The sequence below is a fragment of the Paraburkholderia sabiae genome (assembly GCF_030412785.1).
Lineage (GTDB): Bacteria > Pseudomonadota > Gammaproteobacteria > Burkholderiales > Burkholderiaceae > Paraburkholderia > Paraburkholderia sabiae.
In genome coordinates this window covers 6145377-6200704 of sequence record NZ_CP125295.1, presented here as the reverse complement: position 1 = coordinate 6200704, position 55328 = coordinate 6145377, and the positions used below count along the sequence as shown (strand labels likewise).

Below are 55328 nucleotides of genomic sequence, written 5' to 3'. Positions count from 1 at the left end.
CAAGATTCGCAAACTCGATTCCAGCACTGAAGATTTCCAGAAGTCGCTGCATGCGGTGCTCGCGTTCGAAGCGAGCGAAGATGAAGCGATCGAGCGCTCGGTCGCGCAGATTCTGGCCGACGTGAAGGCGCGCGGCGATGCCGCTGTGCTCGACTACACGAACCGTTTCGACCGTCTGAACGCGACGAATGTAGCCGCGCTCGAACTGCCGCTGTCGGAACTGGAAGCCGCGCTCGAAAGTCTCGAGCCGAAGCGCCGCGCGGCGCTCGAAGCAGCGGCGGCGCGTGTGCGCGCGTATCACGAGAAGCAGAAGATCGAATGCGGCAGCCATAGCTGGCAGTACACGGAATCCGACGGCACCGTGCTCGGCCAGAAGGTCACGCCGCTCGATCGCGCGGGCATCTACGTGCCGGGCGGCAAGGCGGCGTATCCGTCGTCGGTGCTGATGAACGCGATTCCCGCGCGTGTAGCGGGCGTGCGCGAAATCGTCATGGTCGTGCCGACCCCCGACGGCGTGAAGAACCCGCTCGTGCTCGCTGCGGCGCTGCTGGGCGGCGTCGATCGCGTGTTCACGATCGGCGGCGCGCAGGCAGTCGGCGCGCTCGCGTACGGCACGCAAACCATTCCTGCCGTCGACAAGATCTGCGGGCCGGGCAATGCGTATGTCGCGTCGGCGAAGCGCCGCGTGTTCGGCACGGTCGGTATCGACATGATCGCGGGTCCGTCGGAAATTCTCGTGCTGTGCGACGGCACGACGGATCCGCGCTGGGTCGCGATGGATCTGTTCTCGCAAGCCGAACATGACGAACTCGCGCAATCCATCCTGCTGTGCCCGGACGACGGCTTCATCGCGCGCGTCGAAGATGCCATCAACGAACTGCTGCCGACGATGCCGCGTCGCGACGTGATTCAGGCGTCGCTCGAAGGCCGCGGTGCGCTTGTCAAGGTGCGCGACATGGAACAGGCGTGCGCGATCGCCAACGACATCGCGCCGGAACACCTCGAAATTTCCGCACTGGAGCCGCAGCAGTGGTCGCAACAGATTCGTCACGCGGGCGCGATTTTCCTCGGCCGCTACACGAGCGAAAGCCTCGGCGACTACTGCGCGGGACCGAATCATGTGCTGCCTACGTCGCGTACCGCACGTTTCTCTTCGCCGCTTGGCGTCTATGATTTCTTCAAGCGCTCAAGCCTGATCGAAGTGAGCGCGGACGGCGCGCAGACGCTCGGTGAAATCGCGGCCGAACTGGCCTACGGCGAAGGTCTGCAGGCGCATGCACGCAGCGCCGAATACCGGATGAAGAACACGGGCTGACAAGCGGCGGCGGGCTGTTTCGGGCGCACAAGACGCGCGCTAAATTCGAGACGGCTGCCGTTTGCACGAAAGACAGAGAACTCAACCCGGGGCGGCCACGAGCCGCCCCTATTGCGCTGCCGACTGAGAGAGGCGCGCCCCACGCCATGACGACACCTCAAGACATCATTCGCCGCGACGTGCTCGCGATGACGAGTTATCCCGTTGCCGACGCGACGGGCCTCGTGAAGCTCGACGCGATGGAGAATCCGTTTTCGCTGCCCGAAGCGCTCGCTGCGCAGCTCGGTGACCATCTGGCGGGCGTCGCGCTGAATCGCTATCCGGCGCCGCGTCCGCAGGCGCTGCTCGACAAGCTCAAGCGCGTGATGAACGTGCCGGCGAATTGCGAAGTGCTGCTCGGCAACGGTTCGGACGAACTGATCAGCATGATTTCGATGGCATGCGCGACGCCGGGTGCGAAGGTGCTGGCGCCCGTGCCTGGCTTCGTGATGTACGCGATGTCGGCGAAACTCGCGAACATGGAGTTCGTCGGTGTGCCGCTGAAGGCCGATCTCACGCTCGATACGCAAGCGCTGCTCGCCGCGATCGCCGAGCATCAGCCCGCCGTGATCTATCTCGCGTATCCGAACAACCCGACGGGCACGCTGTACGACGCCGCCGACATGGAGCGCATCATCGCCGCGGCGAGCAAGAGCCTTGTCGTGATCGACGAGGCGTATCAGCCGTTCGCGCAGCAAAGCTGGATGCCGCGCGCGGGCGAGTTCGACAACGTCGTCGTGATGCGCACGGTGTCGAAGCTGGGCCTCGCGGGTATTCGCCTCGGCTACATGGCGGGCCGCACGGAATGGATCAACGAATTCGACAAGGTGCGCCCGCCGTACAACATCAACGTGCTCACGCAGGCGACGGCCGATTTCCTGCTCGATCACATCGAAACCCTCGACGCACAGGCCGCAGAACTGCGCGCCGAACGCACGAAACTGGCGCAAGCCGTGGCCGCATTGCCGGGCGCCGAAGTGTTTCCGAGCGCGGGCAATTTCCTGCTCGTGCGCGTGCCGGATGCATCGGCGACGTTCGAAACCCTGCTCACAGCGCGGGTTTTGATCAAAAACGTGAGTAAAATGCACCCATTGCTCGCGAATTGCGTGCGTTTGACGGTCGGTTCGCCGGAAGAAAACGCTCAGATGCTCGCCGCGCTGAAACTCGTGCTGAACTGAAACCGGCACTTTTCCAACCCACTTTATTCAAGTCAGATTCGAGGAATTGCCATGCGCCTTGCGGAAGTCGTTCGCAACACCAGCGAAACGCAGATCCGTGTGAAGATCAACCTGGACGGCACCGGTCAGCAGAAGCTGGCCACGGGCGTGCCGTTCCTCGATCACATGCTCGACCAGATCGCCCGTCACGGGCTGATCGATCTGGACATCGAAGCGCATGGCGATACTCATATCGACGACCACCATACCGTCGAAGACGTCGGCATCACGCTTGGTCAGGCCATTGCGAAAGCGGTCGGCGACAAGAAGGGCATTCGCCGCTACGGTCACTCGTACGTGCCGCTCGACGAAGCGCTGTCGCGTGTGGTGATCGATTTCTCCGGCCGTCCGGGCCTCGAATTCCACGTGCCGTTCACGCGCGCGCGCATCGGCACGTTCGACGTCGATCTTTCCATCGAATTTTTCCGCGGCTTCGTGAATCATGCGGGCGTCACGCTGCATATCGACAACCTGCGTGGCCTGAACGCGCATCATCAGATGGAAACGGTGTTCAAGGCGTTCGGCCGTGCATTGCGCATGGCGACCGAACTCGACGAACGCGCGGCGGGACAGATTCCGTCGACCAAGGGCAGCCTCTAAACGACTCAGTGCGCGCGATTCATCGCGCTAACCGTCACCACTGGAACCGGCCGCGCCGCGCGCGTCCGGCTTGCGATGGATATCATCAAGTCGTTTATTTCGCTGCTGGCGCTGATCAACCCCGTCGGCGCCATCCCGTTTTTTCTGAGCCTGACGTCGCAGCAATCGGTCGCCGAACAGCGCCGCACGATTCGTATCGCATCGATTTCGGTGTTCTGCGTGATCGCCGTCACGACCTTGCTGGGACAGCAGATCATCCGTTTCTTCGGCATTTCGATTGGCGCGCTTGAAGTCGGCGGCGGAATCATCATGTTGCTGATGTCGATCAGCATGCTGAACGCGCAGGTCGGGAACGCCCGCTCGACGCCTGAAGAGCGGCACGAAGCCGAAATGAAGGACAACATCGCCGTCGTGCCGCTGGCGATTCCGCTGCTGACGGGACCGGGCTCTATCAGTACTGTCCTCGTCTATTCGGCCAGCTATCCTCACTGGTACGAGCGGATTAGTCTGATCGTCATCGGCGCGGTGATTGCGGCGCTGTGCTTCGGATCGCTGAGTCTCGCTGAACCGATTGCCCGCTGGGTGGGTCGGACGGGAATCAATATCGGCACGCGGTTGATGGGTTTGATGTTGTCGGCGCTGGCGGTGGAGTTCATCGTCAACGGATTAAAGGCGTTGCTGCCTAACTTGAAATGAAAACTTCGATAGCGATTGTGGATTACGGAATGGGCAACCTGCGCTCGGTTGCCCAGGCGTTGAAGAAGGCCGCGCCCGAAGCGGACGTGGCGATCGTCGACAAACCCGAAGCCATCCGTGCGGCAGACCGCGTGGTGCTGCCCGGCCAGGGCGCGATGCCCGACTGCATGCGCTCGCTCGGCGAGTCCGGCTTGCAGGACGCGGTGATCGAAGCGTCGCGCAACAAGCCGCTGATGGGCGTGTGCGTCGGCGAGCAGATGTTGTTCGACTGGAGCGCGGAAGGCGACACGAACGGTCTCGGCCTGCTGCCGGGCAAGGTGGTGCGCTTCGATCTGGAAGGCCAGCTGCAGGACGACGGCTCGCGCTTCAAGGTGCCGCAGATGGGCTGGAACCGTGTCCGTCAGGCGCAGCCGCACCCGCTGTGGGACGGCGTCGCGGACAACGCGTTCTTCTACTTCGTGCACAGTTATTACGTCGTGCCTGAAAACGCTTCGCATACTTCGGGCGAAACGGTGTACGGCGTGCCCTTTACCTCGGCGGTGGCGCGGGATAACATTTTCGCGACCCAATTCCATCCGGAAAAGAGCGCCGACGCGGGCCTGCGCGTGTATCGCAACTTCGTGCACTGGAATCCCTGATCCCTGCCGTCAGTCTCGGCATTCAGCCTCTTTGACCGTCCATGTTTTCCGTCCTCGTCCCCGGCACCGTTCACATGCGCACGCATGCGAAGACCGTTGGCAAGGTCGCCGAAAGACATGTACTAAACTAGCGGAACGGCCTGGCGCGGGCCATAGCCCGTTTTTCCGCCAGCCGAACTTCAACTTTTTCCCTGACAACACCCGATTGCTATGCTGCTGATCCCCGCCATCGACCTGAAAGACGGTCAGTGTGTACGCCTCAAACAAGGCGATATGGACCAGGCGACGATTTTTCACGAGGAACCGGCGGTGATGGCCCGACATTGGGTCGACCGTGGCGCGCGGCGCCTGCACCTCGTCGACCTGAATGGCGCATTTGCCGGTAAGCCGAAGAACGAAGACGCGATTCGCGCGATCATCGAAGAAGTCGGCGGCGAAATTCCCGTGCAACTGGGCGGCGGCATTCGCGATCTGAACACGATCGAACGCTATCTGGACGACGGCCTCGAGTACGTGATCATCGGCACGGCGGCCGTGAAGAACCCCGGCTTCCTGCTCGAAGCGTGTACGGCATTCGGCGGGCATATCATCGTCGGCCTCGATGCGAAGGACGGCAAGGTGGCCACCGACGGCTGGAGCAAGCTGACGGGCCATGAAGTCGTGGATCTCGCGCGCAAGTTCGAGGACTACGGCTGCGAGTCGATCATCTACACGGACATCGGCCGCGACGGCATGCTTCAGGGCATCAACATCGAGGCGACGGTGCGTCTTGCTCGCTCGATGAAGATTCCCGTGATCGCGAGCGGCGGCCTGTCGAATCTCGGCGATATCGAAGCGCTGTGCGAAGTGGAAGACGAAGGGATCGAAGGCGTGATTTGCGGCCGCGCGATCTACTCGGGCGACCTGGACTTTGCCGCGGCGCAAACGCACGCGGATCGCCTGCGCGAATCGGACGACGCCTGAGCGCACGTTCGGGTGCGCGTTCCGGCGTGTTACGCAGCGCCCGGCGTGCCGGCCTTGCGCCGCTTACCTGCGAATCACGCACAGGCGAGCGGCCTCACCAGCGGTATTGGCAAGAACTAGCAAGATCATGGCTTTAGCTAAACGCATCATTCCCTGTCTGGACGTCACGGCTGGCCGCGTGGTCAAGGGCGTCAATTTCGTCGAGTTGCGCGATGCCGGCGATCCTGTCGAAATTGCACGTCGCTATGACGAGCAGGGCGCGGACGAACTCACGTTCCTCGATATAACGGCGACTTCCGACCAGCGCGATCTGATCCTGCCGATCATCGAAGCGGTGGCTTCGCAGGTGTTCATTCCGCTGACGGTCGGCGGCGGCGTTCGCGCCGTCGAAGACGTCCGGCGTCTGCTGAACGCGGGTGCGGACAAGGTCAGCATGAACTCGTCGGCGGTGGCGAATCCGCAGCTCGTGCGCGACTCGACGGATAAATACGGCTCGCAATGCATCGTCGTCGCGATCGACGCGAAGCGCGTGTCCGCCGAAGGCGAGACGCCGCGCTGGGAAGTCTTCACGCACGGCGGCCGCAAGAATACGGGCCTCGACGCCGTCGAGTGGGCGCGCAAGATGGCGGAACTCGGCGCGGGCGAAATCCTGCTGACCAGCATGGATCGCGACGGCACGAAGAGCGGCTTCGACATTGCGCTGACGCGCGCCGTGTCGGATGCCGTGTCCGTTCCTGTGATCGCGTCGGGTGGCGTGGGCTCGCTGCAGCATCTCGCCGACGGCATCACGCAAGGCCGTGCGGACGCCGTGCTGGCCGCGAGCATCTTCCACTATGGCGAGCACACAGTCGGCGAGTGCAAGCGCTTCATGGCCGATCAAGGCATTTCGGTGAGGTTGTAACGTGGTCAATCCGTCTGAAGTCGGCTGGCTCGACAAGGTGAAGTGGGACGCGAACGGCCTCGTGCCCGTGATCGCGCAGGAAGCGTCGACGAACGACGTGCTGATGTTCGCGTGGATGAACCGCGAGGCGCTCGCCAAGACGATCGAAACGGGCCGCGCGGTCTATTTCTCGCGCTCGCGTCAGCGCCTCTGGTTCAAGGGCGAAGAATCGGGCCACGTGCAGCATGTGCATGAAGTGCGGCTCGATTGCGACGAAGACGTCGTGCTGCTGAAGGTCGAGCAGGTGTCGGGCATCGCGTGCCACACCGGCCGGCATTCGTGCTTTTTCCAGAAATTCGAAGGCTCGGTCGATTCCGGCAACTGGGTTGCCGTCGATCCCGTGCTGAAAGACCCCGAACACATCTACAAATGACGCAAGATACGCAATCCACGGGCGACACGCTTCTGCGCCTCGCTGCCGTTATCGACAGCCGCAAGGGCGGCGATCCCGATGCTTCCTACGTTTCGCGCCTGTTCCACAAGGGCGACGACGCCGTGCTGAAGAAGATCGGCGAGGAAGCGACGGAAGTCGTGCTGGCCGCGAAGGACATTCGCCTCGGCGCGGAGCGCAAGGCGCTCGTCAGCGAAACTGCCGATCTGTGGTTTCACTGCCTGGTCATGTTGTCGCACTTCGACCTGAGCCCCGCCGACGTGCTCGCCGAACTGGAGCGCCGCGAAGGGCTGTCGGGCATTGAAGAAAAGGCCCTGCGCAAGAGCCGCGAGCGCGAGCAGAACGGCGACTGAGCAGCGGACTGAGCGGCAACTGGGCCGCGGCAGCCTTGAAAATCACGCTGTCGGCACGACATTGCAATTGGCATCCACTCGCACCCTCCAGGAGGACGCAAGCATGGAACAGTCGCACGGCGGATATCCGCCTCCGTCGTATCAGAGCGCGGTCGAGATCGACCGGCAGCGCAGTCTGCGCACGCTGACTCACATCATCTACGCGCTTTATGCCGTGTATTGGCTGACAGGCGGCATTTCGGTGCTGGTCGCGATCATCCTCAATTACATCAAGCGGCCGGAGACCGTCGGCACGCCGTACGAGCAGCATTTCGACTGGCAGATCCGCACGTTCTGGATGGGACTGATCGGCCATCTGATCGGCGTCGCGCTCTTTATCGTGCTGATCGGCGTGCCCATCCTGTGGGCTGTCGCGATCTGGACGTTGTACCGTATTATCAAAGGCTGGCTGTTCCTGTACGACAACAAGCCGCTGACGAATCCGCGCGGCTGGTTCTGACCCGCGCCGCATCGGGCGCGCGCCGCGCTCGCCGTCCATCAAGATCATGAGCCACGATCCGAACTGCCTTTTCTGCAAGATCGCCGCGGGCGAGATCCCGTCGACGAAAGTCCACGAAGACGACGAGTTCCTCGCGTTCCGCGACATCCGTCCAGCGGCCGAAACGCATGTGCTCGTGATACCGCGCAAGCACATCGAGACGCTGTCGGACTGTACCGAGAGCGATTCCGCCCTGCTTGGTAAAATGTTGATATTGGTTGCGCGTCTCGCCGACCAGCTGGGCGTCGCGTACAAGGGTGGACAGACGGGTTTCCGCACGGTCATCAATACGGGGCCGGGTGGCGGTCAGGAGGTCTATCACCTGCACGCGCATCTGCTGGCGGGACCGCGCCCGTGGCTGAGGATGGGCTGAAAGCGGTCGGCAGGGCGGGAAGTGAGTGCGTCAGCGTACGCGCAGCGCCAGGCCGCTCGACAAAGATTCGCCGCATACGCTTTTTGACTACGCACAATGGCGAGTCCGGCGCTGCGAGGCCGTTATTTTATGTAGGGATGTAACGACAGCGACTCGCAGACGTGTTCATAATGGGACCGAGGGCGCCGACGAAATAAACAGGCGTCGGCGGTAGTTTCGCAAACGGGGCGCGCCTGAATATGCGCTTCGATTCAGGCCGCAAGGCACACAGTTGCCGTCGCTCAAGTACGACGGCGGGGGTTAAGGAGATTTTTATGGGTTCGTTGAGTATTTGGCACTGGCTGATCGTTTTGCTGATCGTCGCTCTGGTGTTCGGCACGAAGAAGCTGCGCAATATCGGCACTGATCTGGGTGGCGCGGTGAAGGGCTTCAAGGAAGGCATGAAGGAAAACGAAACGCCTGAAGGACAGCAGCGTGACCAGCTGTCGCGTACAAACACCGTCGATGTCGACGCAAAGGAAAAGGCGCCGCATTCCGGCGATTCCCGCTAATCCGGCGCCAGCCGAGCTTGCGCTGACACGCGCGCACTGACGGGAAGCCCAATCCATGCTGGACCTCGGTTTGACCAAGATGGCGTTGATCGGCGTGGTCGCGCTGGTCGTGCTCGGGCCTGAGCGCTTGCCGCGCGTGGCCCGCACGGCGGGCGCGCTATTCGGCCGCGCACAACGCTATATCAACGACGTGAAGGCCGAAGTCACGCGTGAAATCGAACTCGATGAATTGCGTCGCATGAAGACCGAGTTCGAGTCGGCGGCACAAAACGTCGAGACCACGATTCACGACAATCTGCGCAAGCACGAAACCGAACTGAACGAGGCGTGGTCGCAGGGCACGTCGGTGTCGCCGAGCGTTGCAGGCGGCGCGACGGAAGCCCTCGCTTCCGCCGCGGACGGGTCTTCCAGTTCGTCGTACGGCGGCGCATTGTGGTCGAGCCCGAGCGTGGCCGCGCCGAAACGCAAGAACTGGCGCGTCAAGCAGACGGCTACGCCGACCTGGTACAAGCGCGCAGTCTCGCGACGCACACGCGTGCAGTCGGGCGCGGCGCGCGTCGCGCGGCATACGCCCGTCAGCCTGCGCCGGCCGACGCGCTTCTTCTGATCTTCCGATGTCCCGCGCATCAAATTCCAACCGAGGGCCGGTGTGAGCGACCCCCAAAACCAGAACGAAGGCGCTGAAGAGACCTTCATCTCGCATCTCGTCGAACTACGCGACCGCATCATGCGGGCGGGTATCGCGGTGATCGTCGTGTTCGTCGGGCTCGTCTACTGGGCACCCGACATCTTCCGGCTGCTCGCGCGCCCGCTGATGAACAATCTGCCGAAGGACGGCAAGATGATCGTCACCGACGTCACCGGCTCGTTCTTCGTGCCGATGAAGGTGACGATGCTCGTCGCTTTCGTGATCGCGCTGCCCATCGTGCTGTATCAGATCTGGGCGTTCGTCGCGCCAGGGCTGTATCAGCATGAGAAGAAGCTGGTCGGGCCGCTGGTCGGCAGCAGCTATACGCTGTTTCTGTGCGGCATGGCGTTCGCGTACTTTGTCGTGTTTCCGACCATCTTCCGCGTGATGGCGCACTACAACGCGCCGCTCGGCGCGGAGATGACCACCGATATCGACAATTACCTGAGTTTCGTGCTGACGATGTTCATTGCCTTCGGCGTGACGTTCGAAGTGCCGATCGTCGTCGTGCTGCTCGTGCGCATGAACATTCTGACGATCAAGAAGCTCAAGGAGATCCGTCCTTACGTGATCGTCGGTGCGTTCGTGATTTCGGCCGTGGTGACGCCGCCGGACGTGTTCTCGCAACTGATTCTCGCGATCCCGCTGATCGTGCTGTACGAGGCGGGCATCATCGCGGCGCGGCTCTTCGTCAGCAAGCCTGTGGCGCCGGCGGAGAACGAAGGGAACCCGGCGGGTTAGCGGTTTCAGGAACCGCGTCGTTCGGGCAACAAAAAAGGGCAGTGCTCCGTTGGAGACTGCCCTTTTTGCCTTGCATGGCCGTGCAGTGCGGCTAGACCTCAACCGCCGTCTTCGTCGTCGCCTTCGTCGGAAGGCTGCTTCGGCGGCGGCGGACGCTTGCCGATCATCACCGTCAGATCCATTTCCTTGTTCTTGCGCACCAGATGCACCTTCGCGTCGGTGCCCGGCTTGATCTGCGCGATCACGTTCAGCAGACGCGTCGTATCGGTGATGTCCTGACCGTTCACGGATACCAGGATGTCGCCCGGCTTGATGCCGGCCTTGTCGGCCGGACCGCCTTTCAGCACGCCCGCGACGATCGCGCCCGATTTCTGCTCGAGCCCGAACGATTCGGCAATTTCCGGCGTCACGTCCTGCGGTTCGACGCCGATCCAGCCGCGCGTCACCGAGCCCGTCGTGATGATGCTCTCCAGCACGCTGCGCGCCGTCGACACGGGAATCGCAAAGCCGATGCCGAGCGAGCCGCCCGAGCGCGAGTAGATCGCCGTGTTGATGCCGAGCAGATTGCCGTTCACGTCGACGAGCGCACCGCCGGAGTTACCCGGATTGATCGGCGCGTCGGTCTGGATAAAGTTCTCGAACGTGTTGATGCCGAGGTGATTCCGGCCGAGCGCGCTGACGATGCCCATCGTGACCGTCTGTCCAACGCCGAACGGATTGCCGATCGCGAGCACCACGTCGCCGACGCGGGTCTGATCCATGCGGCCGAGCGTGATGGTGGGCAGGTTGGTCATGTTGACCTTGAGCACGGCCAGATCGGTTTCGGGATCGACGCCGATCACCTTGGCATTCGTGGTGCGGCCGTCGGCGAGTGCGATTTCGATCTGATCCGCGCCGTCGACGACATGCTGGTTCGTTAGAATGTAACCTTCCGAACTCACGATAACTCCCGAGCCGAGGTTGGCCGCGGGTTGCTCTTGCTGCTTTTTGTTCTTGTCGCCGAAGAAGTAACGGAACAGCGGGTCTTTTGCGCGCGGGTCGGGCGGGAGTGAACCGTCCTTGCTGGAGAAGACGTTGACGACGGCGGGCATCGCCTTTTGCGCCGCGTCGGCGTAGGAATTCTGGACCTGGCCGCCGCTGCCCATTCCGGGTGCCACCTCTCGGAGCGCGACGATCGGCTCGGCCAGCTGCTTGCCGAACTGCCCTTGACGTTGCAGCCACTGCGGTTTGAGGGTCGCAATGATGAACATCAGCGCCAGCAGCACGGTCACCGCCTGGGCGAAGAACAGCCAAAAGCGTCTGAGCATCTGAAAATTAGAGGTGTATATGGATCGGATCGAACTCGAATTGTACTTGAACAACCTCCTTGAAATCTCTCGCTTCAAGGACTATTGCCCGAACGGTCTGCAAGTCGAAGGGCGACGCAGGATCGAGAAAATCGCGACGGGGGTGACGGCGTCGCTGGCCTTTCTGGAAGCCGCGCTGGAGTGGGGCGCCGACGCCGTGCTCGTCCATCATGGCTACTTCTGGCGCAACGAGGCGCCGCAAATTACGGGCCGCAAATATCACCGGCTCAAGGCGCTGCTCGCGAACGACCTGAACCTGTTCGCGTTCCATCTGCCGCTCGACGACCATCCCCTCTACGGCAACAACGCGCAGCTCGGCGCGAAGTTCGGCCTGATCCCCGATGGCCGCTTCGGCGACAATGACATCGGCTGGATGAGCACGCTGCCGATGCCGATCACGCTCAGTCACTTCACCGCCGAAGTCGAGCAGACGCTCGGCCGCACGCCGCTCGTATTGGGCGACCCCGACAAGAACCTGCGCCGCGTCGCGTGGTGCACGGGCGGGGCGCAGGGCTACTTCGAAGCCGCCATCGATGCAGGCGCCGACGTCTACCTGACAGGCGAAATTTCGGAGCAGGTCACGCATATGTCGGCGGAAAGCGGCGTCGCATTCATTTCCGCGGGACACCACGCCACCGAGCGCTACGGCGTGCAGGCGCTGGGTACGCATCTGTCCGAACAGTTCGAGCTCGAACACCTGTTTATAGATATTCATAATCCAGTTTGAATATCGGCAGGATTACGCGATCAAAAGGTTTGAAAAACGGAGGAAATGCTTAATAAAAGCCGTAAAAAGGTTTGCGATCCGTGCGGGGAAACCCTGATTTATCAATGACTTCGCACGGTTTTTGGCAATCGGCCCTTGTAAATGCCGACTCCATTCGAGCAAACTAGCGGCGGTAGACCCGACGTGAAGGAAAAATCCAACTCAGAAGTGGGGCGTGTGATGCGAGACAAGGAAGATGAACGCGTCGATGGCGGCCGCCGTAGCTGGCTGATTGCGACGACCGTAGCAGGTGGCATCGGAGGCGTCGCCACCGTCGTACCCTTTGTTAGTTCGTTTGCACCATCCGAAAAAGCCAAAGCGGCGGGTGCCCCCGTCGAAGTCGATATCTCCAATCTGAAGCCCGGCGACATGATGACGGTCGCCTGGCGCGGCAAGCCCGTCTGGATCATCAATCGCACGGACAAGCAGTTGGCCGACGTTCAGAAGGCCGACAAGGAAGTCGCCGATCCGGAAAGCAAGAATCCGTTTTCGATGCCCGAGCCGGACTACACGAAGAACGAGTTCCGCTCGCGCCCCGAACACAAGAACCTTTTCGTTGCCGTCGCGGTGTGCACCCATCTGGGCTGCACGCCGACCCCGCGCTTCCAGGAAGGCGCACAGCCCAATCTGCCCGACGACTGGCCGGGCGGCTTCCTGTGCCCGTGCCATGGCTCGACGTACGACCTGGCCGGCCGCGTCTTCAAGAACAAACCTGCGCCGCAAAACCTCGATATCCCGCCCTACATGATCACAGGCAACACGCTCGTGATCGGCAAGGACGAGAAAGGAGAAGCGTAATGGCGACGACCGAAAAGGAAGTAGAAACAACGGGTCTGACGGGCTGGATCGATCGCCGCTTTCCGATGACGGCGACCTGGAAAGCTCACGTCTCCGAGTACTACGCGCCGAAGAACTTCAACTTCTGGTACTTCTTCGGTTCGCTTGCCCTGCTGGTGCTGGTCAACCAGATCGTCACGGGCATCTTCCTGACGATGAACTACAAGCCCGACGCGACGCTCGCGTTCGCCTCGGTCGAGTACATCATGCGCGAGGTGCCGTGGGGCTGGCTGATCCGCTACATGCACTCCACGGGCGCGTCGATGTTCTTCGTCGTCGTGTATCTGCACATGTTCCGCGGGCTGCTGTACGGCTCGTATCGCAAGCCGCGCGAGCTGGTGTGGATTTTCGGCTGCGCGATCTTCCTGTGCCTGATGGCCGAGGCGTTCTTCGGTTACCTGCTGCCGTGGGGCCAGATGTCGTACTGGGGCGCGCAGGTGATCGTGAACCTGTTCTCGGCGATTCCGTTTGTTGGCCCGGACCTGTCGCTGTGGATTCGCGGCGACTACGTCGTGTCGGACGTCACGCTGAACCGCTTCTTCGCGTTTCACGTGATCGCGATTCCGCTCGTGCTGCTCGGGCTGGTGGTCGCGCATATCGTCGCGCTGCACGAAGTGGGGTCGAACAACCCCGACGGCATCGAGATCAAGGCAAAGAAGGACGCGAAGGGCATCCCGCTCGACGGCATTCCGTTCCATCCGTACTACTCCGTGCACGACTTCATGGGCGTGTGCGTGTTCCTGATGGTGTTCGCGGCGATCATCTTCTTTGCGCCGGAGATGGGCGGCTACTTCCTCGAGTCGAACAACTTCGTCCCCGCCAACCCGCTGCAGACGCCGCCTGAAATCGCGCCCGTCTGGTACTTCACCGCCTTCTACGCGATGCTCCGCGCAACCACCGATCCGTTCAAGATCGTGCTGATGGTCGTGATCGGCCTGCTCGGGCTGTTCGCGCTGATCCGTGCACGCGGCAAGTGGAAGCTCGGGCTGCCCGTGCTGGCCATTCTCGTGATCCTCGCGATGGCGTTCACCGAGTCGAAGTTCTGGGGTGTCGTGGTGATGGGCAGCGCGGTGGTGTCGTTGTTTTTCCTGCCTTGGCTCGACCGGTCGCCCGTGAAGTCGATCCGTTACCGGCCGTTCTTCCACAAGGTGTTTTACGGCATCTTCGTGCTGGCGTTCCTGACGCTGGCGTTCCTCGGCACGAAGCCGCCGTCGCCGGCCGCGACGCTGATCGCGCAGATCTGCGCGCTGGTCTACTTCGCGTTTTTCCTCGGCATGCCGTTCTGGACGCCGCTTGGCAAGTTCAAGCAGCCGCCCGAACGAGTGCGGTTCAAACCCCACTAACCGCGAGCCAGGAGAAAACGACGATGAAAAAACTGCTTTCGACGCTCGCGCTGCTCGGTGCAACCGTGCTGGCGCTGTCCACGGCGCCTGCTCGCGCGGAAGGCGAGTTTCCGCTCGACCGTGCGCCCGACAACGCGGAGAATATTGCCTCGTTGCAGCATGGCGCCCAATTGTTTGTAAACTACTGCCTGAATTGCCATAGCGCGAACCTGATGCGCTATAGCCGATTGCAGGATATCGGCATTTCGCAGAAGGAAATTGAAAAGAACCTGCTGTTCACGACAGATAAAGTCGGCAACACGATGACGGTCGCCATGCGCCCCGACGACGCGAAAGCGTGGTTCGGCGCGACGCCGCCGGATCTGTCGGTGGAAGCGCGGGCAAAGAACCGTGACTGGCTGTACACGTATTTGCGCAGTTTTTACCGCGATGACACACGGCCGACCGGCTGGAACAATATGGTGTACGAGAACGTGAGCATGCCTCACGTGCTGTGGCAGCTTCAGGGGCAGAGAACGGCGAAGTTCGAAGAGGATATCGACGAAAACACGAAGGAAAAGGTCAAGAAATTCGTGGGATTCCAGCAGGTGACGCCGGGGACGATGTCGCCGGTAGATTATGATTCTGCTGTGGCCGACCTCGTGTCGTACCTTTCATGGATGTCCGAACCGACGCAGAAAACCCGTCGTCAGCTTGGCGTGTGGGTGCTGCTGTTCCTGGGCGTTCTGAGCTTTTTCGCCTGGCGACTGAACGCCGCGTACTGGAAAGATATCAAATAGTCACGCCGTAACTGGTGTGGGGCCGGCGCAAGGGAAGACCGCAAGACGGTTTTTCCCGCTCGCTGGCCCTTTAAGTTTTTTGAGGAAACGCAAACATGATGGTTCTGTATTCCGGCACTACTTGCCCGTTCTCCCAGCGCTGCCGGCTGGTGTTGTTCGAAAAGGGCATGGACTTCGAAATCCGCGACGTCGACCTGTTCAACAAACCGGAAGACATCGCCGTGATGAATCCGTATGGTCAGGTGCCGATCCTCGTCGAACGGGATCTGATCCTGTACGAATCGAACATCATCAACGAGTACATCGACGAGCGCTTCCCGCATCCGCAGCTGATGCCGGCCGATCCCGTTCAACGTGCGCGCGCGCGTCTGTTCCTGCTGAATTTCGAGAAGGAACTGTTCGTCCACGTCGGCACGCTCGAAAACGAAAAGGGCAAGGCCGCCGAGAAGAACCACGAAAAGGCGCGCCTCGCGATCCGCGACCGTCTTACGCAGCTCGCGCCGATCTTCCTGAAGAACAAGTACATGCTCGGCGAAGAGTTCTCGATGCTCGACGTCGCGATCGCGCCGCTGCTGTGGCGTCTGGATCACTATGGCATCGAACTGTCGAAGAACGCTGCGCCGCTGATGAAGTACGCCGAGCGTATTTTCAGCCGTCCGGCCTATATCGAAGCGCTGACGCCGTCGGAAAAGGTGATGCGCCGCTGAGTTTGAGATTGGCTTCGGGTGCGGCGCGCGGCGTTCCGTTCTGGTTCGCGCGCCAGCCCGGCACGAGGACAGTTGATGCAAGAGATTTCCACGAAGCCGTACCTGCTGCGCGCGCTGTACGAATGGTGTACCGATAACGGCTATACGCCGCATATCGCGGTGCGTGTCGACAACCAGACGCGCGTGCCGCGCCAGTTCGTGCGCGACAACGAGATCGTGTTGAACATCAGCTTCGAGGCGACCAGCCAGCTGCAGATGGGCAACGAGTGGATCGAGTTTCACGCGCGCTTCTCGGGCAAGTCGCACAAGATCGAGGTGCCTGTGAACAACGTGCTCGCCATTTACGCGCGCGAGAACGGTCAGGGTATGGCGTTCCCGGTCGAGTCGGCGGGCGGCGAGGCGACGGATTCCGAGGACGATGAAGCCGTGATCGAAGAAGCGCCTGCGGAAGCGGCGCCGGCGGCGGAGAAGGTCGGCGAAACCGACAAGGATCCGACGCCCGACGACGACGGCACGAAAGGTGGCGGACGAGCCCACCTCAAAGTCGTGAAATGAAGTAGAATCGCGCACTCAGGCCGGCTTAGCTCATCAGGTAGAGCGCTTGACTTGTAATCATGAGGTGGCGGGTTCGAGTCCTGCAGCCGGCACCAGTAGTCAGAAACGGGCCACGCGGTAACGCGTGGCCCGTTTTGCTTTTGCGGCGCCGCGCGCTCCGGGCGAAGCGTTGCGAGCGTCTAAGCGCGGCGTCGCTGGAACGTTCAATACAATACGAACATCGAAGCGAAGTCCACGCGGTGCACGCATCCGTGCACCGTTTTTCGCGTCACACACCGCACTCATGACCGACCATCCCACCCTCACCTGGCCCGAAGCCGACGGCCCACATTCAGCCCGCTGGCGCTCGGAAGCCGCCGTCCCGCCCGCGAAGCGCGTCGTGATCGCCGACGACCGCACGACGGCCGATGCCGCCTATCGCCTCGCCTGCGAAGGCACGGCGCTCCTGTGGCGCGGCGATTTCCAGAACGCGCGTCAACTGTTGCAGGCGATGACCCGTCGTCTCGAACGCAAGCCGCGCAAGCAGGCGGCCAATCCGCTCGATGCGTTCAATCTTCACCGGCAGGCGCAGTCGCAACGCGCGCGCACGCTCGGGATGCTGCTGATTCCGCTCGAGGGCGACTACACGATTCCGTTGCGCCGCGCGCCGGATGTCCAGCAGGCTTGCGAAGAGGTCTACGGGCCGCCGACGCAGGAAGCGTCCGTGGTCTCGCTGCGCGAACTGCTCGGTCTGATCGGCGCGCATGAATGGCGGAAGAAGGGCGTCGAGATTCCGGCGCTGGACGAGCGCATCCATCCGCACTACGGCGTGTTTTCGCCCGTGCGAGGCGAGTACGTGGATCTCGTCGCGCGGACACCGTTGCCGACGCAGGAACTGGCGTTCGATATCGGCGTCGGGACGGGCGTGCTGTCGGCGGTTCTGGCAAAGCGGGGCGTCAAGCGCATCGTCGCGACGGATCAGGATCCGCGCGCGCTCGCGTGCGCGAGAGAAAACCTCACACGGCTCGGCTACGATCAACAGGTCGATCTGATCGCTGCCGACCTGTTTCCCGATGGCCGCGCGCCGCTCGTCGTGTGCAATCCGCCGTGGTTGCCGGTGCGTCCCGCCTCGCCGATCGAAAACGCCGTGTACGACTACGAAAGCCGCATGCTGCTCGGCTTTCTGAGCGGACTCGCCGAGCATCTCGAACCGGGCGGGGAAGGCTGGCTGATCCTGTCGGATTTCGCGGAGCATCTCGGCATGCGGACGCACGACTGGCTGCTCGCCGCGATCGACAAGGCGGGTTTGCGGATTGTGGGAAGAGAGGACATCAAGCCGCGTCATCCGAAAGCGAGCGACGCTTCCGATCCGCTGCACGCGGCTCGCGTGGCCGAAATCACGTCGTTATGGCGGCTCAAGGCCAAATGACGAGTGAGGGCTCGGGTCAGGCCTTCTGAACGTAGGCTAGCGCGCCGCTGCCGGCCACGAGGCCGCTGGCAAAGCACGCGGTCAGCAGATAGCCGCCCGTCGGCGCTTCCCAGTCGAGCATTTCGCCCGCGCAGAACACGCCGGGCAACTGGCGGACCATCAACGCGCTATCGAGCGCTTCGAACGGAATGCCGCCCGCGCTGCTGATGGCTTCATCGATGGGACGGGCGCGCGTCAGCCGCAACGGCAAGGACTTGATCGCTTGCGCAAGCTTCTCGGCGTCGGTGAAATCGTCCTTCGACACGCATTCGTGCAGCAGGCCAAGCTTCACGCCCGTGATACCGATCCGGCTGTGCAGATGCGATCGCGGATGGTCGCGGACATCGCGTACACGAGACTTCCTTCGATCCCCGTCGACGTTACGACGAACTCACCTTGTCGATGCTGGACCGTCCCGTCCGCGCCTTCGACGGACATCGAAACCGGCTTCACGGGCTGGCCCGCGTAACGTTCGCGGAAATAGGCGGTCCAGTCGGCGTCGAAGCCGCAGTTCGTCGGTAGGAGCGGCGCGATGGGAATGTCGCGCTGCTGCATCAGCGGAACCCACGCCGCATCGGAGCCGAGACGCGCCCAGCTGCCGCCGCCCAGCGCGAACACGACGGCGTTTGCCGTCACATCGCGCTCGCCGTCGGGCGTCGCGAAACGCAAGCCATGCATGTCAGGTGAGGCGGACGCGCTCCAACCGATCCACTTGTGCCGCATATGAAACTGCACGCCCGCTTCGCGCAACCGATGCAGCCACGCGCGCAACATCGGCGCAGCTTTCATGTCGGTCGGAAACACGCGGCCCGAGCTGCCGACAAACGTCGCGACCCCCAACTCGTCGAGCCATCGGCGCAGCGCGTCCGGCCCGAGCACATCGAGCAGCGGCGCGATGTCGGCGCGCCGCTTGCCGTAACGGCCGAGAAACGGCTCGATGGGCTCCGAGTGCGTGATATTCATGCCGCCTTTGCCCGCCATCAGAAACTTGCGGCCAACGGACGGCATCGCGTCGTACACGTCGACGCGCACGCCGCCGCGAGCCAGCGCTTCGGCGGCCATCAGCCCCGCCGGGCCGCCGCCGATGACGGCTACGCGGACGTGACGCGTGATGTGATCGGGCGAGTTCGACATCGATGAGAAGCGGAAGTGAATGGCGGTGAAGCGCGCTCGGCGCGAAGGCCGGTATTGTCCCACCGGCCTGGAAGCTGGGCAAACGAAGCAAACCGGGGCAAACGAACGTGCCGGCCGGCCAATCGCGATCAGGCGACGACAGCTACCCGACTTAGAACCCGACCTATACTTTTCTCACCCACCTTGCTTCCCCGGCGCTTGTCGCGCCGCCCTGCCGCGCACAACTCACGCATCCCGCCGCTGCCCGAGGCCTTGCGAAGAACTCGCCGGGGTCACGCCGGCGCACGCGTTGCGCGCGACGCTTTGATCTGAGGAGTCTGTCATGGGCCGCAAATACATCGATTGCCGCGAATGCCCGAGCGACATCAACTGCACCGTCGCGCTGTGCGCCGATTCGGAAAATGAACTGCTCGAAGCCGCCGTCGCGCACGCGATTCAGGCGCACAAACACAGCGATTCGCCCGAACTGCGCAGCCAGTTGAGGTCGATGTTCCACGACGGCACGCCGCCGCTCGCGCCCGCCGCAGCGTGACGATCGATGCGCACGAGCGGCAACCCGAGCCGCGACGAACAACGGTGGAACAGCAGACCGGACGGCGCGAGCGTGCCCGCGCCGTCCATCGCGAACTCAGCCCGGATAGGCTTCGTCGACCTTGAGTCCGGCCAGTTTGAAGATCACGCGCAGTGTCTGGGGTTTGATGTCGCGGCGTGATGCGAGTGTCGTCATCACGAAGTCCAGCACTTTCGCGTATTTGAGCAGGGTGAGGCACGTCTCCATGTCGACGCTGCCGTCGCGCATGGCTTCCGCGAGCCGCAGCATCTCGACCGAGATGTCGCGCGCCATTTCGAGTTCCAGCTGCTGCTTTTCCGTCCACTCGGGCGTGGCCAGCAGCTTCGCCATGAGCTCCTGAAACTTCTGCTCGGCGTTTCCGTTGGGTGTCGTATCCATTTGCCGCCTCATCAGATCTGAGCGCGCTTCGTTTCAGTCCCGGTGCGCTTCAGGTTACGTTACGTTCGAACCGGTGTTCCGGTCCGACCTCCCCTATGCGTACCGGCGTCATTCGACGCTGCAGCAACCGGTAGCTTGTCTTTCGTTATGCATCGTGCAAGCCGTCAGACTGTTCCGGGCTTGCAACGGACGACTGCCATGCGACACGCGTTCCAGCCGACTCGAAAATCGGACGTTTTCATGCATGAAACGTTCCAGACGAGGGTCGGTGTCGCCGTCGACGCGGAAGAATCGGGACGATCTCTTCGCGCTTTGGGTAAACTGACAGACACTTTTCCCTTCTTCCGTCACCTGACGCACGTTCGCGATGCAATCGGTGGCGCGCTCATTCGATGTCCAGCAAAACCTACGAAGTCCGTCCTAATCAATCCGTCGAACTGCTGAAAGAGCTCCATATCCTGACGCGCGACGGCAAGATGAACCAGGACAGCCGCCGCAAGCTCAAGCAGGTCTATCACCTGTTCCAGTTCATCGAGCCGCTGCTCCAAGACCTGAAAGAGACGAAAGGTGAACTGACCCTCGTCGATCACGGCGCGGGCAAGTCCTACCTCGGCTTTATTCTCTACGACCTGTTCTTCAAGGAACTGCGCGATAACTCGCATATCTTCGGCATTGAGACGCGCGAGGAACTCGTGTCGAAGTCGGAGGAGCTTGCGGAGCGCCTCGGCTTCAAGGGTATGTCGTTTCTTAATCTTTCTGTAGCCGAGTCGATTTCGTCGGACAAACTTCCGCCGAACATCGACATCGTCACCGCTTTGCACGCGTGCAACACGGCCACCGACGATGCAATCCGCTTCGCGCTCGAAAAACATGCGAAATACATCGTCGTCGTGCCGTGCTGTCAGGCGGAGGTGGCGGGCGTGCTGCGCAAGAACAAGGGCAAGTCGCTCGGCAGCGCGCTGACGGAAATCTGGCGGCATCCGCTGCATACGCGCGAGTTCGGCAGCCAGATCACGAATGTGCTGCGCTGCCTGCAACTGGAAGCGCACGGGTATCAGGTCAACGTGACGGAACTGGTCGGCTGGGAGCATTCGATGAAGAACGAACTCATCATCGCGACCTATAAAGATTTGCCGCGTCGGCGTCCCACCGAGCGGCTCAATGAAGTGCTGGAGACGCTCGGCATCACAGAGTTGCGCGAGCGCTTCTACGCCGAGGCTTTAACTTAGAAACTCGGCCGGCTCAGTCTTTGGCCGGCTCGCTCATCCATTGGCGCCAGCCTTCGAGACCGAGGCGCCGCATCGTTGCTTCGTTGCGCTCGTAGATGTCGGCGGCGTCGGGGAAGGCGTCGACTGCGCGCTCGATGCTCGCTTCCCGCAACAGGTGAAGGATCGGGTAGGGCGCGCGATTCGTGTAGTTCTCGATATCGTCCGGCTCGTTGCCTTCGAACTGATACTGCGGGTGAAAGCTCGCGATCTGCAGCGTGCCCTCCAGGCGCAACTGCTTGAGCATCCGGTCCGCGAAGAACAGGCAGTCGTTGTACTCGAGAAAATCGCCGAGTGCGTGCGGGATGATCAGCAGCGTCGTGTCGATGTCGGCGGGATCGGCGTCCATCAGCGTACGCAACTCGGTTTCCAGATCGGTCAGGACGCCTTCCACGTCGGCGGCCTCGCTGATCGTGTAGCGAATCTGATTCTTCACGTGCACCGCCTTCGCGAAAGGACACAGATTCAGCCCGATGACGGCGCGCGTCAGCCAGTGGCGCGTGGCGTCGAGAATGGCAGCGTGGGAATCGGGGGACGGCGAAGACATGGCGGTGCCAGCAAAAAAACGAAACCGCTATTTTACCGGCGCGTCTCCGCAAGCCTGTGCGACCAGCTGCTCCGCGACGCGCGGCGCAACCTTGATCGGTCCGCAACCCGGGCCGTACGTCTGGCTCGACGCATACACGCCTTCGATCAGCAGCGCGAGTCCGTTCGCGAGTTCGGCCGGATCGCGCGCGCCCGCTTCCGCGCACAGATCGTTCAGACGCTGCATCAGCCTGGTCTTGTTGTTCAGCACGCAAACGCGAGCCGGATGCGACGGATCGGGAAACTCGGCCGACACGTTGACGAACGGGCAACCGCGATAGTCTTCCTTCGACGCGCGTCCGGCCAGATCGTCGAAATACTGGACGAGCTGTTTTCGCGGCTCGCCCGGATGCCTGGCGAGGCTTTCGTCGAAGCGCGCGAAGAAGTTCTCGTCGGACTGTTCCAGGTACGCGACGACCAGATCGTCTTTCGATGAGAACTGCCGGTACAGGCTCATCTTGTTGACGCCCGCGCGCTCGACGACAGCATCGACGCCCACCGCGCGCACGCCTTCCTTGTAGAACAGGTCGGCGGCGGCGCGCAGCAGATGCTGCTGCGCGTCGGAGCCCGCCGTCTGCGCGCGACGGCTCGAGGCGGGTTTGGCGGTGTCGGAATTAGCCATGTTGGGCTTGGGGTTCATATTGAGATGTCTTGACATGTTACCGACCGGTAACTAAGATCGCAACACCAATTGTGACAGGTCAGTCACAAGTCTTTTACGAAGTTGGTAAAAATCCGACGTGGCTCGCAGGGCGATGTCCGTCAGCCGAAAAAGAACTTGGAGAACCGATGAACTGGGCAGCAAGAATGATTCGTGGGCGCTTCCACTACGGCTGGCTGGCCGTGGCAGTGGTGTTTCTGGTGCTGCTCGCCGCAGCCGGCACACGCGCGACGCCGAGCGTGATGATGGTGCCGCTCGAACACGATTTCGGCTGGAGCCGCGCGACGATCTCGCTGGCGATTTCGGTGAATATCGCGCTGTACGGGCTGATGGGACCGTTCGCGGCGGCGGCGATGCAGCGTTTCGGCGTGCGGCCGACAATTCTCATCGCGCTCGGCACGATGGCGGCGGGCGTCGGGCTGTCGTCGCTGATGACGCATCCGTGGCAGATGATCCTCGTGTGGGGCGTGATGGTCGGCGGCGCGACGGGCGTGGCGGCGCTGACGCTGTCGGCGACGGTGGTGAACCGCTGGTTCACCACGCATCGTGGTCTGGTGATGGGCATCCTGACGGCCAGCTCGGCGACGGGCCAGCTGGTGTTCCTGCCACTGCTCGCGGCGATTGCGCAGCATCATGGCTGGCGGCCCGTCGTATGGACGGTCGCGATCGCCGCCGCCGTCGTGCTGCCGCTCGTCGCGTTCCTCCTGCCGGAGCGTCCCGCCGATATGGCGCTGCGGCCGTTCGGCGAACCCGCCGACGCGCCGATCCGCTCCGACATGAGCAACAAGAACCCGCTCGCGATCGCCTTCGGCACGCTCGCGATGGCGAGCAAGACGCGCGATTTCTGGCTGCTGTTCTTCAGCTTCTTCATTTGCGGCGCGAGCACGAACGGCTACGTCGGCACGCACCTGATCGCGATGTGCGGCGACTACGGGATGACGGAAGTGCAGGGCGCGTCGCTGCTCGCGGCGATGGGCATTTTCGATCTGTTCGGCACGACGCTGTCGGGCTGGCTGTCGGACCGCTTCAACGCTCGCGTGCTGCTGTTCTGGTACTACGGGCTGCGCGGTTTGTCGCTGATCTATCTCCCGCACGCGTTCGGCATCGATTTCTTCGGCTTGCCGCTGTTCGCCGTGTTCTACGGCCTCGACTGGATCGCGACCGTTCCGCCGACCGTGCGTCTTGCCACGGATGTCTACGGCAAGGACTCGGCGCCTGTCGTATTCGGCTGGGTCGTGGCAGGGCATCAGCTTGGCGCGGCGTTCGCTGCGCTCGGCGCGGGCATGCTGCGCGCGAGCCTCGGTACGTACACGGTGGCGTCGATGATTTCGGGCGGTTTGTGCATCGTCGCGTCGATCATCGTGCTGCGGATCAATCGCGGCGAGCGGAGCGTGGCGGCGCAGGCGGCCTGACGTCGTAATCGGGTTCAAGGTGCAAACGGCGCGTCGCGGCTGAAAAGGCTCGACGCGCTTTTCTTATGCGCTCACGCGATATCTTTCTGCGCGACCTGCAACGCGGGATGCACTCACATCGGGTTATGCTAGTGGCCCTCGGGCTGCTGCCCGCCGATCATGAATTTCGACCGAGAGATGCGCATGACCAAGAAACCCGCAGCCACCGACGTTCCCATTCATGACCTGATCGCCGGTCGCTGGAGCCCACGTGCCTATTCGAGGGAGCCGGTGAGCCGCGAACAGCTGCGCGCGGTGCTCGAGGCGGCGCGCTGGGCGCCTTCGTCCTATAACCTGCAGCCGTGGCGCTTCCTGGTGTTCGACCGCTCGACGGACGAAGTCTCGTTCAAGAAGGCGTTCGACACGCTCGTGCCGTTCAACCAGGGCTGGAACGCGAATGCGCCTGTTCTGATCTGTGTGACGGCGCATACGCTGACGTCGAAGGGCGAAATCAACCGCTGTGCGCCGTACGACGCGGGCGCGGCCGCGTTGTCGCTGGTGTTGCAGGCGCATGCGCTGGGCCTCGCCGCGCATCAGATGAGTGGGTTCGACGTCAACGCGTTCCGCAAGGCGTTCGCCGTACCCGACGACGTCGAGGTGATCGCGATGATTTCGCTGGCGCACTACGGCGAGGTCGACAAGCTCGATCCCGTGCTGCGTGAACGGGAAAAGGCGGCGCGCACGCGCGTGCCGCTCGGCGATATCGCATTTGCCGGGGCTTGGAACAAGGGGTTCTGATCCGTCATTAACGGTGATGTGCAAAAACGCGGCCCATATCGGCCGCGTTTTTTTATGGCGCGGGCGTCTTATTCGTCCTCGACGGCGGACAACGGTGCAGCGACCGTTTCCAGCGAACGCCGTTCGGCATCGACGCCCCAGATCGCCGCGATCACCGCCGCAGCCAGCATCAGCGCGGAGCCGACCAGATAGCCGGAAAACACTTCGCTGCGCTGCTGCGTATCGATCAGCCTGCCGAAGAACGCCGGTCCCGCGATGCCGCCAAGCGCCGTGCCGAACGCGTAGAACACCGCAATCGCGAGCGCGCGGATTTCGAGCGGAAACGATTCGCTGACGGTCAGATACGCCGAACTCGCCGCCGACGACGCGAAGAAGAAAATCACCATCCATGCGATTGTCTGCGTCGTCACGGTCAGCATCTGCTGCTCGAACAGATAGCCGCTCAACGTGAGCAGAATCGCAGAGATCGCATAGGTCGCGGTGATCATCTTGCGACGGCCGATCACATCGAACAGTCTGCCGATCAGCAGCGGTCCCGCGAAGTTGCCGAGCGCGAACGGCAGGATGTACCAGCCGATGTGGTCGCCCGGCACGTGATAGAAGTCCGTCAGCACCAGCGCGTAGGTGAAAAAGATTGCGTTGTAGAAGAACGCCTGCGCCGTCATCAGCGACAGCCCGACCAGCGCGCGCCGCCGATGCACCACGAACAGCGTATGGAAGACTTCGCGCAGCGTCGTGCGCTCGCGGGCGCGCAGCCGCAGACGCTTGAGCGCGTCGTCGGGAAGCGCGTGGTTTTCCGCGCGAAAGCGCGCCTCGATGCCTTCGACGATCTCGCGCGCTTCCTTCTCTTCGCCGTGCGTCAGCAGCCAGCGCGGGCTTTCGGGAATCCAGACACGCATCGGCAGGATCGCCAGCGCGAGCGCCGCGCCGATGAAGAAGCACGCGCGCCAGCCCCAGTCGCCGGGGAGCAGATGCGGATCGAGCAGCACCAGCGAGCCGATTGCGCCGAGCGCCGCGCCGACCCAGAACGTGCCGTTGATCGCGAGATCGGTGTGGCCGCGCACACGCGCGGGCGTGAATTCCTGGATCGTCGAGTTGATCGCCGTGTATTCGCCACCGATGCCCGCGCCCGTCAGAAAACGAAACACGAGAAAGCTCGCGAGATTCCACGAGAACGCCGTCGCCGCCGTCGCGGCCAGATAGAGCGCGAGCGTGATGAAGAACAGCTTGCGACGCCCGAGCCGGTCGGTCAGCCAGCCGAATCCGAGCGCACCCAGCACCGCGCCCGCGATGTACGCGCTGCCCGCGAGTCCCACGTCCGCGTTCGAGAAGCGCAGCACGTCGCTCGATTTCAGCGCGCTCGCCACCGATCCCGCCAGCGTCACTTCGAGCCCGTCGAGCAGCCATGTCACGCCGAGCGCGACGACGATCAGCGAATGAAAGCGGCCCCACGGCAAGCGGTCGAGCCGCGATGGCAGATCGGTTTCGACGATGGTGGACGGGTCGGTGCGGACCGTAGGTTCCTGCATCGGATCTCCTGGACGAGCCTGATGGCGAACGGGGCATTCAGCGGGCAAATTTCGGAGGATTCTGTAAGCCGGCTGGCGAACAGCGTATCCTGTCGGATTCATCCGAGCCCGGCGCGACCCTTCGATGAAGCAAACTGCATTCCCCGCCACGACGGCGGATACCGTCCGTTGTCGGTTGATGGTGTCACCGCTTTCATGTTACAAAGCCCGTCCTCTTTCTGTTCGCGCCAGCGTGAGCGGCGAATCCTGCCATGACCTATTGCGCGATTGACTTCGGCACGTCTAATTCGGCAGTTGCCGTCCCTGTTGGCGCCGCGGCGTCGGGTCAGGCGACGCTGAAACTGGCGCCCGTCGAAGGCGCCTACACGACGCTGCCCACGGCCGTCTTCTTCAACACCGACGAGAACTCGCGCGCTTATGGGCGCGCGGCGCTCGAAGCGTATATCGACGGCTTCGACGGCCGCCTGATGCGCTCGATGAAGAGCATTCTCGGCTCGGCGCTCGCCGACAACACCACCGATCTCGGCGACGGCTCGGCGATCAAGTACACCGACGTGATCGCGATATTCGTCACGCATCTGAAGCGCTGCGCGGAGCAGACGGCGGGCACGCCGATCAGCCGTGCCGTGCTAGGCCGCCCGGTGTTTTTCGTCGACGACGATCCGCGCGCCGATCAGCTGGCGCAGCAACAGCTCGAAGCGGCGGCGCGCTCGGTTGGTTTGAACGAAATCCACTTCCAGTACGAGCCGATCGCAGCCGCCTTCGATTACGAAGCGCACCTGACGCAAGAAGGGCTCGTGCTGGTGGCGGACATCGGCGGCGGCACGTCGGACTTTTCGCTGGTGCGGGTCGGCCCCGAGCGCATGCAGCGTATCGAGCGCAAGGACGACGTGCTGGCGCATCACGGCGTGCACGTCGCGGGAACGGACTTCGACCGGCGCGTCGAGCTCGTGACGATTCTGCGCGAACTCGGCTATCAGTCGCTCGATCCGGAAGGGCGCGAAGTGCCGAACCGCATTTACTTCGATCTCGCCACCTGGCATCTGATCAACACGATCTACACGCCGAAGCGCGCGGCCGAACTTGGCCTGATGCGGCATCTGTATTCGGACACGAAGCATCACGACCGGCTGATGCGGGTCGTCGAGCAGCGCTTTGGCCATGCGCTCGCGGCGCATGCGGAAGAAGCGAAGATCGGCGTCGCGGCGGGCGGCGAGACGTTGATCGATCTGGAGATCGTCGAAGAGGACTTGCGGCTTGCATTCGACGAAGCGCAACTCGTCGCGGCCGGCAAGGACGAGACGCAGCGCATCGTTCAGGCCGCGCGTGAGACGGTGCAGCGCGCGGGCGTCGCGCCACGCGATGTCGATGCGCTGTACTTCACGGGGGGATCGACGGGACTCGCGTTTCTGTCGGGCGCGCTGGCTGCGGCTTTTCCCGATGCGAAGCCCGTGTTCGGCGATCGCCTTGCCAGCGTCGCGACCGGATTGGGCATTCACGCCCGGCGCTTATTCCGGTAAAGATTTCAGATTCCGCGCCGAAAAATCGATTAACGCAAAAACAAAAAACCCCGCCGAGGCGGGGTTTTTTTTGCGTTCCGGAAGGAAGCTAAGCTTAAGCCGGCTTGATGTTAGCGGCTTGCTTGCCCTTCGGGCCCGTCTTGACGTCGTAGGTAACCTTTTGGTTTTCCTGCAGCGTCTTGAAGCCTTCGATGCGGATTTCCGAGAAATGCGCGAACAGGTCTTCGCCGCCAGCGTCCGGGGTGATGAAGCCAAAGCCCTTTGCGTCATTGAACCACTTGACGGTACCGGTTTCCATATTACTTTTTCCTAAAAATGGTGAACAAGGCCGAAGCCCGAGGGTGCATGAAAATCAAGGAAGGGTAATGGGACCAACCGGAGTACCGTTGATGGGCGAACTACGAAAGAACCAATTCACTCGCCGCTTGAAATCCTGCACGATCTTTATACGGGCATTTCGAGAGAAGGTCAACCGTAATCTTTAAATCCTCATATGAGCCCGGGGTATTAGGCACATTCGATGCTTACAAAGCTTGCTATTTTTCCGATTTTTTTGTAAGACATAAGTGGATTTCAACTGCAATGAGGCGGTGCAACCGTTAAACTACGCCCCGCACGCGACCGGTTGCACCTGGATGCACCTGGAAAAACCCGCAATCGCGCTCGCGACCGCCCGCCGTATGCCCTAGTCTTTCCTATGACTTCCAGCCGTGTCTCATGGCCGCGGCAGCGGCGTGCTTTCAGATACAGGAGAAGACGTGAAAAGTTCTATTCAACGGCACATCGGCCCGTTTGCGCTGATGCTGACGGGACTCGGCTCGATCATCGGGTCCGGCTGGCTGTTCGGCGCCTGGAAGGCGGCGAAGATCGCGGGTCCTGCGGCGCTGTGCGCATGGGTGATCGGTGCAGTGGTGATTCTCGCAATCGCGCTGACTTACGCAGAACTCGGCGCGATGTTCCCCGAGTCGGGCGGCATGGTGCGTTACGCGCGTTATTCGCACGGCGCGCTCGTCGGCTTTATCAGCGCGTGGGCGAACTGGATTGCAATCGTGTCGGTGATTCCAATTGAAGCCGAAGCGTCGATCCAGTACATGAGCACCTGGCCGTATGAATGGGCGCATAACCTGTTCATCGAAGGCTCGTTGACGACACCGGGCTTGCTGCTTTCAGCGGTGCTCGTGGTCATTTACTTCATGCTGAATTATTGGGGCGTCAAGGTATTTGCACGCGCCAATTCGGCGATCACGATCTTCAAGTTCATCATTCCCGGCCTGACGATTCTCGGTCTGATGATGAGCGGCTTCCACAAGGAAAACCTCGGCGAAAGCTTCGGCGGCTCGGGCGTATTTGCGCCGTACGGCTGGTCGGCGGTGCTAACGGCGGTCGCAACGAGCGGCATCGTGTTCGCATTCAATGGTTTCCAGAGCCCGATCAACCTCGCGGGCGAAGCGCGCAATCCGGCGAAGAGCGTACCGTTTGCGGTGATCGGCTCGATCCTGCTGGCGCTGGTGATCTACGTGCTGCTTCAGATTGCGTATATCGGCGCAGTGAACCCCACCGATGTGATGAAGGGCTGGAACCAGTTCAACTTCAAGTCGCCGTTCGCGGAGCTGGCGATCGCGCTGAACCTGAACTGGCTCGCGATCCTGCTGTATGTCGATGCGTTCGTGAGCCCGAGCGGTACGGGCACGACCTACATGGCGACGACCACGCGCATGATTTACGCGATGGAGCGCAACAACACGATGCCGAAGATCTTCGGCAGCGTGCATCCGCTGTACGGCGTGCCGCGTCCGGCGATGTGGTTCAACCTGCTGGTGTCGTTCATCTTCCTGTTCTTCTTCCGTGGCTGGAGTTCGCTGGCGGCTGTGATTTCGGTGGCGACCGTGATCTCGTACCTGACGGGTCCGATCAGTCTGATGGCGCTGCGTCGCGCGGCAACGGATCTCGAGCGCCCGCTGCACATTCCGGGCATGAGTGTGATCGCGCCGTTCGCGTTCGTGTGTGCTTCGCTGATTCTCTACTGGGCGAAATGGCCTCTGACGGGCGAAATCATTCTGCTGATGATCGTCGCGCTGCCCGTGTTCTTCTACTTCCAGGCGAAGTCGGGTTTCTCGGGCTTCAATCAGGATCTGAAGGCAGCGTGGTGGCTGGTCGCGTATCTGCCCGTGATGGCGATTCTGTCGCTGATCGGCAGCAAGCAGTTCGGCGGCATGGGCGTGCTGCCGTACGGCTGGGACATGCTGGTCGTGATCGCGTGCGCGCTGGTCTTCTACTACTGGGGCGTACACACCGGTTATCGCACCGAGTATCTGAACGAGCGTGAATCGCACGATGAGATTCTCGAAGGCATCGGCGCCTGATTCTCAGCGCTCCACAGCTTGACCCAAGAAAAAGCCCGCCAGATTCTGGCGGGCTTTTTTATTTCGCGACGCTGCGCTCAGGCGTTGCCGAACACGTAATTCGTCATCGCCAGCGAGCGCTGGAACGTCCCGAGCGATTGAATGCCGAGTTTGTAGTCATCCGGCGCGGCGCCCAATGCGGCGAAGACGGGCAACAGATGCTCGTCCGTCGGATGCATGAACTCGGCGTGCGGCGCCTGACGCCGGTAGTCGAGCAACGCATCGATATCACGTTCGACGAGACGCGTCTCGAACCAGTCGGTGAACTCGGTGACACGCGGATCCGCGTCTTCCGGACGCGCCGAGAAATCCGCTTCGCGCAGGTTGTGCGTGATCTGGCCGGAACCGACGATCATCACGCCTTCGTCCTGCAACGGACGCAGCGCACGGCCGACGCGGAAATGATGCGCGGGATCGAGCCGCGGCTGGATCGACAGCTGCGCAATGGGCACGTCCGCGTGCGGGAACATCAGCAGCATCGGCACCCACGCGCCGTGGTCGAGACCGTGCGGCTGCGTCGTGGTCGGAATACCTTCGTCGCCGAGCAGCGCAGCGGCGCGGCGCGCGATATCGGGTGCGCCCGGCGCCGGGTACTGGATTTCGTACAACTGGCGCGGAAAGCCGTAGAAATCGTGGATCGTCTCGGGTGCGTCCGACGTGCTGGCGGCCGGCTGCAAGGTGCCCCAATGCGCGGACAGCATCAGGATCGCTTTGGGACGCGGCACTTCCGCCGACAGCGACGCGAACTCGGCGCGGGGCATCGACGGATCGATCGGCAGCGTCGGCGCGCCGTGCGACAAAAAAAGGGAAGGCAAGCGGGTCATGACAGTGCGGAAAGAGGTGAGATTGAAACCAATATAAGGCCGCACTACCGTTTGATAAACGGTCAAATCCGCATTTGATTGTCTCGCGGCGGTTGTGAATGCGCGAAACTGGAGGATGAAGCGCTACTGCTGTGGATTATTCAGGCCTCGCCAGGCAGGCGACAGCGCCGGGCCCAACGCAAACAGATCGAGCACGCGCGCGACGGTATCGTCGACCATCTGGTCGATTGTTTCCGGGTGATTGTAGAAGGCGGGCAGCGGTGGAAAGACGATACCGCCCATTTCGGTCACGGCCGTCATGTTGCGCAAATGCGCGAGATTGAACGGCGTTTCGCGGACCATCAGCACGAGCCTTCGACGTTCCTTGAGCGTGACGTCGGCGGCGCGCGTGATCAGATTGTCGGAGAGGCCGTGCGCGATGCTCGCGAGCGTTTTCATCGAGCAGGGCGCGACGATCATGCCGTCGGTCGCGAAAGAGCCGGACGCGACGCTCGCGCCGACATCGCGCACCGAATGAACGACATCTGCGAGCGGATGCACGTCTTCACGCGACAGTTTGAGTTCGTGCTGGATATTGAGCCATCCGGCGCTGGAAATCAGCAGATGGCTTTCGACGCCGCCCAGCTTGCGCAACGTCTGAAGCAACCGGATGCCGTAGACGGCCCCCGTCGCTCCCGTGATGGCGATGATCAGACGACGAGGCGCCGCAGCGCGTGTTTCCATGACGTGCGGCGCCTGTCTGCGCGATCAGGCTGCGGCGAAGAGCTGCTGCAGTTCGCCCGACTGATACATCTCCATCATGATGTCCGAGCCGCCGACGAACTCGCCGTTCACGTACAGCTGCGGAATGGTCGGCCAGTTCGAGAATTCCTTGATGCCCTGGCGCACGGCTTCGTCTTCGAGGACGTTGACCGTCTTGAACTGATCGACGCCGCATGCCTTCAGGATCTGCACTGCGCGGCCCGAGAAGCCGCACATCGGGAATTGCGCGTTGCCTTTCATGAAGAGCACGACGGGGTTTTCGTCGACGATTTGCTTGATGCGTTGTTGCGTGTCCATGACTGACCTTGCGATTCCGGTATGTGTTGGGGATAGAGACAAATGATAGCGGATTTCGCCGATGGCGACCGACGGCTGGATCGCCTGCGCGCGTCAGCCGGGCCAGCGTCCGCCGCTGATGCGTTCGATGCCGGCGAGGTCGCACTCCGAGCGCACGTCGGCGAAACCTTGGGCAACGAGAATCGCGCGGACGGCTTCGGCCTGATCGTAGCCGTGTTCCATCCACAGCACGCCGTTCGGCGCGAGCCGCGCCGGCGCGCCAGCGACGATCGCCCGAATCGCGGAAAGGCCGTCGGCTTCGTCGGTGAGCGCGCCACGCGGCTCGAAGCGCAGATCGCCCTGCGACAGATGCGGATCGCCGCTCGCGATATACGGCGGATTGCTGACGATCACTTCGAACGTGAGCGAGGCGTCGAGCGCAGCGTACCAGTCGCTTTGCGCGAACTGCAAATCGCCGCCGGGACGTTTCGGTTCGAGCAGTTTGACGGCGTTGCGCTTCGCGACATCGAGCGCTTCTGCCGAACGATCGACCGCCCAAACGCGCGCATCCGGACGCGACCACGCGATCGACACCGCGATCGCGGCTGTGCCCGTGCCGAGATCCAGCACACGAGAGCGCGCCGGATGTTCTTCCAGAGCCTGCACGGCCGTTTCGACCAGCAATTCGGTTTCCGGCCGCGGAATCAGCACATCGCGCGTGACGTCGAACTCGAGTCCGAAGAATTCGCGCAGGCCGATCAGTTGCGCGATCGGTTCGCCTGCCACGCGCCGCGTTTCCAGCTCTCGGAAGGCCGCCACCTGCGTCGGCTCCAGCGGATTATCGGCGCGCGTGATCAACTCGGTGCGCCGCCAGCCCAGCGCATGTCCGAGCAGAATACGCGCTTCGAGCGCGGGCAGCGGCGATGCGCGCAGTAGCGTGGCGACGGTATCGATGTGACTCATGCGCGCCGCTCAGTCCGCGTCGCCGAGCGATGCGAGCAGTTCCGCCTGATGCTCGGACACGAGCGCCGCGATCAGTTCGTCGAGATCGCCTTCCATGATCGATTCCAGACGATACAGCGTCAGGTTGATCCGGTGATCGGTGAGACGGCCTTGCGGGAAGTTGTATGTGCGAATGCGCTCGGAGCGGTCGCCCGAACCGATCAGGCTCTTGCGCGTCGCAGCTTCCTTCGCGTGCTGCTCGTGATATTGCTTGTCCTTGATCCGCGCCGCGAGCACCTTCAGCGCGCGGTCCTTGTTCTTGTGCTGCGAGCGGTCGTCCTGACATTCAACGACGATGCCCGTCGGCAAGTGCGTCACGCGCACGGCAGAATCGGTCTTGTTGATGTGCTGGCCGCCCGCGCCCGACGCGCGGAACGTATCGATGCGCAAATCCGCCGGATTGATCTCGACTTCGCCGATTTCATCCGCTTCCGGCATCACCGCGACCGTGCACGCGGACGTGTGGATGCGTCCTTGCGTTTCTGTCGCGGGAACGCGCTGCACGCGGTGGCCGCCTGATTCGAACTTGAGCTTCGAATACGCGGCGTCGCCCGCAATCCGTACGATCACTTCCTTGTAGCCGCCCAGATCCGATTCGCTTGCCGACATCATCTCGACCTGCCAGCGATTGCGTTCCGCGTAACGCAGATACATGCGCAGCAGGTCGCCCGCGAACAGCGCCGATTCGTCGCCGCCCGTGCCCGCGCGGATTTCGAGGAAGATGTTGCGGTCGTCGTTCGGGTCTTTCGGCAGCAGCATTTTCTGCAATTCGCCTGCGAGCGTTTCCATCCGGTCGCGCGCCGCGCGGATTTCCTCTTCGGCGAAGTCCTTCATCGACGCATCCGACAGCAGTTCCTGCGCGGTTGCCGCGTCGTTCATCGACTGACGCCACAGGCCGTACTGTTCGACGACAGGCTGCAACTCCGCGTGTTCGCGCGTGAGCTTGCGATATTGCTCGATGTTCGCCGTGATGTCTTCGCGGCTCAACAGGTCGTTCAGTTCGGCCAGCCGGGTGGTGAGCTGGTCGAGCTTGGCTTGCATGCTCGTTTTCATTGGGGCGATCGGAGCGGGCTCCGGAAAGAACGGCTACTTGGGGAAGCGGGCGGAACAGCCCGTCATGACAGCAGATGAAGCACCGTGCGGGCCTGGTCGGCCACCCGCGCGATGCCGCGGCGTGGAGCGCCGCTAACGCTCGGAAGAAGAGTGAGCGTGTTTGTAGAAGCCGCCCATCAGCTCGATCAGCTGATCGCGATTTTCGCTGCTGGCGCGGTTGAGCGCGTGCGTCGGGCCGTGGATCAGCTTGTTCGTCAGCGCCTGCGACAGCGCTTCGAGCACGGCAGCGGGATCGTCGCCGCGCGCGAGCATCTTTTGCGCTTTCTCGACTTCGGCGCGGCGCAGCGTGTCGGCCTGCGTGTGCATGTGACGGATGACGGGCACGATGCTGCGCGCGTCCAGCCACTGCATGAAATTCTGCACGCGCGTTTCGATGATCGTCTCGGCCTGCGCGACGGCGGCTTGCCGCGACGCATTGCCTTCACGAACGATCGCGCCGAGGTCGTCGACGGTGTACAGGAAGACGTCTTCGAGCTGCCCGACTTCCGGTTCGATATCGCGCGGCACGGCGAGATCGACCATGAAAATGGGACGGTGACGGCGCGCCTTCACCGCGCGCTCGACCGCGCCGAGACCGATGATGGGCAGCGTCGACGCCGTGCACGACACGATGATGTCGAACTCGTGCATGCGCGTGGGCAGTTCGGACAGCGGAATCGCGCGGCCGTTGAAGCTTTCTGCGAGACGCTGGCCGCGTTCGGCCGTGCGGTTCGCGACGACCAGTTCGCGCGGCTGCTGCGCGGCAAAGTGCGTCGCGCACAGTTCGATCATTTCACCCGCGCCGATGAACAGCACGCGCTGGTTCGAGACCTTGTCGAAAATACGCTGCGCGAGGCGCACGGCCGCCGCAGCCATCGAAACCGATTGCGCCCCGATTTCAGTCGTCGTGCGGACTTCCTTCGCAACCGCGAAAGTGCGCTGGAACAGCTGGTTCAGATACGTGCCGAGCGCGCCGGCTTCCGTGGCCGTGCGCACCGCGTCCTTCATCTGGCCGACGATCTGCGTTTCGCCCAGCACCATCGAATCGAGCCCCGACGCGACGCGGAATGCGTGACGCACGGCTTCCGACTGCGGCAGCGCGTACACGTGCGGCGCAAGTTCGTCGATGGCGATGTTGTGGTACTTCGAGAGCCAGTGGATCGCGGCTTCGCGGGCCGCCTGGTCGTCGGTGGCACAGTAGAGTTCGGTGCGGTTGCAGGTCGACAGGATCGCTGCTTCCGGCGCCGTGCGGGCGGTCCGGCCGAGGAAGATATCTTTGAACGTCGACAGCGCCGGCTTGATCTGTTCGAGCGGAAACGCCACGCGTTCGCGCAGGGCGACGGGCGCGGTGTGGTGATTGATTCCGATCGTTAGCAGTTGCACGGGGACGCTACGGCGTTTTTGGCGCGACGTATTGGGGCTATGGTTAGGCCCAATATTATAGCGTTTCCACGATTCTTTCAGTCGGCGCGGGTTTATCCGCGCTATCCGGGTTTTCGACGGGAATCCGGTCGAGACGATAACCGTAGCCATACAGCGGCGTCAGCGTGTAGCCGAATTCGGGCCGCAGTTCGAGCTTGGTGCGGATGCGCGACGCATGAGTGTCGAGCGTGCGCGACTTTACGTCGCGCCGGCGTGACCAGACGGTTTCGAGAATGTGCGCGCGCGACACCGGCCGCGACATGTTGGTAAACAGAAGCAGCGCGAATTGAAGCTCCTTCGGCGTCATCGTAATGTTCTGTCCCCGGAAGCTGACGATGGAGCGGCTGGCGTCGAACGCGTATTCGCCGAACATTTCGCGCACGCGATTGCGCGGCCGGCGAATTCCCGCGCGGCGCATCAGCGCTTCGATGCGGGCCAGCATTTCGGGGCCGCGTACCGGTTTCGACAGACAGTCGTCGGCGCCAGCCTGCAATATCGCGACCAGTTCGCTTTCGCGCGGCGCGTTCATCAGTGCGACGACGGGCAAGCCGGGCAAAACCTGGCGCACGCGCGCGATCACGTCTTCGGCGGCGGCGTCGCCGCAAAAGGCGTCAGTGACGAGGAGATCGAAGAATTCGTGTTCGGCGCCCGCGAGAAACGGCGCGCTGGTCGAAAAGTGATGGCAGGCATGGCCCCCGGCAAGCAGTAGCCGGCCGACGATTTCCGCATGCCGGAGGTCAGGCTCAATAAGGGCGATTCGCATGGACGGTGGGATGGGCGCAGCGATCTGGCGCGGAGGCTTTCAGCTTGCTTAACCTTACCCCGGCCCCTAAACTCAACCGCTACGCAGAAAGCCGTGCAGACCTTCTGGTGAATGAGAAAAAAATGCTATCCATCGATAAAACAGCCGCCTATCAGAACAGTCTTAATTTGATGGGCGGTTCGCGCTGATGGGCTGGCCGGGACTGATCATCCTTGGCGCCGTCGTGGGTGGGGCCAGCTGGTGGCTGCATCCTCTTCGGCGCGCGAGCCGCGTCGCGCTGTGGGTAGCCATGCTGGTCGGCGTGGTGGGCGCCGTCGTCGCGCACATGGCCGGCAACGTCATTCAGCTTTTCCACGACGGCGACACGCTCGAGTGGCCCGTCTGCACCGCTATTGCTCTGGTTGCCGTTGCCGTGACGGTCGGCCTGTTCTCCCGTCGATGAATACTTGCAGGTGAAACCGATGAACGTACGACTCCCCGAAACCGCCTCGATCCCTGAGCGCATCGCGCAACTGCGCGGCGCAATGAAACAGGAAGGGCTCGCCGCCTGGCTGGTGCCATCGGCCGATCCGCATCTGTCCGAATATCTGCCCGGCCGCTGGCAAGGGCGCGAATGGCTGTCCGGCTTTACAGGCTCGGTCGGCACGCTGGTCGTGACGGCGGATTTCGCCGGTCTTTGGGTCGACAGCCGCTATTGGGTGCAGGCCGAAGCGCAACTGGCGGGCACGGGCATCCAGTTGATGAAGATGTTCGGCGGCCAGCAGACGGCGCCGCACATCGACTGGCTCGCGCAGAACGTGTCGACGGGCGCGACGGTCGGCGTCGACGGCGCGGTGCTCGGCGTCGCGGCGGCGCGCGCGCTGTCGGACGCATTGAAGGCGCGCGGCGTGAAGCTGCGCACTGACCTCGATCTGCTCGATTCCGTCTGGCCGCAGCGTCCGTCGCTGCCGACGGCCGCCGTCTACGAGCACGTTGCGCCGCACGCCAGCGTGTCGCGCGCGGACAAACTGGATCAGATCCGCCGCGCGATGCAGGAGAAGGGCGCGCAGTGGCATTTCATTTCGACGCTCGACGATCTCGCGTGGCTCTTGAACCTGCGCGGCGCCGATGTGAACTACAACCCGGTGTTCGTCGCGCATGCGCTGATCGGGCTGGATCGCGCGTCGCTGTTCGTGGTGGACGGCAAGGTGCCGGCGCAACTCGCCGAATCGCTCGCACGTGATGGGATCAAGGTCGAGTCGTACGCGAAGGCGGCCGATGCGCTCGCCGCGCTGCCGAACGGCCAGACGCTGCTGATCGATCCGCGTCGCATCACGTTCGGCTTGCTGCAATCGGTGCCGGCGTCGGTGGCGATCGTCGAGTCGGTGAATCCTTCGACGTTCTTCAAGTCGCGCAAGACGGACGCCGAAGCCGCGCACGTGCGCGCGACGATGGAGCAGGACGGTGCCGCGCTCGCCGAATTTTTCGCGTGGTTCGAAGGCGCGCTGGGCCGCGAGAAGATCACCGAACTCACCATCGACGAAAAGCTGACGGCCTCGCGCGCGCGCCGGCCGGGCTTCGTCACGCTGAGCTTCGCGACGATCGCCGGCTTCAACGCGAACGGCGCGATGCCGCACTACCGCGCAACGCCCGCGTCGCATTCGACGATCGAAGGCAACGGCCTTCTGCTGATCGACTCGGGTGGCCAGTACCTGAGCGGCACGACCGACATCACGCGAGTCGTGCCCATCGGCACGATCAACGACGAACATCGCCGCGACTTCACGACGGTGCTGAAGGGCACGATGGCCTTGTCGCGCGCGAAGTTTCCGCGCGGCATCCGTTCGCCGATGCTCGATTCGATCGCGCGTGCGCCGATCTGGGAAGTGGGCGCGGACTACGGTCACGGCACGGGCCACGGCGTCGGCTATTTCCTGAACGTTCACGAAGGCCCGCAGGTGATCTCGCACTACGCGCCCGCCGAAAGCTGGACGGCGATGGAAGAGGGCATGATCACGTCGATCGAGCCGGGCATCTATCGTCCGGGCAAGTGGGGCATTCGTATCGAGAATCTCGTGCTGAACCGTGCAGCCGAGAAGACCGAGTTCGGCGATTTCCTCGAATTCGAAACGCTGACGCTGTGCCCGATCGATACGCGCTGCGTCGCGCTGAACCTGTTGCGCGACGACGAGCGCGCATGGCTCAACGCGTATCACGAGATGGTGCGCGCGCGCGTCTCGCCGCACGTGTCGGGCGACGCGAAGGCGTGGCTCGAAACGCGCACGCAGCCAATCTGACGCATTGCCGGGACGAGCACGCTGTGAGCCGCTGTAAAACGGCGGCTCGTCCGATACCTTCCCGCTTTGCCCGAAAAATTACCAACGAAAATCGCCAACGAATAGCGAGGCCCGCATGTCCGGTGTTGCCGTGATCGTGATCGACGTACAGCAGATGTTTTTCAGCGGAGCGTCCGCCGCATATCGAGGCGATGAAGTGATCGAAGGTATCAACCGGCTCACGTCGGCGGCGCGCAGGGCGAACGCGCCCGTGTTTTTCGTGCAGCACGAGAGCGACGCCAACGGCCCGCTCGCGCGCGGCAGCGACGCCTGGCAATTGCCCGCCGGGCTCGTGCGCGAACAGGCGGACGCGTCCATCTACAAGACGGTCGGCGATTCGTTTCATGAGACGCCGCTCGCCGACCAGCTTCGTCAAAACGACATCGATAGCGTGCTGATATGCGGTTTCGCGTCCGAGTTCTGCGTCAACGCTACGGCGCGCCGCGCCGAACTGCTCGGACTGCGCACGACGATCGTTTCCGATCTGCATACGACTCAAGACAAGCCGCACCTCGCCGCGGACAAGATCGTCGAGCACCAGAACTTCGTCTGGGCCAATTCGTCGATGACAGGCAAACGCGTCAAGGTGCGCCCTCTCGCTGACATTCTGCAAACGGAGTTCGCATGACCATCAAGGCAGTCGTGTTCGATTTCGGCGGCGTGCTGATCGACTGGAGTCCGCAGTATCTGTATCGCCAGCTGATTCCCGACGACGCCGAACGCGCGTGGTTTCTGTCGAACGTCTGCACGATGGACTGGGTGATCCGCCAGGACGGCGGCCAGCCGATCGCGGAAGGCACGGCGGAACTGATCGCGAAGTTTCCCGAGCACGAAGCGCTGATCCGTGCGTTCTACGAGCGCTGGCATGAAATGGTGGCGGGCGTGCTCGATGACGGAGTCGCGACCGTCGAAAAGCTCGAAGACGCAAACGTGCCGCTGTTCGGTCTGACGAACTGGTCGGACGAGACTTTTCCGTATGCGTGGGAGCACTATCCGGTGCTGCGGCGCTTCAAGGACATCGTCGTGTCGGGGCGCGTGAAGATGGTGAAGCCGGACCCGGCCATCTTCGCCGAGATGCTGCGCCGGATTCGCGCGCATCTGCCGGACATCGAAGCGCACGAACTCGTTTTCATCGACGACAACATTGCGAACGCGCGCGCCGCGAACGAACTCGGCTGGCATGGCGTGCATCACACGAACGCCGTGCAGACCGAGGCAAAACTGCGCGAACTGGGTTTGCCCGTCTGATCTCGCGAAGATGCGCTGAAGAGGGCGCTATTGCCCGAGCAGATTCTTCAGCGCGTTGCCTAATCCCTTCACCGTTTCTCCCGCGCCCTTCGCGACGCCCTCGGCGCTGACGCCCAGCGCCTTCGCCAGATTCGCGCGCAGCTCGGTCATCACGCTCTCGTTCAGCTTGAACTTCGGATCGCGCAGATTGCCGTCGATCGTGAAGTGCAGCGTGATGTCATCGCCGTGTTTCTTCAACGCGGCGACGGCGGCCTTCGTCGGAATCTGCATGAAAGTGTCGAGCGGATCGTCCGTTTCGGCCAGTTGCAGATGATGCAGTGTGATCGTGCCCGGCGCGTGGATGTGATAGTTCGTCACGGTGGCCTGCAGGTTCAGATCGAGCGTGCCGCCCTTTACCTGCGTCTTCGCGCCGGCTTTTTTCAGCAGATACGGATCGAGCGTGACGACGTCGACGCCGCGCAGCGTCGTGGTCGTCTGCGAGTCCTTGCTGGCAATTTTCATCCAGCCGTCGAACGTCACGCTGCCCGTGTGCGACGGGCCCTTGATTGCGCCTTTCATCGACAGACTGGTCGGCTCGGTGAGGTCGGGCAGATGGATGTGATCGACGGTGGCGCTTGCGTCGCTGATCACGACCTTGTACGCCGGCTTGCTGACCATCTCGTCGTAGAAGACGAACTGACCGTCCGCGAACGCGACGTGGTCGATGAGTTTTTCGGCGGGCAGCGGCGGCTTGTCTGGCGCAGCGGCGCTCGCTTCGCTGGCGGGATGGCCGGCCTGACTCATCGATTGACGCAGCTTCGGCAAAATCTCCAGCCGGCCGCTCGCGGTGCGCACGAGCGCCAGATTGAAGCCGCGCACCACGACGCTGCGCAGATGCATCCGATGCGCGAGCAGATCGCGAATGTCGGGCGTCATCGTGATTTCGTCGGCGGTGAGGGCGTCGGGCGTCGGCCAGTCTTTCGGCGCGCTCAGCCGCACGCGATGCAGCGTGATCGCCGAAAAGCCCACGTCGATCGATTCAGCCGTACCGAGCGGCGCGAGCGCATCGACGACGCGTGCTTTCACTTCGCGTTGCACGAAATACAAGCCGCCCAGTGCGAGCACGACGAACAGCACGATCAAGCCTGCGACCGCCGCCATCACGCGGCTGCCTTTCGACATCGCCATGCCACCTCCTCGTCCTTGCTGTGGCCGTGGTTCGGGTTATATCTCGTGGAGTACCGCGCATAAAGCTCGCGACGCGCGGCGCAGGCAGCGAGTGCCTGCATGGAGAACTGCGTGGACCGGATCCGATCCTGCGAGGAAAGAGAGCAACTCTTATGCCGTCCGCATCGAACCGCACGAGCGGTCCGGACGCGAACGGCAGTACAACGAACGCTTAACGGCTGATCGGCTTGTAGCGCAGACGCTTCGGACGGGCCGCTTCTTCGCCGAGGCGCGCGCGCTTGTCCGCTTCGTATTCCTGGTAGTTGCCGTCGAAGAACGTCACTTGCGAATCGCCTTCGAACGCGAGGATGTGCGTTGCGATACGGTCGAGGAACCAGCGATCGTGCGAGATCACCATCACCGAGCCGGCGAATTCGAGCAGTGCGTCTTCGAGTGCGCGCAGCGTTTCGACGTCGAGGTCGTTCGACGGTTCATCGAGCAGCAGCATGTTGCCGCCCGCGATCAGCGTCTTCGCCAGATGCAGACGGCCGCGCTCGCCGCCCGACAGGTTGCCGACGATCTTCTGCTGGTCGCCGCCCTTGAAGTTGAAGCGGCCGATGTACGCGCGCGACGGCGTTTCGTACTTGCCGACTGTCAGCACGTCCGCGCCGCCGGAGATCGCTTCGAACACCGTCTTCGTGCCGTCGAGCGCGTCGCGGCTCTGGTCGACGTACGCGAGCTTGACGGTCGGACCCTGGACGATTTCGCCCGAATCCGGCTGTTCCTTGCCCGTCAGCATGCGGAAGAGCGTCGACTTACCGGCGCCGTTCGGCCCGATGATGCCGACGATCGCGCCCGCCGGAAGCTTGAAGCTCAGGTTGTCGATCAGCAGGCGGTCGCCGTAGGACTTGCTGACGTTCTTGAACTCGACCACTTCATTGCCGAGGCGGTCGCCGACGGGAATGAAGATTTCCTGCGTTTCGTTGCGCTTCTGGTATTCCTGGCTGTTGAGTTCCTCGAAACGCGCGATACGCGCCTTCGATTTCGCCTGACGGCCCTTCGGGTTCTGGCGCACCCACTCCAGTTCCTTCTTGATCGCCTTCTGACGCGCGGATTCCGACGCCTCTTCCTGCTTCAGGCGGTCTTCCTTCTGGTCGAGCCAGCTGCTGTAGTTGCCTTTCCACGGAATGCCGTGGCCGCGGTCGAGTTCGAGAATCCACTCGGCGGCGTTGTCGAGGAAGTAGCGGTCGTGGGTGACGGCGACGACGGTGCCGGGGAAGCGCGTGAGGAACTGCTCCAGCCATTCGACGGATTCGGCGTCGAGGTGGTTGGTCGGTTCGTCGAGCAGCAGCATGTCGGGCTTTTCGAGCAGCAGCTTGCACAGCGCGACGCGGCGCTTTTCGCCGCCCGACAGATGTTCGATTTTCGCGTCCCACGGCGGCAGGCGCAGCGCGTCGGCGGCGACTTCGAGCTGCTGCTCGGGGCTGCCGCCATCCGACGTCGCGAGGATCGCTTCGTACTTCGCCTGCTCGGCGGCGAGCGCGTCGAAATCGGCGTCCGGCTCGGCGTACGCGGCGTAGATTTCGTCGAGCTTCTTTTGCGCCTGGAACACGTCGCCGAGGCCATCTTCAACGGCTTCGCGGACGGTCTTTTGCGGATCGAGTTGCGGTTCCTGCGGCAGATAGCCGATGTTCAGGTTCGGCATCGGCGTAGCTTCGCCTTCGATGTCCTTGTCGACGCCGGCCATGATCTTGATCAGCGTGGACTTACCCGAGCCGTTCAGACCGAGCAGACCGATCTTCGCGCCGGGGAAGAACGACAGCGAGATATCTTTCAGGATGTGGCGTTTGGGCGGCACGATTTTGCCGACCCGGTTCATGGTGAAGACGTATTGGGCCATTTTTGAAGTGTTGTTGATGCCGCGTGGTGTTGATGCCGCACGGCGGAATGTGGAATGTGGTGCCGACGGGGTGTCGGGGCCCGGAGGCGGGCGGAAACGGTATTGTACTTCCCGGTGGGGTTGGGGTTTGGGTTTGGGGTGGGTTTGGGGTCTTGCGGTGGCATCCGCTCTATGTTTTTGGTTTATTAGCGTTGCCCCTGTGCGGGGCGGCAGTTACTTTCTTTGCCGCCGCAAAGAAAGTAACCAAAGAAAGCGGCTTCAAACCCCCGGTGCCTGCCAGGATAACGCCGCGGCGTGCCGCAGTTGAGTTGTCGCGCAGCGACGCGAATCTCCGTAGAAAGCCCGCAGTCAGGCGCGCGGTGTGAAAAACTACACCCAGTTGGGGCACATTCGGTCGGGTTGTTTTTGCGTTCGCAGTCGGTTCGCGGCGGTATGTGTTCCAGACTGTGTGGGATTTTCGCGCCGTGCGTGGTTGACTGCGGGCGATCTACGGAGTGCGGACGTTGCTGCGCGACAGCTCAACTGCGGCATGGCGCGGCGCTATGCTTGCGGGCACCGGAGGTTCAAAAGCGGCTTTCTTTGGTTACTTTCTTTGCCGCGGCAAAGAAAGTAACTGCCGCCCCGCACAGGGGCGACGCTAATAGACCAAAAGCATAGAGCGGATGCCCGCAAGAAGCCCAGAATGGCGACTGCGTCGCAGACAGAAAAAAACCTAGTTCAACCGCCGCCCCGTCTCCTCATCAAAGAAATGAAGATGCGCCGCAGGCAAAGCGACAGAAAGCCGCTCCCCGGCTTGGGGCCGATGCCCGTGCGGCAACCGGACAGTCACATCGTGTTTGCCCCAACGACCGTGCGCAAGATTGTCCGCACCAAGCAACTCGCACGAGTCAACAAAAAGCGTCGCGGATGACGCATCAACCGCTAACCCTGGCGTCATATGCTCTGGCCGAATCCCGATCACACACGGCCGCCCAGCCGTAACATCGCGGCCGAGCCCAGCCGCACCAGAAATCGGCAGCTTCGGCCCCTCACCCGCAACTTCAAAAGACGACCCATCCTCCGTCACCCACCCACTCAACAGATTCATCCCCGGCGAACCGATGAAACCAGCCACAAACGTAGTAGCAGGCCGCTCATAAACCTCGGTGGGCGCACCGATCTGCTCCGCATGCCCGCGATTCATCACGATCACGCGCTGCGCCAGCGTCATCGCTTCGATCTGATCGTGCGTCACGTACAGGCTCGTCGTCTTGAGCCGCCCATGCAGACGCTGGATTTCGAGCCGCATCTGCACGCGCAGACGTGCATCGAGATTCGACAGCGGCTCGTCGAACAGAAACACAGCCGGCTCGCGCACGATCGCGCGTCCCATCGCGACACGCTGCCGCTGTCCGCCCGACAACTCACGCGGCTTTCTCGCGAGCAACGGTTCGAGTTCGAGAATCTTCGCCGCCGTCAACACGCGCGATTCGATCTTCGATTTCGGCAGTCCCGCGATCTTCAGCGCGTAACCCATGTTCTCCGCGACCGTCATGTGCGGATAGAGCGCGTAGTTCTGAAACACCATCGCGATGTTGCGGTCCTTCGGCTCCAGTTCGTTGACGACCTTGCCGTCGATCGCAATCGTGCCTTCCGTGATCGCTTCGAGGCCCGCGACCATCCGCAGCAACGTCGACTTGCCGCAACCCGACGGCCCGACCATCACGACGAATTCGCCATCCTCGACATCCGCGTTGATGCCGTGCAGAACGTTCTGCTTGCCGTCGTACGATTTCTTCACGCCCTTGAGCGTCAGTGCAGACATGTCTGTTTATCCTTATTTTTCCGCATCCACCAGACCGCGCACGAACCAGCGCTGCATCGCCAGCACGACGACGAGCGGCGGCAGCATCGCGAGCAGCGTCGCGGCCATCACGAGATGCCATTCGGTGGCGGTATCGCCCGATGCGATCATGCTCTTGATGCCGACCACGGCCGTCGTCAGCGACTGCTGGTTCGTGATCAAAATCGGCCACAAGTACTGATTCCAGCCGTAGATGAACGTGATCACGAAGAGCGCCGCCAGATTCGTCTTCGACAGCGGCAACACGACGTCCCAGAAGAAACGCAGCGGACCCGCGCCATCGATGCGCGCCGCTTCCATCAGTTCGTCGGGCAGCGTCAGGAAGAACTGGCGAAACAGGAACGTCGCCGTCGCCGACGCGATCAGCGGCAGCGTGAGACCGGCGTATGTGTTGCTCAGGTGCATCGACGACACGACCTGCACCGTCGGAAAGATGCGCACTTCGACGGGCAGCATCAGCGTGATGAAGATCAGCCAGAACGCGACGTTGCGGCCCGGAAAGCGGAAGAACACGATCGCAAATGCCGAGATCATCGACACTGCGATCTTGCCGATTGCAATCACCAAAGCCATCACGAGACTGTTGAGCAGCATCGTGCCGAACGGGCTCGCGGCGTTGCCCGTGCCGTGCGTCCAGATGTTCGCGATGTTTTCGAACAGCTGCGTGCTCGGCACGAGCGACAGCGGCACGCTGAACACTTCGTGCTCGTTCATCGTCGCCGCGCAGAACGCGACGTAGACAGGAAACACGACCAGCACCACGCCGATTATCAACACGACGTGGCAGAAGATATCGAAGCCGCGGCGATTCTCGATCATGAGTATTGAACCCTCCGCTCGATGAAACGGAACTGCACGACGGTCAGCCCGACGACGATCAGCATCAGCACGACCGACTGCGCGCCCGAACTGCCGATGTCGAGTCCCTGGAAGCCTTCGGCGAAAATCTTGTAGATCAGCGTGCGCGTCGCTTGAGCGGGACCGCCGCCCGTTGCGGCGTCGATGATCGGGAAGGTGTCGAAGAACGCGTAGACGAGATTGACGACGAGCAGAAAGAACGTCGTCGGCGACAGCAGCGGCAGCGCGATGCCGAAGAAACGGCGCACAGGACCGGCGCCGTCGATAGCGGCCGCTTCGATCAGCGAGCGCGGAATCGCCTGCAAGCCCGCGTAGAAGAACAGGAAGTTGTAGCTGACCTGCTTCCAGATCGAGGCGAGCACGACCAGGAACATCGCCTGCCCCGGGTTCAACGCGTGATTCCACACGATCCCGGCCTTGCCGAGCGAGTACGTCACGAGTCCGATGCTCGGATTGAACAGGAACGACCACAACACGGCAGCGATCGCGGGCGCAACTGCGTACGGCCAGATCAGCAGCGTCTGATAGGCCTTCGCTCCGCGCGTCACGCGATCGGCGCACGCCGCGAGCAGCAGTGAAATCACGAGACCGCACACGGTGACGAGCGCGCAGAAGATCAGCGTCGTTTCGAACGACGACAGGTACAGCGGATCGGCGAAAAGCTGCCTGAAATTGCTGAAACCTACGAATTCGCTCGACGTGCCGAATGCGTCCTGTGTCTGCGTCGATTGCCAGAGCGCTTCGCCCGCGGGCAGCAGAAAGAACAGCAGCGTAATGATGAGCTGCGGCGCGACGAGCAGATAGGGCAGGAAACTGGTGCCGAAGCGGGAGCGCTTGTCCATCGACGTCCCTTTCAAAGATGAGCGAACGGGCGCGCTTTGCGATAACACTCCGCGAAGCGCGCCCGCCAGGTGGAAAAACTATCCGGCTTTAGCTACCCGCTTTCTCGAAGCGGCGCAGCAGTTCGTCGCCGCGCGACACCGACGAATCGAGCGCGTCTTTCGGCGTCTTCTTGTCGGCCCAGACCTGTTCGAGTTCTTCGTCGATGATCGTGCGGATCTGCGGCATGTTGCCCAGACGCAGGCCCTTCGTGTACGGCAGAGGCGGTTTGTTGAGCATCTGCTTGATGGCCGTGTCACTGCCAGGATTCTTCTCGTAGAAGCCTTGCTGCTGGGTCAACTCGTAGGCGGCCGTGGTGACAGGCAGATAACCCGTGTCCTGATGCCACTTCGCGGCGACTGGCGGCGAACTCAGATACGCGAGGAACTTCGCGACGCCCTTATAGACGGCGGGATCCTTGCCCGACAACACCCACAGGCTCGCGCCGCCGATGATCGCGTTCTGCGGCGCACCCTTCACGTTCGCGTCGTACGGCATCATGCCCGTGCCGAAATTGAACTTCGCGTACTTGCGGATCGTCGCGAGCGAGCCCGACGAATTCGTGATGATCCCGCAGTCGCCGCTATAGAACTTGGAGACCGGTTCGTCCTTGCGGCCTGCATAGGTGAACGTGCCTTCCTTGGCCATCTTCTGCAGGAAGCTGATGTGCGCGATCTGCAGCGGCTTGTTGAATTCGAGCTTCGCATCGGCGCCGTCGAACCCGTTGTTCTCCGTCGCGAACGGCGCGCCGTGCCACGCGCCGTAGTTCTCGAGCTGAATCCAGCTTTGCCAGCCCGACGAATAACCGCACGACATGCCCGCTGCCTTCAGCTTTTGCGCATCCTGTTCGAGTTCGGCCCAGGTCTTCGGCGGCGTGTTCGGATCGAGGCCCGCTTTTTTGAACGCGTCCTTGTTGTAGTAGAGGACGGGCGTCGAGCTGTTGAACGGCATCGAGATCAGGTGGCCCGTCTTCGAGTCGCTGTAATAGCTGGCGATGGTCGGCACGAACGCCTTGTCGTCGAGCGTCATGCCTGCCTGCTTGAACACATCGGAGACGGGGACGACGGCCTTTTTCGCCTGCATCATCGTCGCGGTGCCCACTTCGTAGACCTGCAGGATCGCGGGCGCGTTGCCGCTGCGATACGCGGCAATGCCCGCTGCGAGCGTCTGGTCGTAGGTGCCCTTAAAGACGGGAACGATCTTGTAATCGCTCTGCGAGGCATTGAAGTCGTTGGCGATCGTGTTCAGGCGCTCGCCGAGCGCGGCTTCCATCGCGTGCCAGAACTGGATTTCGGTGGCGGCCTGTGCGCTTTGGTAGACGCCGAAGGTGAGTACGGCGGCGACGGATAGCGAACGGATGAACGGCTTGCAATGCATCGAGAGTCTCCTATGTCGGGATTGCGCGGTGTGCGGTCGCGCGATTCTATTTGTGGTCGATGACAGGAAAGCGTCGGCGGATTTTCTATGTGTAAGGCTGGTTGCCGAACGCGCAATTTAACATCGGAAAAATGATCGGAGGAAGGGCGATTACCCGAAGCATTGTTCGGTGTGCGTGCAACGAAGGCACAAAAAAAGCCGCGTCGAGGCGCGGCTTCTTTGATCTGCGATCCTCGCTTTAGACGGCGGGGAGCATTTAACAATTGGTCGTCAGACGTTGAACAAAAAGTTCATCACGTCGCCATCATGCACGACGTATTCCTTCCCTTCGGCGCGCATCTTGCCCGCTTCCTTCGCGCCTTGCTCACCCTTGTACGTGATGTAGTCGTCGAAGCCGATCGTCTGCGCGCGGATGAAGCCGCGTTCGAAGTCCGTGTGAATCGCGCCAGCCGCCTGCGGCGCGGTATCGCCGATATGGATCGTCCATGCACGCACTTCCTTCACGCCTGCCGTGAAGTACGTCTGCAGGCCGAGCAGTTTGAAGCCCGCGCGGATCACGCGGTTCAGGCCCGGCTCGTCCATGCCCATGTCGGCGAGGAACACTTCCTTGTCTTCATCGGCGAGATCGGCGATTTCCGCTTCGATCGCTGCGCACACCGCGACCACGGGCGCCTTTTCCGTTTCCGCATAGTTGCGCACGGCGTCCAGATGCGGATTGTTCTCGAAGCCGTCTTCCTTGACGTTCGCGACGTACATCGCCGGCTTGGCCGTAATGAGGCAGAACGGCTTGATCAGCAGACGCTCTTCTTCCGTCAGATCCAGACCGCGCACCGGCTTGGCCTGATCGAGCTGCACGCGGACCTTTTCCAGCACGGCGGCGAGCTTCACGGCTTCCTTGTCGTTGCCGGACTTCGCGGCCTTCGAGTAACGCGTGAGCGCCTTTTCGACCGTCGCGAGGTCAGCGAGCGCCAGTTCCGTGTTGATGACTTCAATATCCGACACGGGATCGACCTTGCCTGCAACGTGAATCACGTTCTCGTCTTCGAAGCAGCGCACGACGTGCGTGATCGCGTCGGTTTCGCGGATATTCGCGAGGAACTGATTGCCGAGGCCTTCGCCCTTGCTCGCGCCCGCGACGAGACCCGCGATGTCGACGAATTCGACGACGGCAGGCACGATGCGCTCCGGCTTGACGATTTCGGAGAGCGCCTTCAGGCGCGCGTCCGGCACTTCGACCACGCCGACGTTCGGCTCGATCGTGCAGAAGGGATAGTTTTCGGCGGCGATGCCCGCCTTGGTCAGCGCGTTGAACAGGGTGGACTTGCCGACGTTAGGCAGGCCGACGATGCCGCATTTGAGGCTCATGAGGTTCTCTACAAATCAGGTGGTGACAGGCTTCGGCGAACGGAGCGGACTTGCGGCACGCGGCGCGGCGCGATGCCGGCTGCGGCCCGCCGATCCGCTCGCGCCGGATGGCGCGGCACAGGCGGACTGTCGCTGGACGCCCGCCGCGCTGCAAATCAAATCAAATCAAACGCGCGCCGGGGTGCCGGATTACCGAAAACCGCAATTGTAACCCTGTCCGGCTGCGCCTTCGCGGCAGCGAAGGTTCGGCAGTGCGTGTCACCCGTCTTCGGCCTGCAACGGTCGTGCCGTCCACAATCGACGGAATTCATGCCCGACCTGCATCAATCCCTCGTCAAACAAAGCCAGAATGCCCCCGAAAGACGGCCGGGCCGATCCGTCCCCGCCAGCCCTCGCGGCTATAATGGCCGGATGAATGCTCACCATCAGTCCTTCGACGTCGCCGTGATCGGCGGCGGGCTCGTCGGCAAGACGGCGGCGCTCGCGCTGACGCAGAGCGGCCTGCGCGTCGCGCTGCTCGCACAGCACTGTCAGCCGCTAGCCGCCGACGCCGTATTCGACTCGCGCGTCTACGCGCTGTCCGCGAGTTCGCAGGCGCTGCTCGAACGTCTGCGTGTGTGGCAGGCGCTCGATGCGTCGCGGCTTGCGCCCGTGTACGACATGCGGGTCTACGGCGACGCTCACGCCGAACTGCATTTTTCGGCGTTCCAGGCGTCCGTGCCGCAGCTCGCGTGGATCGCGGAATCGTCGCTGATCGAACATGCGCTCGACGCCGCGCTGCGTTTCCAGCCCAACCTCACGTGGATCGAAACCCGCGCGCAGGGGCTCGACGTGAAAACGGGCGGCGCGACGATCGGCCTCGCGAACGGTAACGTGCTCGAAGCCGATCTCGTGGTCGGCGCAGACGGCGCGCATTCGTGGGTGCGTGCGCAGATCGGCTCGAAGGCGAACCGGCGCGACTACCGGCAGACGGGCGTCGTCGCGAACTTCAAGGCGGAGCGTCCGCACGGCGAGACGGCGTATCAGTGGTTCCGCGACGGCGAGATCATCGCGTTGCTGCCGCTGCCGAACGGTCACGTGTCGCTCGTCTGGTCGGCGCTGACGGACCACGCGAACACGCTCGTCAAGCTCGATCCCGCGCAACTCGCCGCGGAAGTCGAGCGTGCGACGATGGGTGCGCTCGGCGCGCTTGAATGCGTGACGCCCGCGCAAGGCTTTCCGCTCGCGCTGCAAACCGTCGACAAGCTGGTCGCGCCGCGCGTCGCACTGGTCGGCGATGCCGCGCATCTGATTCATCCGCTCGCCGGTCAGGGCATGAATCTGGGCTTGCGCGACGTGGCGTCGCTGGTCGATGTGATCGCGAAAAAAGAGGCGTTCCGCGATATCGGCGATATGGTGCTGTTGCGTCGCTACGAGCGTTCGCGCAGCGAGGACATCCGCGCGCTGACCATTGCCACCGACGGCCTGCAAAAGCTCTTCGGGCTGCCCGGCAATATCGCGCGTGCGGTCCGCAACACGGGCATGGCGTTCGTCGGCGCGCAGCCGCTGATCAAGCGTTGGCTGGTGTCGGCGGCGCTGGGCTGATGACGCATTGACGCACGGCGTCCCGCGTTGAACCGACGGGCGACCCACACGTCTGACAGGATCGATTACAAGGCATACCATCTGCGCAAGGCGCGCGGAACTTGAACACAGGCGAACACAGGCGCAATCGGGCGGCAAACGGCCGCGCGCCGAACCGAATCAGGAGCAGCAGCATGAAGAAACATATCCGTATCGCCGCGCTGGCGCTGGCCGTCGCGACCATCGGCCTCGGCTGTTCGGCACAGGCCGACCAGACCACCGACAAGCTCAAGTCGACGCTGCAAGCGCGTCTGAGCGAAGCGTCGATCAAGAGCGTGTCGAAGTCGCCCATCGACGGTCTGTACGAAGTGAACCTCGGCTCGCAGATCATCTACAGCGACGCGTCGGGCGATCATCTGATTCTCGGCGACATGGTCGACTCGAAGACGCGCAAGAATCTGACTGAAGCGCGTCTGTCCGAAACCAACCGCATCGATTTCGCGAGCCTGCCGTTCGCGAACGCGGTGAAAGTGGTGAAGGGCAATGGCAGCCGCAAGATCGCCGTGTTCTCCGATCCGAACTGCCCGTACTGCAAGCAGCTTGAAACGACGCTGAAGTCGATGGACAACATCACCGTCTACACCTTCCTGTACCCGGTGCTGTCGCCGGATTCGACGGTGAAGTCGAAGTCGATCTGGTGTTCCGCCGACCGCGCGAAGGCGTGGGAATCGTGGATGCAGGATCACCGCGCGCCGACCGCGCCGGGCACCTGCGACACGGCCGCGATCGACAAGAATCTCGCGCTCGGCCAGTCGATGAACGTGAGCGGCACGCCGACGGTGTTCCTCGCTGATGGCCGCCGCCTGCCGGGCGCCGTTCCTGCAGACGAACTGGACAAGGCGTTGTCGTCGGTACGCTGAGCGCGTTTCGTCTGAAATCGCGTCTGAAGTCGCGTCAGAAATCGTCTGAATGTGTTTGAAAGGAGGCGCGCTGCGCCTCCTGTGTTTTGAAGCCCCGCCGAATTTCCTCACCCGTTTTTCACACACGAGCGCCGATGAAGCCGATCCGCTACGCCATCGTTCCGAAGCAACCCGCCGCCCATCTCTTCGAAGTCACCGTCACGGTCGCCGAACCCGATCCGGCGGGCCAGCGCTTCATGTTGCCCGTGTGGATTCCGGGCAGCTACATGGTCCGCGAGTTCGCGCGCAACATCGTCACGCTGCGCGCGTTCAACGACGCGGGCCGCAAGGTGCGCGTCGAAAAAACCGACAAGCACGCGTGGCAGGCGGCGCCCGTCAAAGGCGCGCTGACGCTGCGCTACGAGGTGTATGCGTGGGACATGTCGGTACGCGCCGCGCATCTCGACGACACGACGGGCTTTTTCAACGGCACGAGCGTGTTTCTGTCGCCGCTCGGTTTCGAAGACGCGCCGTGCGTCGTCGATATCCAGAAGCCGGCGGGTCCGCAGTTCCGCAACTGGCGCGTCGCGACGGCGCTGACGGAAGCGCGCGGCACGAAGCGCTATGGCTTCGGCGAATACTCGGCGCAGAACTACGACGAACTGATCGATCATCCCGTCACGCTCGGCGAATTCGAACTCGCGACGTTCAAGGCGCACGGCGTGCCGCATGACATCGTGATTGCCGGACGCGTGGTCGGACTGGACATGGTGCGGCTGTCGGCGGATTTGCAGCGCGTGTGCGAAGCGCAGATCGCGCTGTTCGAGCCGCGCGCGAAGAAGGCGCCGATGGACCGCTACGTGTTCATGACGCAGGCCGTCACAGATGGCTACGGCGGGCTGGAGCATCGCGCGTCGACGGCGCTGATCTGCAACCGCGCGGATTTGCCCGTCACGGGCCGCGACGAAACGACGGACGGCTATCGCACGTATCTCGGTCTGTGCAGCCATGAATACTTCCACACGTGGAACGTGAAGCGCATCAAGCCGGCGACGTTCGCGCCGTACGATCTGACGCAAGAGAACTACACGACGCTGCTGTGGCTGTTCGAAGGCTTCACGTCGTATTACGACGATCTTATGCTGGTGCGCAGCGGTCTGATCAAGGACACCGACTACTTCACGCTGCTCGGCAAGACGATCGGCGGCGTGCTGCGCGGCAGCGGGCGTCTGAAGCAGACGGTCGCCGAAAGCTCGTTCGACGCATGGGTCAAGTACTACCGCCAGGACGAGAACGCGTCGAACGCGATCGTCAGCTATTACACGAAGGGCTCGCTCGTCGCGCTCGCGTTCGATCTGACGATTCGCGCGCAAACGCAGAACCGCAAATCGCTCGATGACGTGATGCGTCTGCTGTGGCAGCGCTACGGACGCGATTTCTACAAGGGCAAGGGACAGGGCATCGAAGAGTCCGACGTCGAGGCGCTGTTCGCCGAAGCGACGGGCGCCGATTTGTCCGATCTTTTCGCGGAAGGGGTGCGCGGCACGCGCGATCTGCCGCTCGAAGCGCTGCTCGCGCCGTTCGGCGTGACCGTCGAGCCGGACGTCGATCCGAAGGGCAAGCCGTCGCTCGGCGCGCGCGTGCGCGGCGGCGCGGATTGCACGCTGGCGGCGGTGCATGACGGCAGCGCGGCGCAGAAGGCCGGTCTGTCGGCCGGCGACGTGCTGATTGCCGTCGACGGCCTGCGCGTGACGGGCTCGAATCTCGACACGCTGCTGTCGCGCTATCAGCCGGGCGCGAAGGTCGAGGTGCATGCGTTCCGGCGCGACGAGCTGCGCGTCGCGCAGGTCAAGCTGGATGGCCCGGAAGTCTCGCGCTACAAGCTCGCCGCGAACGACAAGCGCGCGTCGGCCGTGACGGCGCGCAAGCGCTGGCTCGGCAAGTAACAGCAAAAAGCGGCCAAACCGGGAGGCGGATTGTTCTATCGTTGCAACAATCCGTCGCCGCCGCGGTACTTTTTCCCAGGCGGGTAAAAAAACACAATGGCTCCACTCGCGCAACACAGCGCGCCCCTCACTGGAGTCACAGATGACCACGATCCTGCAAATCAACTCGTCGGCTCGCTCGCAAGGCGCTCAATCGACGCTGCTCGCCAACGAACTGACGGCAAAGCTGCAACAATCGAATCCGGGCGCGCAAGTCGTCGTCCGCAATCTGCACGAAGACGCGTTGCCGCACCTCGACGACGCGATTCTCGGCGCATTCTTCACGCCGGCAGAACAGCGCACGGCCGAACAGCAAGCGATTGCAGCGCGCAGCGAAGCGCTGATCGCCGAACTGCAAGCCGCCGACATCGTCGTGATCGGCGCACCGCTGTACAACTTCGGTATCTCGTCGCAACTGAAGACGTACTTCGACTTCATCGCTCGTGCCGGCATCACGTTCAAGTACGGCGCGAACGGTCCGGAAGGCCTCGTGAAGGGCAAGAAGGTATTCGTGGTTTCGGCCCGCGGCGGCAAGTACATCGGCACGCCGGGTGACTCGCAGACGCCTTACCTGACGACGTTCCTCGGCTTCCTCGGTATGACGGACGTGAACTTCATCTACGCGGAAGGCCTGAACATGGGCCCGGACGCAGCGAGCGCGGCACTGGCCGGCGCACGCGAAGCAATCGCCGCAGCGTAAGCGCGCGACGCTCGTTCAATAAAAAACGCCACGGAATGTCGATTCCGTGGCGTTTTGCTTTGTGATGTTTGAGGCGTGAGGTGTGGCGCTTTTCAGGCGAAGACTTCGCCCGTTTCCGGCAAGCGCCAGTCGATAGCCTGACGGCCGTGCGTTTCGAGAAACTCATTGGCGAGCGCGAAATGCCGGCATCCTAGAAAGCCTCGATGCGCTGACAGCGGCGAAGGATGCGGCGCTTCCAGCACGCAATGGGACTTGCCTTCGAGCAGCGCACGCTTGGCCTGCGCGTGCGCGCCCCACAGCATGAACACGAGCCCTTCGTGACGCATCGCGAGTTCGTGGATCAGCGTGTCGGTGCATTTTTCCCAGCCGCGTTTCGCGTGGCTCGCCGCGCGATCGCGTTCGACCGTCAGCACCGTGTTGAGCAGCAGCACGCCTTGTCGCGCCCAGGCGTCGAGGCAGCCGTGCTGCGGCGTTTCATAGCCGAGACTCGCGGCGATTTCCTTGAAGATGTTGCGCAGCGACGGCGGCGGACGCACCGAAGGCGGCACCGAGAACGCGAGTCCATGCGCCTGCGGCGTGCCGCGATCTTCGCCGTGATATGGATCCTGGCCGAGAATCACGACCTTGACGTCGTCGGGGCTGGTTAGGCGCAGCGCGCGGAACACGTCGGCGGGATAGACGGTCTTGCCGTCCGCACGCTCGCCGTCGACGAAACGGCACAACGGCGCGTACGTGTCGCTGTCGATAAACGGCTTCAGATGCGCGCGCCATGCTGGCGGCAACGCTTCGAATTGCGATTCGAGCGTCTGGATGTCGACAGTTGGAGTTGGAGCTGCGGCGTTGGTGTCGTCGTCGGTGAAGAGCGACGGCTGCGTCGGCGGAGTGCGGGAGCGTTTGGCGGAATTCATGGCGGGCTAGTGTGGCAGCAAACGCGCACGCGCTCAAGGTTCGTCGCGTTCGCTTGCATGTTTGCCGCCGCGTTCTGCCCGCGTAGTGGGTTACTTCGAGCCGCCTTCGCGCAGACGATAGCCGCGCTGCGCCTTGCTCACGTC

At 62.6% G+C, this 55328-nt stretch carries 58 protein-coding genes, 1 tRNA gene and 1 pseudogene (2 of these 60 cut by a window edge); 37 read left to right on the top strand and 23 right to left on the bottom strand.

Going from position 1 to position 55328, the window contains the following annotated elements:
- The 14 genes from hisD to tatC all read left to right on the top strand — a co-directional run.
- A protein-coding gene (hisD, locus tag QEN71_RS27865) for a histidinol dehydrogenase (protein WP_201655450.1) crosses the window boundary here: on the top strand, nt 1–1315 show its 3' portion. Its footprint begins 8 nt before the window's first position; only the last 1315 of its 1323 coding nucleotides appear in the window; its start codon lies off the left edge, out of view; its stop codon occupies nt 1313–1315.
- Between the two features lie 146 nt (nt 1316–1461).
- Nucleotides 1462–2532: a histidinol-phosphate transaminase gene (hisC, locus tag QEN71_RS27860; protein ID WP_201655453.1), complete on the top strand. Its 1071-nt coding sequence runs from the start codon at nt 1462–1464 to the stop codon at nt 2530–2532.
- Between the two features lie 51 nt (nt 2533–2583).
- Complete coding sequence (gene hisB / locus QEN71_RS27855; protein ID WP_028367589.1) at nt 2584–3171, top strand: imidazoleglycerol-phosphate dehydratase HisB; 588 nt, start codon at nt 2584–2586, stop codon at nt 3169–3171.
- A 75-nt stretch (nt 3172–3246) separates the two neighbouring features.
- Nucleotides 3247–3867: a MarC family protein gene (locus tag QEN71_RS27850; protein WP_201655456.1), complete on the top strand. Its 621-nt coding sequence runs from the start codon at nt 3247–3249 to the stop codon at nt 3865–3867.
- Complete coding sequence (gene hisH / locus QEN71_RS27845; protein WP_201655459.1) at nt 3864–4505, top strand: imidazole glycerol phosphate synthase subunit HisH; 642 nt, start codon at nt 3864–3866, stop codon at nt 4503–4505. Before QEN71_RS27850 ends, hisH begins: the two co-directional genes overlap by 4 nt.
- A gap of 210 nt (nt 4506–4715) precedes the next feature.
- A complete protein-coding gene (hisA, locus tag QEN71_RS27840; RefSeq protein ID WP_201655462.1) occupies nt 4716–5468 on the top strand; it encodes a 1-(5-phosphoribosyl)-5-[(5-phosphoribosylamino)methylideneamino]imidazole-4-carboxamide isomerase in 753 nt (250 codons plus the stop codon).
- 127 nt (nt 5469–5595) lie between these two features.
- On the top strand, nt 5596–6369 hold the full coding sequence (gene hisF, locus QEN71_RS27835; protein ID WP_201655465.1) for an imidazole glycerol phosphate synthase subunit HisF: 774 nt from the start codon (nt 5596–5598) through the stop codon (nt 6367–6369).
- Between the two features lies 1 nt (nt 6370).
- The gene (gene hisI, locus QEN71_RS27830; protein ID WP_201655468.1) at nt 6371–6781 is read left to right on the top strand and encodes a phosphoribosyl-AMP cyclohydrolase; all 411 of its coding nucleotides are present in this window, start codon (nt 6371–6373) and stop codon (nt 6779–6781) included.
- Complete coding sequence (locus tag QEN71_RS27825) at nt 6778–7152, top strand: phosphoribosyl-ATP diphosphatase (protein ID WP_201655471.1); 375 nt, start codon at nt 6778–6780, stop codon at nt 7150–7152. The genes hisI and QEN71_RS27825 overlap by 4 nt, the downstream gene beginning before the upstream one ends.
- Before the next feature lie 103 nt (nt 7153–7255).
- Nucleotides 7256–7651: a DUF4870 family protein gene (locus tag QEN71_RS27820; RefSeq protein WP_028367582.1), complete on the top strand. Its 396-nt coding sequence runs from the start codon at nt 7256–7258 to the stop codon at nt 7649–7651.
- Nucleotides 7652–7697: 46 nt separating this feature from the next.
- The gene (locus tag QEN71_RS27815) at nt 7698–8063 is read left to right on the top strand and encodes a histidine triad nucleotide-binding protein (protein WP_201655474.1); all 366 of its coding nucleotides are present in this window, start codon (nt 7698–7700) and stop codon (nt 8061–8063) included.
- Between the two features lie 314 nt (nt 8064–8377).
- The gene (tatA, locus tag QEN71_RS27810) at nt 8378–8614 is read left to right on the top strand and encodes a Sec-independent protein translocase subunit TatA (RefSeq protein ID WP_201655648.1); all 237 of its coding nucleotides are present in this window, start codon (nt 8378–8380) and stop codon (nt 8612–8614) included.
- Nucleotides 8615–8669: 55 nt separating this feature from the next.
- The gene (gene tatB / locus QEN71_RS27805) at nt 8670–9221 is read left to right on the top strand and encodes a Sec-independent protein translocase protein TatB (protein ID WP_201655477.1); all 552 of its coding nucleotides are present in this window, start codon (nt 8670–8672) and stop codon (nt 9219–9221) included.
- A 42-nt stretch (nt 9222–9263) separates the two neighbouring features.
- Nucleotides 9264–10043, top strand: coding sequence for a twin-arginine translocase subunit TatC (tatC, locus tag QEN71_RS27800; protein WP_201655480.1), 780 nt, complete (start codon nt 9264–9266; stop codon nt 10041–10043).
- A 98-nt stretch (nt 10044–10141) separates the two neighbouring features.
- On the opposite strand, the gene QEN71_RS27795 is transcribed toward tatC, so the two are convergent.
- Complete coding sequence (locus QEN71_RS27795; protein WP_201655483.1) at nt 10142–11350, bottom strand: Do family serine endopeptidase; 1209 nt, start codon at nt 11348–11350, stop codon at nt 10142–10144.
- A gap of 19 nt (nt 11351–11369) precedes the next feature.
- On the opposite strand from QEN71_RS27795, the gene QEN71_RS27790 reads away from it, so the two are divergent.
- The 8 genes from QEN71_RS27790 to QEN71_RS27755 all read left to right on the top strand — a co-directional run bounded on the left by QEN71_RS27790 (nt 11370) and on the right by QEN71_RS27755 (nt 17784).
- Nucleotides 11370–12116, top strand: coding sequence for a Nif3-like dinuclear metal center hexameric protein (locus QEN71_RS27790; protein ID WP_201655486.1), 747 nt, complete (start codon nt 11370–11372; stop codon nt 12114–12116).
- A gap of 219 nt (nt 12117–12335) precedes the next feature.
- Nucleotides 12336–12953 carry a ubiquinol-cytochrome c reductase iron-sulfur subunit gene (gene petA / locus QEN71_RS27785; RefSeq protein ID WP_035989002.1) on the top strand — a complete coding sequence of 206 codons (618 nt, stop codon included), beginning with the start codon at nt 12336–12338 and terminating at the stop codon, nt 12951–12953.
- A complete protein-coding gene (locus tag QEN71_RS27780) occupies nt 12953–14335 on the top strand; it encodes a cytochrome b (protein WP_201655489.1) in 1383 nt (460 codons plus the stop codon). Before petA ends, QEN71_RS27780 begins: the two co-directional genes overlap by 1 nt.
- A gap of 23 nt (nt 14336–14358) precedes the next feature.
- Nucleotides 14359–15114, top strand: coding sequence for a cytochrome c1 (locus QEN71_RS27775; RefSeq protein WP_201655492.1), 756 nt, complete (start codon nt 14359–14361; stop codon nt 15112–15114).
- 95 nt (nt 15115–15209) lie between these two features.
- Nucleotides 15210–15821 (top strand): glutathione S-transferase N-terminal domain-containing protein, encoded by a 612-nt coding sequence (locus tag QEN71_RS27770; protein ID WP_006052302.1) that lies wholly within the window; start codon nt 15210–15212, stop codon nt 15819–15821.
- 75 nt (nt 15822–15896) lie between these two features.
- Nucleotides 15897–16376 carry a ClpXP protease specificity-enhancing factor gene (locus tag QEN71_RS27765; protein WP_201655495.1) on the top strand — a complete coding sequence of 160 codons (480 nt, stop codon included), beginning with the start codon at nt 15897–15899 and terminating at the stop codon, nt 16374–16376.
- 19 nt (nt 16377–16395) lie between these two features.
- Nucleotides 16396–16471, top strand: a tRNA-Thr gene (locus tag QEN71_RS27760).
- Nucleotides 16472–16659: 188 nt separating this feature from the next.
- On the top strand, nt 16660–17784 hold the full coding sequence (locus QEN71_RS27755) for a methyltransferase (protein ID WP_201655498.1): 1125 nt from the start codon (nt 16660–16662) through the stop codon (nt 17782–17784).
- A gap of 16 nt (nt 17785–17800) precedes the next feature.
- On the opposite strand, the pseudogene QEN71_RS27750 reads toward QEN71_RS27755, so the two are convergent.
- Nucleotides 17801–18957: pseudogene (locus QEN71_RS27750) on the bottom strand (TIGR03862 family flavoprotein).
- Nucleotides 18958–19279: 322 nt separating this feature from the next.
- On the opposite strand from QEN71_RS27750, the gene QEN71_RS27745 reads away from it, so the two are divergent.
- Nucleotides 19280–19489: a DUF1059 domain-containing protein gene (locus tag QEN71_RS27745; RefSeq protein WP_201655501.1), complete on the top strand. Its 210-nt coding sequence runs from the start codon at nt 19280–19282 to the stop codon at nt 19487–19489.
- Between the two features lie 96 nt (nt 19490–19585).
- Here QEN71_RS27745 and QEN71_RS27740 read toward each other — a convergent pair whose 3' ends face one another.
- Nucleotides 19586–19906: a type II toxin-antitoxin system HicA family toxin gene (locus QEN71_RS27740; RefSeq protein ID WP_028367569.1), complete on the bottom strand. Its 321-nt coding sequence runs from the start codon at nt 19904–19906 to the stop codon at nt 19586–19588.
- 392 nt (nt 19907–20298) lie between these two features.
- Between QEN71_RS27740 and QEN71_RS27735 the strand changes: the two genes are divergently transcribed.
- Complete coding sequence (locus tag QEN71_RS27735; RefSeq protein ID WP_201655504.1) at nt 20299–21135, top strand: class I SAM-dependent methyltransferase; 837 nt, start codon at nt 20299–20301, stop codon at nt 21133–21135.
- 13 nt (nt 21136–21148) lie between these two features.
- On the opposite strand, the gene QEN71_RS27730 is transcribed toward QEN71_RS27735, so the two are convergent.
- A complete protein-coding gene (locus QEN71_RS27730; protein ID WP_201655507.1) occupies nt 21149–21718 on the bottom strand; it encodes a DUF1415 domain-containing protein in 570 nt (189 codons plus the stop codon).
- A gap of 27 nt (nt 21719–21745) precedes the next feature.
- Nucleotides 21746–22378, bottom strand: coding sequence for a TetR/AcrR family transcriptional regulator (locus QEN71_RS27725; protein ID WP_201655510.1), 633 nt, complete (start codon nt 22376–22378; stop codon nt 21746–21748).
- 167 nt (nt 22379–22545) lie between these two features.
- Here QEN71_RS27725 and QEN71_RS27720 point away from each other — a divergent pair, with 167 nt between their 5' ends.
- Nucleotides 22546–23829: an MFS transporter gene (locus tag QEN71_RS27720; RefSeq protein ID WP_201655513.1), complete on the top strand. Its 1284-nt coding sequence runs from the start codon at nt 22546–22548 to the stop codon at nt 23827–23829.
- Between the two features lie 183 nt (nt 23830–24012).
- Complete coding sequence (locus tag QEN71_RS27715; RefSeq protein ID WP_201655516.1) at nt 24013–24606, top strand: nitroreductase family protein; 594 nt, start codon at nt 24013–24015, stop codon at nt 24604–24606.
- 68 nt (nt 24607–24674) lie between these two features.
- Here QEN71_RS27715 and QEN71_RS27710 read toward each other — a convergent pair whose 3' ends face one another.
- The gene (locus QEN71_RS27710; protein WP_201655519.1) at nt 24675–26135 is read right to left on the bottom strand and encodes an MFS transporter; all 1461 of its coding nucleotides are present in this window, start codon (nt 26133–26135) and stop codon (nt 24675–24677) included.
- A gap of 251 nt (nt 26136–26386) precedes the next feature.
- Between QEN71_RS27710 and QEN71_RS27705 the strand changes: the two genes are divergently transcribed.
- On the top strand, nt 26387–27655 hold the full coding sequence (locus QEN71_RS27705) for an Hsp70 family protein (protein ID WP_201655522.1): 1269 nt from the start codon (nt 26387–26389) through the stop codon (nt 27653–27655).
- Nucleotides 27656–27749: 94 nt separating this feature from the next.
- Here the strand turns inward: QEN71_RS27705 and QEN71_RS27700 are convergent, their stop codons facing one another.
- Entirely contained in the window at nt 27750–27953 is a 204-nt protein-coding gene (locus QEN71_RS27700; RefSeq protein ID WP_147234315.1) for a cold-shock protein, read from the bottom strand.
- A gap of 460 nt (nt 27954–28413) precedes the next feature.
- Here QEN71_RS27700 and QEN71_RS27695 point away from each other — a divergent pair, with 460 nt between their 5' ends.
- Nucleotides 28414–30018: an APC family permease gene (locus tag QEN71_RS27695; protein ID WP_201655526.1), complete on the top strand. Its 1605-nt coding sequence runs from the start codon at nt 28414–28416 to the stop codon at nt 30016–30018.
- Between the two features lie 77 nt (nt 30019–30095).
- Here the strand turns inward: QEN71_RS27695 and QEN71_RS27690 are convergent, their stop codons facing one another.
- The 7 genes from QEN71_RS27690 to QEN71_RS27660 form a co-directional block, all read right to left on the bottom strand.
- Complete coding sequence (locus QEN71_RS27690; RefSeq protein WP_201655529.1) at nt 30096–30881, bottom strand: DODA-type extradiol aromatic ring-opening family dioxygenase; 786 nt, start codon at nt 30879–30881, stop codon at nt 30096–30098.
- A 123-nt stretch (nt 30882–31004) separates the two neighbouring features.
- The gene (locus tag QEN71_RS27685; protein WP_201655532.1) at nt 31005–31604 is read right to left on the bottom strand and encodes a UbiX family flavin prenyltransferase; all 600 of its coding nucleotides are present in this window, start codon (nt 31602–31604) and stop codon (nt 31005–31007) included.
- 24 nt (nt 31605–31628) lie between these two features.
- Nucleotides 31629–31940: a Grx4 family monothiol glutaredoxin gene (gene grxD, locus QEN71_RS27680; protein WP_201655536.1), complete on the bottom strand. Its 312-nt coding sequence runs from the start codon at nt 31938–31940 to the stop codon at nt 31629–31631.
- 93 nt (nt 31941–32033) lie between these two features.
- On the bottom strand, nt 32034–32882 hold the full coding sequence (gene prmC / locus QEN71_RS27675; protein ID WP_201655539.1) for a peptide chain release factor N(5)-glutamine methyltransferase: 849 nt from the start codon (nt 32880–32882) through the stop codon (nt 32034–32036).
- 9 nt (nt 32883–32891) lie between these two features.
- A complete protein-coding gene (gene prfA / locus QEN71_RS27670; RefSeq protein WP_201655542.1) occupies nt 32892–33974 on the bottom strand; it encodes a peptide chain release factor 1 in 1083 nt (360 codons plus the stop codon).
- A 132-nt stretch (nt 33975–34106) separates the two neighbouring features.
- On the bottom strand, nt 34107–35396 hold the full coding sequence (hemA, locus tag QEN71_RS27665) for a glutamyl-tRNA reductase (protein WP_201655545.1): 1290 nt from the start codon (nt 35394–35396) through the stop codon (nt 34107–34109).
- Between the two features lie 55 nt (nt 35397–35451).
- On the bottom strand, nt 35452–36198 hold the full coding sequence (locus QEN71_RS27660; RefSeq protein ID WP_201655548.1) for a response regulator transcription factor: 747 nt from the start codon (nt 36196–36198) through the stop codon (nt 35452–35454).
- Between the two features lie 44 nt (nt 36199–36242).
- On the opposite strand from QEN71_RS27660, the gene QEN71_RS27655 reads away from it, so the two are divergent.
- The 5 genes from QEN71_RS27655 (at nt 36243) to QEN71_RS27635 (ending at nt 39761) form a co-directional block, all read left to right on the top strand.
- Complete coding sequence (locus QEN71_RS27655) at nt 36243–36386, top strand: hypothetical protein (protein ID WP_201655551.1); 144 nt, start codon at nt 36243–36245, stop codon at nt 36384–36386.
- Nucleotides 36386–36640, top strand: coding sequence for a hypothetical protein (locus QEN71_RS27650; protein WP_201655554.1), 255 nt, complete (start codon nt 36386–36388; stop codon nt 36638–36640). The genes QEN71_RS27655 and QEN71_RS27650 overlap by 1 nt, the downstream gene beginning before the upstream one ends.
- Nucleotides 36641–36659: 19 nt before the next feature.
- Nucleotides 36660–38474, top strand: a complete 1815-nt coding sequence (locus QEN71_RS27645) for an aminopeptidase P family protein (protein ID WP_201655556.1) — start codon at nt 36660–36662, stop codon at nt 38472–38474.
- A 115-nt stretch (nt 38475–38589) separates the two neighbouring features.
- Complete coding sequence (locus QEN71_RS27640; RefSeq protein WP_201655559.1) at nt 38590–39141, top strand: cysteine hydrolase family protein; 552 nt, start codon at nt 38590–38592, stop codon at nt 39139–39141.
- On the top strand, nt 39138–39761 hold the full coding sequence (locus tag QEN71_RS27635) for an HAD family hydrolase (RefSeq protein WP_201655562.1): 624 nt from the start codon (nt 39138–39140) through the stop codon (nt 39759–39761). Before QEN71_RS27640 ends, QEN71_RS27635 begins: the two co-directional genes overlap by 4 nt.
- A gap of 27 nt (nt 39762–39788) precedes the next feature.
- On the opposite strand, the gene QEN71_RS27630 is transcribed toward QEN71_RS27635, so the two are convergent.
- The 7 genes from QEN71_RS27630 to ychF form a co-directional block, all read right to left on the bottom strand.
- Nucleotides 39789–40928, bottom strand: a complete 1140-nt coding sequence (locus tag QEN71_RS27630) for a DUF748 domain-containing protein (protein WP_201655565.1) — start codon at nt 40926–40928, stop codon at nt 39789–39791.
- Nucleotides 40929–41139: 211 nt separating this feature from the next.
- On the bottom strand, nt 41140–42807 hold the full coding sequence (gene ettA, locus QEN71_RS27625) for an energy-dependent translational throttle protein EttA (RefSeq protein WP_201655568.1): 1668 nt from the start codon (nt 42805–42807) through the stop codon (nt 41140–41142).
- A gap of 712 nt (nt 42808–43519) precedes the next feature.
- Nucleotides 43520–44611, bottom strand: coding sequence for a sn-glycerol-3-phosphate import ATP-binding protein UgpC (locus QEN71_RS27620; protein ID WP_201655570.1), 1092 nt, complete (start codon nt 44609–44611; stop codon nt 43520–43522).
- Nucleotides 44612–44623: 12 nt separating this feature from the next.
- On the bottom strand, nt 44624–45469 hold the full coding sequence (gene ugpE / locus QEN71_RS27615) for a sn-glycerol-3-phosphate ABC transporter permease UgpE (RefSeq protein ID WP_201655573.1): 846 nt from the start codon (nt 45467–45469) through the stop codon (nt 44624–44626).
- A complete protein-coding gene (gene ugpA / locus QEN71_RS27610; RefSeq protein ID WP_201655576.1) occupies nt 45466–46350 on the bottom strand; it encodes a sn-glycerol-3-phosphate ABC transporter permease UgpA in 885 nt (294 codons plus the stop codon). The genes ugpE and ugpA overlap by 4 nt, the downstream gene beginning before the upstream one ends.
- An 88-nt stretch (nt 46351–46438) precedes the next feature.
- On the bottom strand, nt 46439–47764 hold the full coding sequence (ugpB, locus tag QEN71_RS27605) for a sn-glycerol-3-phosphate ABC transporter substrate-binding protein UgpB (protein ID WP_201655579.1): 1326 nt from the start codon (nt 47762–47764) through the stop codon (nt 46439–46441).
- A 270-nt stretch (nt 47765–48034) separates the two neighbouring features.
- On the bottom strand, nt 48035–49129 hold the full coding sequence (gene ychF / locus QEN71_RS27600; RefSeq protein ID WP_201655582.1) for a redox-regulated ATPase YchF: 1095 nt from the start codon (nt 49127–49129) through the stop codon (nt 48035–48037).
- A 411-nt stretch (nt 49130–49540) separates the two neighbouring features.
- Between ychF and QEN71_RS27595 the strand changes: the two genes are divergently transcribed.
- The 4 genes from QEN71_RS27595 to QEN71_RS27580 all read left to right on the top strand — a co-directional run bounded on the left by QEN71_RS27595 (nt 49541) and on the right by QEN71_RS27580 (nt 54276).
- Nucleotides 49541–50713, top strand: coding sequence for a UbiH/UbiF family hydroxylase (locus tag QEN71_RS27595; protein WP_201655586.1), 1173 nt, complete (start codon nt 49541–49543; stop codon nt 50711–50713).
- A gap of 173 nt (nt 50714–50886) precedes the next feature.
- Entirely contained in the window at nt 50887–51612 is a 726-nt protein-coding gene (locus QEN71_RS27590; RefSeq protein ID WP_201655589.1) for a DsbC family protein, read from the top strand.
- Nucleotides 51613–51746: 134 nt separating this feature from the next.
- Nucleotides 51747–53537, top strand: coding sequence for a M61 family metallopeptidase (locus tag QEN71_RS27585; protein WP_201655594.1), 1791 nt, complete (start codon nt 51747–51749; stop codon nt 53535–53537).
- A gap of 142 nt (nt 53538–53679) precedes the next feature.
- Nucleotides 53680–54276 carry an FMN-dependent NADH-azoreductase gene (locus QEN71_RS27580; RefSeq protein ID WP_201655597.1) on the top strand — a complete coding sequence of 199 codons (597 nt, stop codon included), beginning with the start codon at nt 53680–53682 and terminating at the stop codon, nt 54274–54276.
- A 92-nt stretch (nt 54277–54368) separates the two neighbouring features.
- Here QEN71_RS27580 and QEN71_RS27575 read toward each other — a convergent pair whose 3' ends face one another.
- The gene (locus QEN71_RS27575; RefSeq protein WP_201655600.1) at nt 54369–55184 is read right to left on the bottom strand and encodes a uracil-DNA glycosylase; all 816 of its coding nucleotides are present in this window, start codon (nt 55182–55184) and stop codon (nt 54369–54371) included.
- Nucleotides 55185–55274: 90 nt separating this feature from the next.
- Nucleotides 55275–55328 carry the 3' portion of a CYTH domain-containing protein gene (locus QEN71_RS27570; protein ID WP_201655602.1) on the bottom strand. The gene runs 582 nt beyond the window's last position, so the window shows 54 of its 636 coding nt (coding positions 583–636); its start codon lies off the right edge, out of view — the gene reads right to left on this strand; it ends in the stop codon at nt 55275–55277.

Bases quoted from the DNA above. Each gene is read 5' to 3' on its own strand.
- hisC (WP_201655453.1), top strand. From the start codon at position 1,462: ATGACGACACCTCAAGACATCATTCGCCGCGACGTGCTCGCGATGACG.
- hisB (WP_028367589.1), top strand. From the start codon at position 2,584: ATGCGCCTTGCGGAAGTCGTTCGCAACACCAGCGAAACGCAGATCCGT.
- QEN71_RS27850 (WP_201655456.1), top strand. From the start codon at position 3,247: ATGGATATCATCAAGTCGTTTATTTCGCTGCTGGCGCTGATCAACCCC.
- hisH (WP_201655459.1), top strand. From the start codon at position 3,864: ATGAAAACTTCGATAGCGATTGTGGATTACGGAATGGGCAACCTGCGC.
- hisA (WP_201655462.1), top strand. From the start codon at position 4,716: ATGCTGCTGATCCCCGCCATCGACCTGAAAGACGGTCAGTGTGTACGC.
- hisF (WP_201655465.1), top strand. From the start codon at position 5,596: ATGGCTTTAGCTAAACGCATCATTCCCTGTCTGGACGTCACGGCTGGC.
- QEN71_RS27825 (WP_201655471.1), top strand. From the start codon at position 6,778: ATGACGCAAGATACGCAATCCACGGGCGACACGCTTCTGCGCCTCGCT.
- QEN71_RS27820 (WP_028367582.1), top strand. From the start codon at position 7,256: ATGGAACAGTCGCACGGCGGATATCCGCCTCCGTCGTATCAGAGCGCG.
- QEN71_RS27815 (WP_201655474.1), top strand. From the start codon at position 7,698: ATGAGCCACGATCCGAACTGCCTTTTCTGCAAGATCGCCGCGGGCGAG.
- tatA (WP_201655648.1), top strand. From the start codon at position 8,378: ATGGGTTCGTTGAGTATTTGGCACTGGCTGATCGTTTTGCTGATCGTC.
- tatB (WP_201655477.1), top strand. From the start codon at position 8,670: ATGCTGGACCTCGGTTTGACCAAGATGGCGTTGATCGGCGTGGTCGCG.
- QEN71_RS27795 (WP_201655483.1), bottom strand. From the start codon at position 11,350: ATGCTCAGACGCTTTTGGCTGTTCTTCGCCCAGGCGGTGACCGTGCTG.
- QEN71_RS27790 (WP_201655486.1), top strand. From the start codon at position 11,370: ATGGATCGGATCGAACTCGAATTGTACTTGAACAACCTCCTTGAAATC.
- petA (WP_035989002.1), top strand. From the start codon at position 12,336: ATGCGAGACAAGGAAGATGAACGCGTCGATGGCGGCCGCCGTAGCTGG.
- QEN71_RS27780 (WP_201655489.1), top strand. From the start codon at position 12,953: ATGGCGACGACCGAAAAGGAAGTAGAAACAACGGGTCTGACGGGCTGG.
- QEN71_RS27775 (WP_201655492.1), top strand. From the start codon at position 14,359: ATGAAAAAACTGCTTTCGACGCTCGCGCTGCTCGGTGCAACCGTGCTG.
- QEN71_RS27770 (WP_006052302.1), top strand. From the start codon at position 15,210: ATGATGGTTCTGTATTCCGGCACTACTTGCCCGTTCTCCCAGCGCTGC.
- QEN71_RS27765 (WP_201655495.1), top strand. From the start codon at position 15,897: ATGCAAGAGATTTCCACGAAGCCGTACCTGCTGCGCGCGCTGTACGAA.
- QEN71_RS27755 (WP_201655498.1), top strand. From the start codon at position 16,660: ATGACCGACCATCCCACCCTCACCTGGCCCGAAGCCGACGGCCCACAT.
- QEN71_RS27745 (WP_201655501.1), top strand. From the start codon at position 19,280: ATGGGCCGCAAATACATCGATTGCCGCGAATGCCCGAGCGACATCAAC.
- QEN71_RS27740 (WP_028367569.1), bottom strand. From the start codon at position 19,906: ATGGATACGACACCCAACGGAAACGCCGAGCAGAAGTTTCAGGAGCTC.
- QEN71_RS27735 (WP_201655504.1), top strand. From the start codon at position 20,299: ATGTCCAGCAAAACCTACGAAGTCCGTCCTAATCAATCCGTCGAACTG.
- QEN71_RS27730 (WP_201655507.1), bottom strand. From the start codon at position 21,718: ATGTCTTCGCCGTCCCCCGATTCCCACGCTGCCATTCTCGACGCCACG.
- QEN71_RS27725 (WP_201655510.1), bottom strand. From the start codon at position 22,378: ATGGCTAATTCCGACACCGCCAAACCCGCCTCGAGCCGTCGCGCGCAG.
- QEN71_RS27720 (WP_201655513.1), top strand. From the start codon at position 22,546: ATGAACTGGGCAGCAAGAATGATTCGTGGGCGCTTCCACTACGGCTGG.
- QEN71_RS27715 (WP_201655516.1), top strand. From the start codon at position 24,013: ATGACCAAGAAACCCGCAGCCACCGACGTTCCCATTCATGACCTGATC.
- QEN71_RS27710 (WP_201655519.1), bottom strand. From the start codon at position 26,135: ATGCAGGAACCTACGGTCCGCACCGACCCGTCCACCATCGTCGAAACC.
- QEN71_RS27705 (WP_201655522.1), top strand. From the start codon at position 26,387: ATGACCTATTGCGCGATTGACTTCGGCACGTCTAATTCGGCAGTTGCC.
- QEN71_RS27700 (WP_147234315.1), bottom strand. From the start codon at position 27,953: ATGGAAACCGGTACCGTCAAGTGGTTCAATGACGCAAAGGGCTTTGGC.
- QEN71_RS27690 (WP_201655529.1), bottom strand. From the start codon at position 30,881: ATGACCCGCTTGCCTTCCCTTTTTTTGTCGCACGGCGCGCCGACGCTG.
- QEN71_RS27685 (WP_201655532.1), bottom strand. From the start codon at position 31,604: ATGGAAACACGCGCTGCGGCGCCTCGTCGTCTGATCATCGCCATCACG.
- grxD (WP_201655536.1), bottom strand. From the start codon at position 31,940: ATGGACACGCAACAACGCATCAAGCAAATCGTCGACGAAAACCCCGTC.
- prmC (WP_201655539.1), bottom strand. From the start codon at position 32,882: ATGAGTCACATCGATACCGTCGCCACGCTACTGCGCGCATCGCCGCTG.
- prfA (WP_201655542.1), bottom strand. From the start codon at position 33,974: ATGAAAACGAGCATGCAAGCCAAGCTCGACCAGCTCACCACCCGGCTG.
- QEN71_RS27660 (WP_201655548.1), bottom strand. From the start codon at position 36,198: ATGCGAATCGCCCTTATTGAGCCTGACCTCCGGCATGCGGAAATCGTC.
- QEN71_RS27650 (WP_201655554.1), top strand. From the start codon at position 36,386: ATGGGCTGGCCGGGACTGATCATCCTTGGCGCCGTCGTGGGTGGGGCC.
- QEN71_RS27645 (WP_201655556.1), top strand. From the start codon at position 36,660: ATGAACGTACGACTCCCCGAAACCGCCTCGATCCCTGAGCGCATCGCG.
- QEN71_RS27640 (WP_201655559.1), top strand. From the start codon at position 38,590: ATGTCCGGTGTTGCCGTGATCGTGATCGACGTACAGCAGATGTTTTTC.
- QEN71_RS27635 (WP_201655562.1), top strand. From the start codon at position 39,138: ATGACCATCAAGGCAGTCGTGTTCGATTTCGGCGGCGTGCTGATCGAC.
- QEN71_RS27630 (WP_201655565.1), bottom strand. From the start codon at position 40,928: ATGGCGATGTCGAAAGGCAGCCGCGTGATGGCGGCGGTCGCAGGCTTG.
- ettA (WP_201655568.1), bottom strand. From the start codon at position 42,807: ATGGCCCAATACGTCTTCACCATGAACCGGGTCGGCAAAATCGTGCCG.
- QEN71_RS27620 (WP_201655570.1), bottom strand. From the start codon at position 44,611: ATGTCTGCACTGACGCTCAAGGGCGTGAAGAAATCGTACGACGGCAAG.
- ugpE (WP_201655573.1), bottom strand. From the start codon at position 45,469: ATGATCGAGAATCGCCGCGGCTTCGATATCTTCTGCCACGTCGTGTTG.
- ugpA (WP_201655576.1), bottom strand. From the start codon at position 46,350: ATGGACAAGCGCTCCCGCTTCGGCACCAGTTTCCTGCCCTATCTGCTC.
- ugpB (WP_201655579.1), bottom strand. From the start codon at position 47,764: ATGCATTGCAAGCCGTTCATCCGTTCGCTATCCGTCGCCGCCGTACTC.
- ychF (WP_201655582.1), bottom strand. From the start codon at position 49,129: ATGAGCCTCAAATGCGGCATCGTCGGCCTGCCTAACGTCGGCAAGTCC.
- QEN71_RS27595 (WP_201655586.1), top strand. From the start codon at position 49,541: ATGAATGCTCACCATCAGTCCTTCGACGTCGCCGTGATCGGCGGCGGG.
- QEN71_RS27590 (WP_201655589.1), top strand. From the start codon at position 50,887: ATGAAGAAACATATCCGTATCGCCGCGCTGGCGCTGGCCGTCGCGACC.
- QEN71_RS27585 (WP_201655594.1), top strand. From the start codon at position 51,747: ATGAAGCCGATCCGCTACGCCATCGTTCCGAAGCAACCCGCCGCCCAT.
- QEN71_RS27580 (WP_201655597.1), top strand. From the start codon at position 53,680: ATGACCACGATCCTGCAAATCAACTCGTCGGCTCGCTCGCAAGGCGCT.
- QEN71_RS27575 (WP_201655600.1), bottom strand. From the start codon at position 55,184: ATGAATTCCGCCAAACGCTCCCGCACTCCGCCGACGCAGCCGTCGCTC.